The sequence below is a fragment of the Hoeflea sp. 108 genome (assembly GCF_000372965.1).
In the GTDB taxonomy this organism is placed as follows: Bacteria; Pseudomonadota; Alphaproteobacteria; order Rhizobiales; family Rhizobiaceae; genus Aminobacter.
This window is the reverse complement of record NZ_KB890024.1, coordinates 3,210,575-3,266,506: the sequence shown is the minus strand read 5'-3', so window position 1 is coordinate 3,266,506 and position 55,932 is coordinate 3,210,575. Positions and strand designations below refer to the sequence as shown.

Below are 55,932 nucleotides of genomic sequence, written 5' to 3'. Positions count from 1 at the left end.
TTTTCGGAGCACGCCGGCGGAGTGGAAAGGCAAGCCACCTCGGCTCATACGCCATTGGGATTGATGCTTTTGGCTTCAAGACCGATCGCAAACGCTAACACCAGCGCTGCCAATGTCGCCAAGAGGAACGCAGCACCAAAAGCACCGATTGCTCTTAGGTTTCCGATTTCCAGATTCTGCTTGAACCAGCGGACTTGCGCCTGCGCATACCAGACTGTGGCAGAGGCCATTGTTACTAAGCCAAACAGCAGGCCCTGTTGATGAGGCATCGATACGAAATCGAGACCAAGCACGAGCATGAAGACGAACGGGGCGGCGACATAACACTGGCCGAAGAACGGCGAGCGAAGCGTATGCCGCGTAATTCTGACCTTCTTCCAGCGCAACAGCGCGACAGCCATGCACAGGGGATAGATCCCAAAAATCATGCCACGCGCGATCAGCAGGTTGGAAACTGATCCGAGTTCCTTGGATCCAATTCCGGGATCGTAAACAGACGGCAATGCACCGGACACCCCCTGAGACAGTAGCAAGGTGATCAGGAGAAATAGAGGAGGGCTAAGAGTATCGTCGTATTGGTCTTCGGGCCGATCGGCGAGCTCGGTGTCCGCGTAGCGCATCATCGTCAGCGGCGCAGCAACACAGCGCCACATCGTTATGGGGTAAAACACCAACCAGGACACCAACTCATAGAGAAGTTCCTCAAGCGACTTCAGCAGTTTCATAAAGTCCAAGCGCCATCTCCATGCTGCCTGGGTCGCGCCGGCCCGCTCCGCCTCTGTGGATCAAGTCTAAACTGCCAGCCTCGCAATCCTCAAGCACCATGCAGCCCGTCAAGAAGCGAGACGAGTAGTCGTTGTGCGTTGGAAAAATATCTGATCTGGTTGCTTCAGGAGATGACCATCGGCAGGGAGGGACGGCAGGATGGGAAAGCTATTAGCACTAGTTTCGATCTTGGTCGTAGCGCAGCCCGCCTATGCTCAAGTCAAGTGCGGCAACGATGCAATCAGGGATTTTCAGAGTATCTGCGGCCGGAATATTGATGAGGGGCCATGCAATGTCGATGAGGCGAAAGAGGCCGTAGACTGGGTGCTATTTAAGGATACGGGTGCTCAAGGAACTTTTAGGGAGAGTATGAAGGCTTGCAAATATAGCAACGCCTTTGGATACGTATTTCTCTCCATCACGCATGCGCAGCGGCACAATCAGAATGCGATGTGCAATTTGCTAGCCTGCTATGGTCCGATCGCACAGCACCCCGTCAATTACTTGAGCACCATCGACTACAGATCGCTCCTCAATTAGCGGCAATGACAATCCAGGAAAGCGTTCGCCCTTCTTTTCGATGATTGCGACATGTTCATGAGGAGAGGACGGCGGCCATAAGGTTGTGCGCTACCGGGCATCTCTCATTTGCCGGCCGCTACCTGGGTAGCTTCCATGGTGGGACCGGGACTTTGCGCCAGGTCCACTATTCCCAATGTGAACATCGCGATGACCGCGAAAGCCAGGGCGGCAAGGGCCAAGTACACGCCCGTTTTGCTGTTCATCGGACTATCTCCCTTAGATGCCGGAATCAACAGTCGGCACGCCAGAGAGTTCCTTCCGGCCAATCGAGACAATCACAAGGCCATCAGTGCTGCTTAGGCGGCGACTTCTCTAGCTGTCGCTCAATGGCGAGGAGCAGCGCTGTCCCTATGCGGAGGGCCAGATTGTTGTCGTGCAGTGCCTCGGCCTTGTGTTGGGCCTGCGCGAGGAGCGCAGTTATCTCATCCATTTCGCGCATCATGCACTCTCCCGACGCCGTGCGCAGTTCTAGAGACCGACCTCAAAATATCAATAACGAGCGGCCGGATACAGCGCGCCGCCGATGCCAAGCCCCGGCACCTCCCTGAACTTCTGGATCAAAGGGCACCCGAGTAAATCGGGCGGGGAGACGGTCTCAGTATCTGGATTTGCGCCAGCCAGCGGCACGAGCTTCGATTTCGGAGCAGAACCACTGTTCGCCGAACTCGGGCCTGATGATCGTCTCATCATAGCGCCTCTGGCCGGGCACGTGAAAGATGCGCTCGCCAGTGTCTATGCTGATGTTGCCCTTGATGTCGCAACTTCCCGACGCCTTGCTGACGACGGCCTTAGGGGAAAGCGAGACAATATCGTCAAGGTAGTATCCTGCAGCCGCAGACCCTGCCAACGCAGCCACGATAGGTGCACTGATGGTTCGGGTGCGTCTCATGGTTGCAGAATAGCTCGCCAGGATTGTCAAACTGGCAAAACCAGGCGCGCAATTTTAACAAACCATTCGGAGATCAGGATGAAGGATGGACAACGCTAAGGCTTAGGTCGTGAACATCATAAATGTGGGATGACCGAAGTGGGTGGAAAGCGACGCTAACTAGCGTCCTTGAATCTTGAGGCGGTAGCCACTGCACGTTCATATTCCGAACGCTCAAATGTGAACGGCCCAAAGCCGCTGTAGTCTCGTTGCGGACGATAAGGCTGGGAAAAATCGTGCCAGACCACAAGCTGGTTATCAGCCCGAACATGGGTAACCAGCGGCCAGCAGCCTGCCTCCCCGCACTGGCAAAACAGAGCGTATATCTCGCCTGGCTGACCACCTTCGATGGCCCCCATCTCTCCTAGAAAATAGGCGGCGAGCGGACCAAGCTCGTAATGCGAAGGCACAATGCCGCCATATCCTCCGGCGGGATCATTGTATCCGCTCTGGCGCTCGAAAGCGGCCACGAGGTCTGCCAGTTCTACACTGTCAATGCAGGGCATCAGCAACGCTGTGCCGCCGTTGATGTATTCGCACTTAAACGTCAGGACGTGGTTCATGGCGCTATTCAAGCGGGCGGTGAGCCCCAAGGTTTGAAAACAATCAAAGGTAACCAGACGTGGCGCTAACTGACAAGCAGCCGCAGTAACTGAGCCTTTCGGCGTCATTGACTTTTTGAATTTGCCTCGATGCCATCGCAACGATACATCATTCAGTTCTCCTGAATTCTCCTCGGCCAAGCGCCAAATAGCCGTCATCTATGGAGAGTTGTACTGGGTTGCTGCCACCGCCAGCGGCCAGCAGTTTTTCCCTCGGCCAACTCAACCACGCCAGCACACTATCGACCCGGCCCTCGGTCACTTTTTTGTCGGTTACGCCGAGAGAGATACCTTTCAGTGTCACTCCTGGGCCAAAGCTGGCGGCGAGATCGTCCGGATCGACCTTGCGAACGGTCTTCGGGTCGGTGATGTCTGTGAAAGTTACCAGCAGGGGATAAAATTTGCGTGGGACGCTGCGAACACCGCGTGCTCGGCTCATGGCTGCAAAGCCTGACGGGCTGACACTGAAGCCGCCGATCTCCTTGTCGAACGTCCGCATGGCGATGTATCTCGTATCCTCGCCCATCAGCGCGAACAGGTATCGGCCCGGCAAGACTTCCACCACCGTCGCCTCGCCGCTGAAGGTAGTCGGATAATTGCTCACCGAGTTGGCCTCCTGCCAACTGACATGCGTCACCGCTGATCCGCGGGCCAGACCTTGAGGGGTTTGCACTTCGATCGTCAGTTCTTGGTTCCACTCCCAAGTCTCGGGGAATGGGTTGCAGGCGGCCGCTAGCAGCGTGACTGCGACCAAGATCATTGCCCATTTGACTATGGTACTCGCCCCTTTGAAAAACAATCAAACCCCGATGCAGGAAATCAAACAAGTATCGCTGCGGCAATAGGCCTAGTGTGAGCAGTTCCAGGATAGGCAGCATAGCCCGCCATGAACTCCGAAGCATAAGTGACAGCCTCATGCCGCGTGGCAACGCGTGCCGCCACCTTGTTGGCGTAAGGCGTCCTTACCGCAACCAGCCAAATCGATTTGCGCCCTTCGGCGCCGATAGACCCTATGTGAGCGTAGACATCCATGCTTCTCGTCTCCGTTGTAATCGCGGAAACCTAGTCAGCAATGGTTTCGGTCCCAACTAGGCGGCATGCAGCGTTGGGATGTTGCTCACATCAACTTCGCGCTCGGCATGCCAGGCATCGTAATCAGAAGCCTAAGCCGGCTTGGTATCCGGCACCAGCGGCCAGCCGGGAGGGTAGCCCGGCATTCGTGCAATTTACTCTTGGGCGGATCTTTGCCGAATTCTGAAGATTGTCCATCCGGTGAAGACGATGCCTATCACGCCCAGCATCACGACGAACATGACAATCGGCTCATGTTGTTCGTTCGGGTCGCCGCTCGCCGTCGCTGCGGTAAACAAGAAGGCCGCCACCGACAGCGGCACCGCGATGATGGAGATGATTACGGCAATTGCTATGCCAAGGTTGGCGAACAGGTCGATGAAGAACCGTCGAGCACGCGCCATTCGCACCTCCTGATGAGGAGACATCCTCCCATCAAGCTCGGCACATGTCGAGATGAGTTCCCGGCCGGGCGGGTGATCCCGGCAATCAACCCCGAAAGGAACCCTGATGGTTCGAATGTTCCGAAGTCTCTTCTTCGGTGGCCTCGCCATGTTCGCGGCTGCCCTGCTTGTTCTCGCGTGGCCGGCCATTGTCGTGCTGGCCATCGCGGCACCTGCATTCGGCCTCCGTCGCTACAGCATGGCCGGCGTGGCGTCAGCACAGATCCAGGCAGTCGGGCTCAGCCTCCAGATTGGCAGCAGGATCTGGGGTGCTGCCCCCAAAAGCTGGTGGTCGCCTGGCCGAGGCATAGACAAACGCTCCTTGTGGCCGTCTTGCCTACAGATCCGGCTCCTCGCAGCAGACTACAGTTGCGGAGCAAGAACGGCGTTCGGCGTCAGTCTGGGCTCGCTTCGTTTGTCGCTTCGAACAACGGGCGTCTTTGGCGCGTCGGTCTCGGACCCGAGCGAACTCGGCTGGATGCTCTGGCGGCGCTCACTGCGTTGCTAGACGGCAGCCTGCTCAAATTTGATTGTAAGCGAGCCAGGCTTGAATGCCGATGGCGATCGAAGCGAACAGCGCGCCCCCACCATTGAGAAGTGAGCCGATTTGGGCCCGCCTTTTCACGCTCGGGGGAGGACCGCCCCAGTACGAGTCGGTCAGATCAGGCGTAACTACGGCCGAGCCGAACCAACAGGCAGCCGACAATGCCCCTGTAACGACAATTGCCCATTGCATGCTGCGTCTCCTTCGCACGAGGGGAATTGAAAAGGCAGCCCGTATCTGATCACTCGGCCAGCGCGTCCTCAACCGGCTTCGCTGTCACCTCCATGTTGAGCGCTTTCATCACGCCTAGGAAGGTCGACAGTCTAGGATCGCCGGTAGGACTGAGCGCCTTGTACAGAGCTTCGGGTTACGCCCGCGTCTCTGGCAACCTGGGTCATTCCTCGGGCGCGAGCGGCCAGCCGGGAGGGTAGCCTGCATCACCCCTGGTAACGCAGGTGCGGGGGAAGAAGCTGCGCCAACGGGTAATCAAAGTACCAAAGCAAGAAGAACCCGATGCGGCATACAGGAACCACGATGGCGCATTGCGTCGATTGAGGGCTGCTTCAGCGGCCCTTTTTACGTTTCTGGCAGTGCAGATCGAAGGGCGCGCCTTAGCCACTTCATCGACAACACGCTACCGTTCGGTGACGACGCACATGCGCCGCCGGTGTGGGGCGAGGGCGCAGCGTCGACCCTCAGGGTCGTATCGCCGCGTTGAAAATGCCGATGGCGAGAATTGCAAACAGGGTCAGGGCCCCGATCCCGCCGGCGATGATGCACCACCAGGCGCGGCCCTGTCCTTCGAGCGCTGGATTTGCCCTGAGCATCCGGCGCGCCATGATGCCCTGGTAAAGGGCATAGCAGGATCCGAGACCGGCGAGCCAGATAATCGAATACACGACGCCACGCGTGAGCATTCTGTCGAGCCTGATCTGCTCGGCCGTCAAACTTGAAGTCTCGTCAGCCATAGATCGCCCCCCAAGCAGCAGCGCTTCATCGCCCTGAACGCAGCCCAGCCAACGATACGCTGGGAGCACGCCAAATCAGCTTTGGACCTGCCTCACATGAATTCATTTCGGAATCAAAGGCCCTTTAGGCGATCAAGCTTCGCGATGAGCTCACGCACGGCAGCGGTGTTTTCTCGAACGGCTTCAGTGTTGGCCACACCGACCTCGATCATCTGCGATGCTTTGCGTTGGTTCAATCTGCCGATGAACCAGAATATCGCGCCAAACAAAAGCGCACTCAGACCGATGGCAACGACCTTCGACATATCCATTTGAAAAATGTTCGTCCTCTGAACAACAAGAAAAATCCAGCGCAACAAAGCAAAGCTGGCTCGCCACGGCAATAGGCGAAGTACAACCGCATAGGGGCATCCCGGCAGTATCCACCACGGGATGGCCGTCCCCGATCCACCGCCCCGAAAGGTCCCCCCATGCCCGCACCATCAGGTAACCAGTTCTGGAAGGTGCGCAGCTCTCATGGCCGTGCCCCGATCTTCGCCAACTCCGACGAACTTTGGCAGGCATGCACCGAATATTTCGAATGGGTCGAGGCGAACCCGCTCCATGAAGCCAGGCCCTTTGCCTATCAGGGCGAGGTCAAGGTCGAGATGATCGAAAGGATGCGGGCGATGACCATTTCGGGTCTCTGCATCTTCCTCGGCATCGCCCGCAGGACATGGGACAATTACGGCGAGCGTGACGGCTTCGACGACGTCACCGCGCGCGTCGAGGCGATCATCCGGACGCAGAAATTCGAAGGTGCGGCGGCCGATCTATTGAACACCAGCATCATCGCCCGCGAGCTCGGCCTTGCCGACAAGGCGGAGGTGACGGGCAAGGATGGTGCTGGCCTCGCAGCTCCCATGGACGAGCTGTCCAAGAACGACATTGCCCGCCGCGTCGCCTTCCTCCTGGCGCAGGGACTGAACAGTGCAGCTCAGTGAGGTGCTGGCCGCCCTCGACGCGCTGCCCCAGCAGGCGCGCCAGGAAGTGATCGACGAGGCGGTGAAGGCGTCGGCCGGCCGCTACATGATCCCCAATCCCGGGCCGCAGACCGAGGCCTGGCTCTCCAAGGCCGATGAAACCTTCTATGGCGGTGCGGCCGGCGGCGGCAAGACGACGCTGATCTGCGGCCTGGCGCTCGAGGAATACCAGCCGGCGCTGATCCTGCGCCGGCAGGCGACCCAGCTCAAGGGCATCGAGGACGAGCTTACCCGGATGCTCGGCGGCCGCGACGGCTACAACAGCCAGTCGCATGTCTGGCGCCTGGCCAATGGCGGCAAGATCGAGCTCGGCGGCGTGCCGCATGAGGCCGACAAGGAAAAATACCAGGGCCGCGCCCACCGGCTGAAGGCCTTCGACGAGATCACCCAGTTCACCGAGAGCCAGTATCGCTACATTATCGGCTGGCTGCGCGATGCGCAGGGACGGCGCTGCCGTGTCGTTGCCACCGGTAACCCGCCGACCTCGGCCGAGGGCATGTGGGTCGTCAGATACTGGGCGCCATGGCTCGACAGGAGCCATCCAAACCCGGCCGCGTCAGGCGAACTGAGATGGTTCACGACCATCGGCGGCGAGGACCGCGAAGTCGAGGCCGATTATGTCGGGCCCAAGGGTGAACGCCCCAGGTCCCGAACCTTCATCCGCTCGCATCTCGAGGACAATCCCGACCTGATGGCGACCGGCTACGCCGCGCAGCTCGAAGGCCTGCCCGACGACATCCGCGAGCGCCTGCGCTACGGCTCGTTCGAGCCCGACGGCAAGGACGATCCCTGGCAAGTCATCCCGACCGACTGGATCAGGCAGGCGCAGGCACGCTGGACCGACAACCCGCCCGACATGCCGATGACGGCGGTCGCCGCCGACATCGCCCAGGGCGGACCCGACAAGACGCAGATCCAGAGCCGGCGCGACTGGTGGTATTCGCGCTTCGCCAGCTATCCCGGCAAGGACACACCCGACGGGCCGACGGTCGCCGGCCTCATCATCAAGCACATGCGCGACCGCTGCCGCGTCGTCGTCGATGCCGGCGGCGGGTATGGCGGCGACACGCTGACCCAGCTTGCCCATGCCGACATCGACTGTTTCGGCTTCAAGGGCGGCAATGGCTCGGTCTCGTCGACGCGCGAGGGGCTTTACGGCTTCGCCAATCTCAGGGCGCAGGCCGTGTGGCAGTTCCGCGAACAGCTCGATCCGGCCTATGGCTCGCGGATCGCGCTGCCGCCCGATCCCGAGCTCGAGGCCGACCTGGCCGCCTTCCGCTTCGAAATCCGCTCCGGCGGCGGTGCTGAGCAAATTCTCGTCCTGCCCAAGGAGCTGATGCGCGAACAGCTCGGCCGCTCGCCCGACAAGGGCGACACCACGATCATGCTGTCGGCATCAGGCCTCAGCGGTCTCAAGCGCCCCAAGGCAGCGCAGGAGCGGCGGGAGCAATCGAGGATGCGGCTCCAGTCGGTGACATCGAACAGTACCCTGAAGGCCAAACTGCGAGGAAAACGCCCATGAGCGGACTTTTCGGAAGCAAGAAGCAGTCCTATCCCGAGCCGGAGCCGCCGGCGACGATGCCGGACCCAGAGGACCCGTTGGCCAAGCGCCAGCGCAGCCGGACGCGCTCGCTGGCGCCGGCGGCCAAGAGCAGTGCCGCCACAGACCGCCTGGCGCCCGTGCCCGGCACCATCGGACGCGAGTTCTCGCGCGGAACGCTCGGGGCTGTCTGATGAGCGATCAGGCAGGCCGCGACCTGATGGAGATCGATGCGCGCCTTTTCGCCGCGAAGGGCTCGCTCGACAGCCTGTACCAGGAAATCGCCGAGTTCCTGTATCCCGAGCGGGCCGATTTCACGACCGATATCGTGCTGGGCCAGGAGTTTGCCGCGCATCTGACCGACGCCACGCCTGTCTTGATGCGGCGCGAGCTTGGCGACCAGATCGGCTCGATGGTGCGGCCCGACGGCCGCCAGTGGTTCAAGGCGGCGGCGTCCAACAAGAGCGTCGGGCGCGATCGCGCGGCGGCGTCGTTCCTCGAATTCATGACCGACGTCAACAGCGCCATCCTGAACTCGCGCGACAGCGGCTTTCGCCGCGCCGCCCAGCAGGTCGAACATGACTTCGCCACCTTCGGCATGGGCTGGCTGCAGGTCAGCTACAACAAAAACCGCGACAACCTGCTCTACCGCTGCCATCACCCCAAGCACATGGCCGGGCAGGAGGGGCCCGACGGCCAGGTCAACCATGTCCACCGCAAATGCGACATGACGGCCGCGGCCATGGCCCACCTTTTTGGCGAGGCGAAACTTCCCCAGGCGGTGAAGAACGCGCTGCGCGACAAGGACCTCAAGACGACCTTCAAGGTCCGCCACATCTTCATTCCGCTGGAACTTTACGAGCCGCACCGCAAATTCCCCAGGGGCGCCAGATGGGCTGACGTCTATGTCAGCGAAGACGGCACCATTCTCCAGGAGCTGCCGGCCTTCACTTTCGACTACGTGGTGCCGCGCTGGTGGCTCTTGTCGGGCAAGTTTTATGCGGTTTCGACGGCAGCCTCGATCGGGCTGACCGAAAGCCGCATGTTGCAGCGCATGAAGATGACGATCATCGAGGCCGGCGAAAAGCAGGTCGACCCGCCGCTGATCGCCACGCAGGACGCCGTCCTGTCGCCCATCGACCTCGGCGCCAATGGCGTGACCTTCATCGACAGCGAATATGACGAACGCCTGGGCGCTGCACTGCGCGTGCTCGACCTCGGCAAGAATGTCGGCCTGGGCATCGATCTGATCAACGACCAGCGCAACCAGCTCGGCGATGCGTTCTTCCTGAGCAAGCTCCAGCCGATCGCGCAGGCCGACAAGACCATGACGGCCTATGAGGCGGCGCAGCGCGTCCAGGAATGGATCCGCAACGCCATGCCGCTGTTCGGCCCCATCGAGCATGAATGGACAGGTGCGGTACTCGACCTGACCACCGAAAAGGTGATGCGGGCCGGCGGCTATGGCCCGGTCGACCGCAACGGCGTTCCCTTGGACATGCCCGACATCCTGCTTGGCCAGACCATTCAGTACGAGTTCAACAATGTGCTGAAGGAAGCCCGTGACCGCCAGGTGCTGAACGCCTTCCAGGAAAGTGCCGGCGTGTTGCAGGCGGGTGTGGCGCTCGATCCGTCGCTTGCCGGCGAGGTCGACGCCCGCACCATGTTCCGCGACGCCTTTGCTGCGGTGCCCGGCGGCCGCGCCGACTGGCTGATCGACGCCGAGCAGGCGGCGGCCAACCGCCAGCAGGCGCAGCAGGCCATGGCCGAGCAGCAGCAGATGCAGCAGGTCGGCGATGGTGCTGCGGTCGCCACCCAGGTCGGGGACGCAGCGCAGTCGATCCGGGCTGCACTTGGACAATGACCCACAAACATTATCGCCCCTGGCATCCTCTCACTGTTCGCCCCGACAATGAGATGCCGCGCAACGACCTGGAAATCCGCAAGGCCGATTGCGCAGCACTGCAGGCGCTCGCCGCCGGCATCGCCAATGAGGACCAGCAAAAGCGCGCACTCGGTGCGATCCTGCACATTTGCGGCCTGCACCAGCCGGCCTGGATGCCGGCCGAGCATGGCGGCGAGCGCGACAGCTCTTTTGCCGCCGGAAAGCAGCATGTCGGCTTCCAGATCAGGAAGCTGATCACCCATTCCCTTTCCATTTTGACAGGTGAGAGCAATGACCGACCAGCCCATGACCACCGCAGCGGCAAACCAGCCGACGAGCGCAACGCCTGTCGCGCCAAACCCTGATCCGGCGGCAACACCCGCGTCGGCCCAGGCTCCGGCCCCGGGCGCTGCTCCGGACGCGGCGCTTCAGTCGCTGCGCGAACAGCTCGCCGGCGGCGACGCCGCCATGATGAAGCAGCTCGAGCGCTACAGGTCGACCGACGAGATTTCGAAGGCGTTCCGCGAGGGCTACAAAAACGCCAAGAACGGCGGCCGGCAAATCGAGCTGACCGACGCTTCGACATCAGAAGAGGTCATGGCCTATCGCGAGGCCAACGGCATCCCGCAAGACGCAACTGAGTATCCGGGCGCGTTCCGCGACGGCTTCGAGGTCACCGACGCCGACAAGGCGATCCTGTCCGACTTCAAGGCGGCGATGCATGAACGCAACGTCCCGCCGAAGATGGCAGCCGCCGCACTCGACTGGTATCAGGATTTCGCCGCCGCCCAGGCCCAGGACCTCAATGCCCAGCTCGCCAGGGTCGCCGGCGAAACGCAGAAGACCCTTCGCGCCGAATGGGGCGGCGACTATGACGGCCAGATCGGCGCGGCACAGGAGCTGATGAAGGCGCATCTCGGCCAGGACGGTTTCGGCGAGATGATGAGCCTGCGCCTCATGGACGGCTCGCGCCTGCAGGACAGCCTGCCATTCGTCAAGATGATGGCGACCATCGGCGCCGACTATTACGGCTCGACGGCCATCCTCACCGGCGACATCGAGGCGACGGGCAAGACGCTGGAAGCGCAGAAGCAGGAGCTTCTGGCGCTGCGCGTCGCAAACCCCGAAAAGTTCAAGAGCGACGACGTCCAGGGCAAGCTGACGAAGATCTACGCCCAGCTCGAAAAGGTCAGCGCCCGCACGTGATCCGGGCGCCTTCATAACAACGCGGCATCCCGGTTTCCGGCCCCGCACCCTGCCTCAATGCAAGCTGATGTGATGCCCCGCGCCAGGCGCGAGTAGCGGCCCCGTGCTTCGGCGCGGCATCCCGCGAAAGCCCTGATGCGGCACCCTGATCACGGCTGGAAGACCCCCTCCAATCATCATCGAAGGAATTCAAAAATGGCCTATGCCATCACGAAAACCCAGTACCGTGATGAGTGGGTCGTCGCCTTTCAGCGCGGCGAAACCTACCTCAAGGACTGCGTCACCAAGGAACTCATGATCAGTGGCCTGACGGCGTCGTTTGCGCTCCAGGGCGCTGCCGGCCGCATGACCAGGCGCGGCACCAACGGGCTCATCCCGTCGCGCAACCGCGCCGACACGCAGCCGACGGTGACGCTGGAAGAAAAGCACACCAAGGAGACCCGCACCGGCTTCGACGTGTTCACCGCACCGGCGAACCTGCGCGAGGCGATGCAGAACGCCAGCGCGCTCACGGCCTCGCGTGAAATCGACCACACCATCATCGACGCGCTGGCTGCCGCCACCAACTCTTATGCCGGCGGCGCGGCCCAGACCCTGACCTATGGCAAGACCGTCGATGCGCTGACCGAGCTTTTCGAGCTCGACGTCATGGTCGGCAACGAGATCACCTGCCTGTGGACCCCCAAGGCATGGGCTCGCCTCCTGACCTTCCAGGAGTTCAAGTCGGCCGACTACATCGATGCCAAGCCACTCGTCGGCCTGGCGCTCGACAAGCCGAAAATCTGGCTCGGCGCCAAGCACATCATGCACAACGGCCTGCCCGGCAAGGGCACGGCAACGGCGTCCAACTTCATCTTCGCAAAGCCTGCCGTGGGTCATGCCATCGCCGGCGATGTCAAGGTCGATGCGGGCTACAACGGCGAGGACGATTACTCCTTCGACCGCGCCACCATCTACGACGGCGCCACCATCCTGCAGCAGGCCGGCGTGATCAAGGTCGTCACCGACGACACCGCTGCATTCTCGTAAGGAGGCTTGCACATGGCTTATGATACCAACGGCTTCAAGCTCCTGAGCGATGGCCTTTCGGGCCCCAGCACCATGAAACAGTGGCTGCTGGACACCGTGGACGCCATCGCGACGGTCAACACCAACAACTTCATCAGCGACGGTTTCGCCAGGGGCGCACGCCAGGGCGACATCGTCATCGTGCGCACCCGCACGACCACGCTGTCCGGCCCGGTGACGGCGATCAACCATTGCTGGGTGATCGACGAAAAGACCGGCGCCGACGGTCTCGGCATCGACCTGACCGACGGCCTCGCCATCACGGCGACCGACACCGACTAACGCCGGCCAAGGCAACGGGGGAGGCTTTCGGGCCTCCCTTTTCCATTTCCCTTTGATCCACGGTGAGCCGTTTCTACTCGCTAAGCCCTACATTCGAATGGGATTTTTCGACATGGTCCGATTATGACGGCTGGCCGTGGGGCATCGAGGCTTTCGGCGGCCGTCTCTACTGGGGCAAGGGCGACTTCGTGCATGGCTCGGTGCCTGACGCCTTCCACAGCTTCGACGACAATGTCGAGGGCGACAGCGCCCCGATCTACCGCTCGATCGGCGCCAGCACCGACAGGGGCATCCTCTGGCTGCTCGGCCTGCAGCGCCTCATCGCCGGCACCGACAATTCCGAGATTTCGATCAAGTCGTCGAGCTTCGACGAGCCGCTGACGGCGTCGAGCTGGTTTCCGGTCGATGGATCGACGCAAGGCAGCTACGACCTGCGCTCGGTCAAATGCGACAAGGACGGCATCTTCGTGCAGAGCACCGGGCTCAGCGTTTTCGCGCTGATCGCCGAGCAGGGCACGCTGGACTACAGCGCGATGGACTTGACGGAAATGCACGAGGAGATCTGCGATGGCTCTCCTGTCGTCAGCGTCGCCGTGCAGCGCCAACCCGATACGGTCGTGTGGTTCATTCTCGAAAACGGCGAAGCGCGCGCCCTGACATACCGTCCCTCGCAGAAGGTAGTTGCCTGGTCGCGCGTGGTCACCGACGGCCAGTTCAGGCAGGTCATCGCCTGCCGGGGCAAGGGCCAGGACAATGTCTATTTCGCCATCGTGCGCAACGGCACGCAGCGGCTCGAACGGCTGGCCGACCTGAAGGACTGCCGCGGCGGCAAGACCAACTGCCTCGCCGACGGCTTCACGCGCTTCACCACGACAGCGGGGCAGACGACATTTGCCGTGCCGCATCTGCAAGGCAAGGGCGTGACCGTGTGGGTCGATGGCGCAGCACTCCATGACCAGGACAATCTTTATCCCGTGACCGCGGGCCAGGTGATCCTGCCGGCGCAACCGGCCGGCAAGGCGGTCGTCATCGGGCTGCCTTATGTCGGGCGCTGGAAGTCGACGAAGCTGGCTTATGGGGCTGCCAACGGCACGGCGCTGTTCAAGAAGAAGCGGGTGGCGCAGCTCGGCCTGTATCTTGTGAAAACGATGCTGGACGGCCTGCGCGTCGGCAAGGACTTCGACAGCCTCCGCCGCCTGACGGTGACCAAGGGCGACAAGCCGATCGCTGCGAACACGCTGTTCAACAGCTTCGACGCCGACATGATGTCGGTGTCCAGCGACTGGAGCACCGACAGCCGCCTGTGCCTCGAACATCGCTCGCCATACCCGTTCACGGCCGGCTCGCTGGTCATGGATGTGCAGACCAATGGCTGACATCAGGCCGGCCGACGACATCGACTTCGCGCGTTTCTACGGTGGCGTGCGGGTGACGGGGCAGTGGATCGGCCGCGCGCTCTGGCGTCGTCGGCTCCTGGCTGGTTTCGGCTGTGTGATCGAGACCGCCGAGGGCGAATGGATGGCCTTCCTGGAAGTGCCGGCCGAAGCGCGCAAGCCCTTCATCTTCCGCCACATCCTCAAGGTGATGGTCGAGGTGAAGAAGCGCGGCGCTCACACGATCAAGGCGACCTGCGACACGTCCATCCCGCGGGCCGAGGCGCTGATGACGAAGCTTGGCTTCAAGCCGACAGACGAAACACTGGACGGAAAGGCGATCTGGAAATGGGGTTCCTAGCACCTGTCCTTGGCGCAATCGGGACCATCGTGTCGGTTGCCGGGACGATGGAAGAGGGTCGCGAACAGAAGGCGCGATACCAGTACGAACAGAAGGTCGCTGCCCAGCAGGCCGACGAAGCGACCGCGGCAAGCCAGCGTGACGCGATGGCCCGCTACCGTGAGGGCCGATACCTGCTCTCCCAGCAGCAGGCCGCCATTGCCGGCTCTGGCGGGAACATGACCGATCCGTCGGTCATGCGCATCATGGACGACACAACCGAGCAAGTGACGCTCGCGGCAGAAACGGACATCTACAAGGGCGACCAGCAGGCGCGCGGCTACAACGACGCTGCCAAGGTGGCCGGCTACAACGCCAACAGCGCGATGCGAGCGGCGCGCATCAAGGCCGCAAGCACGCTCTTCTCCGGCATGTCGACGATGTTCAGCCGCTTCGGCGAAAGCAACACGAAGACCGCGACCTCGTCGACGGTCACGCCTCCCTATCCCTCCTAAGGGTGAATAGCACATGGTAAACATCCCTACCGCTCGTGACGTGGGTTACAACAACCCGCGCTCGGGCCGCATCGCGAATTCCGGGCCGACGCCCATGGTCGGCGCTGCCATGCAGGACGCTGGCCAGTCCATCGTGCAGGCAAGCTACAGCCTGCTCGAGCTGGCCGAGCGCGAGAAGATCGACGTCGCCAACGACCGCTCGAATGCCGTGTCGACCAGCCTGACGCGATTTCTCGCCGATGAGGAACAGCGTTTCCTCAAGGCGCGCGAGGAGAGTTCGGAAAGCGGCATCGGCTTCACGCGCCAGTTCATGGAGGGCCACCAGCAGCGCGCCAACGACTTCGCCAAGGCCAATTTCGAGGGCCTGACCAAGGACGCGCAGACCACCTATCTCAACAACATCCTGGCGCGCGGCAACGTGCTCTATGAGAAGGCCGACGAATACGAGCGCAACGCCAAGGGCGCCTATTACGACCGCACCACCAACACCAACCTCGACACCTACCGCACCCAGATCCGCAACAATGCGGCGAACTTCGAGGATCTGAAGCGCCAGGGCCTGGAAGCGATCAACTCGGCAAACATGCCAGAGCCGTGGAAGGCGGCGCGCCGGCAGCAGTGGGAAGCGGACGCGGCCGAAAGCAAATGGCGCTGGAAATTCAGTCAGAACCCGACGCAGGCGCTTGCCGACCTCAAACCGAGCGGCACGAAAAGCCTGATCCGCGCGGAAGAGGGGTTCCGCGACGAACCGTACCGGGACGTCAATGCCTGGCGCATCGGCTATGGCTCCGACACGGTGACGCTTGCCGATGGCTCGCATGTTCCCGTGAAGCCGGGAATGAAGATTACGCGTGAAGACGCCGAACGTGATCTGCAGTACCGCCTTGCCGAGCGCGAAGGAAAAAGGGCCCGCGAGCAGATCGGCGCGAAGTGGGATAGCCTTCCGCTCAACACTCGGGCGGCGCTGGAGTCCGTTGCCTACAACTATGGGTCACTGCCCGGTGAGGTCGTCGATGCGGTGAAGACGGGAGACACCGAAGCCGTCGCCAGTGCGGTTGAGGGTCTGTCAGCCAACCCAAATCGGCGCAAGCGCGAAGCCGCGCTTATCCGCGGTGGCGGCAGCGTCGAACCTGATGACGAGTATGCTGCCATCCCACACGACCGCCGCGAAGTCCTGGCTGCCTGGGGCGAGACGGAACACAGCCAGCAGGTGACGAAAGACCGCGTCACGACGAAGCATCACTATGATGACCTGATTGCCACCGAGCCAGACACGGTTCGGGAAAGCGTGATCCTCGATGACCCGAAGCTCGACAACGGCGACAAGGCCGTTCTGGTGAATGCTCTCCGCACTGCGCAGAAGGACAGCGGCGCAGTGAATGCCATGATCGGCGCCATGGCAAAAGGCGACGTGTCGGTGAATTCTTTCGACAACGACCAGACGAAGGTCGCCAACAATGCCTACGACAAGCTCATCGGCGCAGCTAAGGATGCTGACGAGCAGCGAGCCATCACGTCCGATTTTGTGGCACGCACCCGCTACATTCCGAAGCGGGTTCAGGCAGAACTGCGGAATGGTGCCGCGTCAACGGATGCGGCGACAATGGCGCAGGCCATGGAGGCGAGCCTTAGCCTGTCGAAGACGGCCCCCGCATCCTTTGACGCCTTCGAGGGTTCGGCTGCCGTCCGCAAGAAAATGGACGTGTACCGGGCCTTTACCCAAGACATGGGTTTCACTCCGGAGGAAGCGGCAAAGAAGCTGATCAAGGCGAATGATCCGGCCTATGCCGGTCCACGTGAAGCGCTCTTCAAATCGAAGACGGTTGCCGACGAACTGAAGAAGGTAGATGCGGCCTCGATTGCGGCGACGTTCGACAACAGTTTCCTTGGCATTGCTTCAAACCCGTCACTGGGACCGAACGAGATGGCCGCCGCGGCCATGGTCGAGAATTTTCGCTCGATCTACGAGGAAGCCATCGTGGATGCGGGCGGCGATCTGGTCGCAGCCAAGAAAGCAGCGACCGAGCGGTTTCATCGCACCTATGGCGTGTCCGCGCTTTCCACCATGGGTAGCAAGGTGGTCGTCAAAAACCCACCCGAAAAGCGGTACCCGGTGGGGCCAGACGGCTCGCACGACTACATACGCAACCAGCTTGCCGCCGATCTGAAGAAAAATGGCATAGAGGCCGATGAGGTTTTCCTGAACCCCAATATCGACACGGACCAAGATATCCGTGCGGGCCGACCGGCTAGCTATCATGTGTTCTACGAAAAGAACGGTCAGCTTCAGATGTTCAATTTCCCCTTCTATCCGGACCCTGAGGCGGCCAAAGCTGAAGCCCTCAAGGCTTCCGAAGCGATCAACAAGAAAAACAAGGCGGCAATCATCGAAGACACCGCCGCAGGCAAGGACGCGCTCGCGGCGACTGAAGGTAGCCCAGCCTCGATACAGGCGCAGGCAGTCGAGGCGGCGCGCTACAAGTCGCGGCTTGAGCGAGCGCGTCGCGAAGAGCGCGTCGCCAATCCTGGCCCTCTGGGCGGGAGCAACAACGCAGATGAACTTCAACCCACGCCATGGAATGCCATGTGATGCCGTTCCTCTTTGATCGCCCCATCGATGATGCAGGGACAATTGGCGTGTCGGAGTTCGACAAGCCAGACCCGACTTTCCTTGAGACGCTTTTCGCCGCCTATCGCAACGGCAACATGGTAGGTTCTACCTTCACGCGGGTTCGCAACAACATGGCGGCCGGCGACGTCGTTACTCCCGACCCCGACTACAATGTCTATCAAGACCCCGAAATGAAGCCGTATCTCGACGAGGATCCGACCATCGGCGAAGACATTTTCAACAGGGCTGCCGCCAGCGCAAGGCGAGCGCAGATCGACCAGGAGAAGAGGGACCAACAGACGCTTGCTGCCAGCGGCTGGACCGGTAAGGGCCTGTCAATGTTGGCAGGCTTCACCGATCTGCCCACCCTGCTGCCTGGCGGGTCACTGGTGCGTTCTGGTCGCGTAGGCTACTCGGTGTTGCGGTCGGCGGCGGCTAAAGGTGTGGCGGATGGGGTAGGCACAGCGTTGCAAGAAGCCGTGTTGCACGCCACGCAGGAGACACGCACAGGGCGTGAAAGCGCGGTTAACATTGGCGGCTCCGTGATCCTGGGCGGCCTTCTCGGTGCCGGTGCCTCTCGGCTCTTATCTCATGGCGAATGGTCGCGCGTTTCGAAACAGCTTGAAGCTGATCTCGCCGATGACGTCCCGAACCCGGCCGCTGTCTCCGAAACCATCGTCAAGCGCATGCAGTCGGCTGGTGCCGCGGCTACCGATGATCTGGACTTATCCGACCTCGGAATCGGCGGATCGCGGACAGCCGAAGTTGTCGCAAGGGCCACGGCTGCGGCGCGCATCAATCCCGGTATCCAGACGATGCTGTCGCTTTCGGCAAAGGTCCGCGAAATCTATCGCAGGCTGGTCGACAACCCGATCGACACGACCATGAACATGGAAGGTCGCAGCTTGGGCGCTGACGTAGAAAACTCTGTGAAGCTCTATGAGCGCGGGGCCGTGGCTGACTGGAGGGTGGGTGCGAAGAAACTCTATCGTGATGCCCGAAAGACTGGATATTTGGGAACTTGGGGAGAGTTCTTAGAGGCCGCGGCGAAAGCCGGCCGGCGCAACGATATCGACCCAAACGGCAATGAGTTTGTAACCCGTATCGCGCAGGAGGCGCGCGCCAAGGTCGTCGACCCGCTTCTTGCTCGCGCGAAGGAGCTCGAGCTCTTGCCGCGGGACGTCAAAACGACGACCGCAGCCAGCTACGTCACACGCCTGTGGAACCGCCCGCGCCTGATCGGCGAGGAAACGCGGTTCCGGGAGATTTCCCGGAGATACTTCAACCGGATGATGGATCAGGCTGTGGTCCGGCAAGAGGAAATCCCTGAGTTCCTCAGCACAAGCGACCGCGCCGACTATGTCGAGGAAATCGTCTCGGCTGTCTTCAACAACCTGACGGGCCGAGGCGTAACTGATGTTCCCGAATGGCTGGTGCCGGCGAAACGCGGACCGCTCAAAGAAAGGGTGTTCAACATCGCCGACGAGGAAGTTGAGGACTTCCTCGAAAACGATATGGAACGGATACTTCGCCGCTATGCCCGAACGATGGCGGCGGAAGTCGAGCTTACCCAGAAGTTCGGCCGTGCTGACATGAAAGAGCAATTCGACGAAATCATCCGCGAATACGATGGGTTGCGCAAAGCAGCCACGACACCAGAAGAACGCCAAAAGCTGGTGGACGCTGAAAAGCGCGACATGACCAATCTTCAGGCGTTCCGCGACATGATCCGCGGCACGTATCGCGCGGCTGAAGAGGGGAGCGCCTGGAGTGCGATCACGCGCGCGGCGCTGACCTGGAACCGTGTGCGCCTCATGGAGGGCGTAGCGATGCCCAGCCTTGTCGATGCTGCCAACGTCGTCGGCAAATTTGGAATGCAAGCGTTCATGTCCGATGCGCTGCCGGCACTCGTCAGCGGCACCAAGGCGGCTCGCATCGCTCGACAGGACGCCCGTGAACTGGGCTTGGTGACTGAGCGGGTGCTTCAGGCGCGCCTGGCATCGCTGGCCGACCTTCAAGACCCGTATCGTTATGGATCCAGGTACGAGAAATTCCTGTCGAACGCCTCAAATCTGTTTTCCAAGGCGACGGCGCTTTCTCTGTGGAACGACACCATGCGCACCGTCGTTTCGGTGATGTCGCAGAACCGCCTGTTGCAGAACATCGAGAAGGCTACGACCGGGGGGGCGCTCGACTTCAACCGCATTGACAAGGCTGGAGCCGCCTACATGGCAATGCTCGGCATTGACGAGCATATGGCCCAGCGCATCGGCGACCAGTTCCGCCGGCACGGCCTCCAGGAAGAGGGCATCTACGGCGCCAATGCTTCGCGCTGGGATGATGAGGTCGCGAGGCGCGTATGGGCTGCCGCCCTGAACAAGGATGCCGACCGAACCATCATCATCAAGGGCGTTGCAGACAATCCGCTCTGGATGAAGTCGAACCTCGGGAAGCTGGTTTTTCAGTTCAAGTCGTTCGCCTTGGCATCGCACCAGCGCATTCTGATCGCCGGGCTTCAGGAGCGCCCGCACCGCCTGGCCGAAGCGATGGTCTTTGCGACCGGCATCGGGATGATGATCAGCTATCTGAAGCATGCCGAGCGTGGCGACTTCGACGAGGCTGACCGGCTGATGAGCAATCCAGGGCTCTGGATAGCGAACGGACTCGACCGCTCCGGCATTCTCGCGATCCCCTTTGAGATCAGCACTGTCGAAAAGCTTGGTGGTAAGGGGGGCGTCTCGGCCGCGCAGGCTATCGCCGGCGACAAAGACCGCGGCGGAAGCTCGTCGCGGTATGCCAGTCGAGGGCTGCGGAGGGCTGTCGGCGGCCCGTCAGTCGGCCTGTTTGAGGATCTGCATACGCTTGCACTGCAGGCATCTGGGGGTGACTTCAACAAGGCCGGAACGAATGCCCTGTTGCAGCAAATTCCTGGCGATACCCTGCCAGAAGTCCGTTCAGCGATCCACTTTGGGATTAAGCCGGCGTTGGTCGATGCCGTCGAAAACTGACGCTCAATCTACGGAAAGGGCGCTGTATGAGTGAACCTTGCTGGCGGCAGTTTTGGCTATCCTATTGAGTGTGTCAAAGTCTGGGTTCCGCGTTGGTTTCGCCGTACCAATGATGGTCTCGAAGTAGGCGCTCTTACGGCGCTCTAACTCGATTTCCATCTGCTCAAACTGGCTATCTGATATCTCCCCCCGGACCGATTTCACGAACAGGCCGGCCTTCTCCGCATAGAACCTTGCCAATTCGTCCGTCGACAACTCGCCAGCGAGCGTTTCCAAGCCAGCGTAGTGGCGGGCTATGACTTTCCTCGCCCACATAAACCCGTCCTTGGCGTTCTCTGGGTCGTTGAACATTCTCTTTGCTTTCTCGGTCAGCAGGTTTTCTGCGGTCTTGACCACAAACAGTCGCTCAACCTCAGGTGCTGTTTTCAGGTTCTGGGCATCATCCGGCAAGAACTGCGCTTGAGCGGAGCAGATCAAGAGCAGCAGTCCGGCTACGGCTGCAGTCATCAGGCTCAATGCCCTAGCGTTCGTACACATTGAAAGCCCACCCCCGCACCTGAACAGCTCGCGCAGGCGAGCCGTTTCCCGCTAAGGATAAATCATGGCTACAGAATTCGACAACTCTCTGCATCGGGGTCTTTTTCTCGCCGGCACGACGCTCACCAGCGAAACCGGCAAACATGTCCGGGTGTCCGAGCTGGTGCTGTCGGCGCTCAGGGCGACCGGCGTCTTCAGCAACATGGGCGACGGTATCGTCGCGCAGAATCAACCATGATCCGAACCTGTCGCTGGACGAAAAGGTCAGTAGATGAAGGGGCTGGCCGCGGAAGCCGGCGCACTGCGCAATGCCATGGATGTAGCCACCGACCTGGTCTCGCGGCCGGTCAATGCCACAGCGGCGAAGATCAGCAACGATTTCCGCGCTTGGCAGTCGATGGTGAAGTTTGGCGGCGTGGTGGCTGCTGCGGCGCGCCGAAGCAGCCAGCGCCGAATTTGACCAGACGATTGCAAGCGTTTTGGCCGGCGATGATGCAGCCTTGCTACCGGACGGCATCGGGTTGGAAATGCCCAAGGGATAGTCTTGCCGTAGTGCCCGACGGCAAGATGATCGCAATCAATGCCAGAAACGGCTTGCTGTCAGGCGTCATTGCCGAGGGCGATTTTCGGAAAAGGCGCGCAATACCCATCACAATGGATAGCCAGATCGCTGCTGCCAGTACCGAATAGAATGATCGAGTGATGTGGTCCTCGATCTGGTCCCCAGGGAAGGAAAATGCACCAGTAGCAAACGCAACGAAAAAAACGAGGCAGATGAGGGCCGGAAACTTAACGCCAAAGCCTTTTCCTTTGAAGTAAAAGTGAACTGCAATCGCGCCACCCCATAGAAGTGGATCGATCATCGTCCCGAGCAACCTGCCGGTAAACGCCGCCAATTCTAACATTGTGTTGCCCCCTCTGACATGGTGACGGATACAAACCCAGTTTCCCCAATCACGCAAGAGTCCAGGGCGACCGGGACGTGGAAGCCATGGCAGGGCGATGTATTTCATTCGGGGCGTAGGTGAAGCAAATGGATGCAGTCGCAGTCGGGCGAGCCGCGACGGGTTCCTCATCCCGGCGCCAACGCACTATCTTCAATCATGTCTCGCGTATAACGTGTATTGAGCCCGAAATAACCCTCGCTTTCAAGGTTTGCCCTAGTCACAGACCAAAGAGTTCAAACTTCCATCCAAAACGGTATGGCAACGGCCGCTGTCTATGGCTTTCATGCGCCAGCTGATGCCGGGGATGTCGTCGGTGAGCATGGCCAGGCCAAGGCACAGCACAGCAAACGTCACGATGCCGATCATCCAGCCCAGCCAATCCTTGCTGGACGCCCTTGCCATTTTGATGCCGATCCAGGCACCGGCTGCCATTGCGGCAATCGGGCAGCCAGAGTGCAGCAGATAGGCAACAAAGGTCTCGGCGACCCCAACCACGAAATCGCGCTCGCCCCATGCGGCGCGAACGGAGTCGAGCAGCACCATGTTGGCGATGCCGGATGTCCACCTCGCCCAGGCCGGCCATTCCGACCATCGGTCAAACAAGCGAACAAGCATTGGCGCCCCTAAGGTCGCTGCGGTCCGAGGCCGCATGCGCGACCGGTTTTATGCTGATTTCACCCAGGACGATCAAGATTAGCGCAGATCATCTTGACGTGCCGTGTCTCTACATCTGCGTCGGCGGTGCCTGTCGTCATTAAGTCAGAACAGTTCGCCGCCGGTTCCGTAACCATTGATGAAACGGTCCAGCAGGCCCACGGAAACCATGATGGCGGTAAACGCTCCGGCGAATATCCAGAGTATGGCCGTCGGATTCTTGCGCAGAAAACGGATGTTCTCCTCTCTGTTTTCTGCACGAAAGAATGACCGGTACAGGATGAAAAGCGTGATCGCCACGGCGCCGATGGCGGCGTGGATCCATGAGAACCAGACAAGGAATGTGTCGAGCATCGGCGCAGAATCCTGGGTCACGGCAGATGGAAGGAGAAATCGTGGCGCCGTTCAACGTTCCGCCAACTGATCCCGTCCTGCATGGAAGAGGGCGTTTCGGATCTCCGCAGCGCGGGGCGTGATCTTCCGGCCCCCGGTTGTGATCGGGCCCATCCGGCAGACCATGGCAGCCGGCTCAACAGCGCAACCTCTCGAGGGCCGGCCCGTGTCGGGTTTCCCGGCTTGTTGCGCTGGTTGGCAATAGTTGCTCCTGAACAAACGTCGATCGACGTCGAGCCGCGCCTGTGCACCGTTGACGCCAAGCGCAAAGAACATCGGCATTTCCTTTGACATCACCACCCTGAACAGCTCGCCTCGGCGAGCCGCTTTGCTTTGAGGATAAGACATGGCGACAGAATTCGACAACGCGCTGCATTGGGGTCTTTTCCTCACCGGCACCACGCTCACCGGCGAAACCGGCAAATATGTCCGGGTGTCCGAGCTGGTGCTGTCGGCGCTCAGGGCGACCGGCGTCTTCAGCAACATGGTCGACGGCATCGTTGCGCCTGACATCGACAGGCTGTGGCTCGACAAGAATTTCGATCCTGCGATCCTGAAGGAATGGGACGCAACCGGCGCCTCATGGGTGCCGATGACCTATGGCCGGCTGTTTGGCCGTGCTGCCGTGGACAAGCTTGCGGTGACGGGCGGGACGGGCAACGCGGTCGTCGTTTCCCAGCCCGCGGGTTTCCAGGCGGCCAGGCTCTATCTGATGACGCCTTTGGCCGACAACAGCGGTGCTGCGACGATCAACGTGTCTGGCGTCGGGACTTATCCGGTCAAGTACGGCGATGGCTCGGACCTCGGGGCTGTCGAGTTCAAGGCGGGACGGCAGGCGGTGCTGTTCTTTACCGGCACTCGGTTTGAGGTGCTTTTCCCCCTGGCCCTGATGTCCGCCGCTGTTGTCGCCGCGCAGGCATCAGCCGACGCTGCAGCAGCCAGCGCTTTGCTGAGCCAGAAGTATGCGGCGAACCCTGAGGACGTCGAGGTCGGGCCCGGGCTGTACTCATCGCGGCACTATCTCGCGAAGGTGATCGCCTACTGGAGCCTCATCACCAACACGCTTGGCGGCTGGATACATGGTGCTACCGACAAGCCGACACCGACCGGAGCAGACGAAATCGGCATTGCCGACAGCGCGGGCGGCCTGTGGGGGCTCAAGAAGCTCTCTTTGGCAAATCTAGCCGGGTGGCTGAGTTCGCTGACGCAGACGCTGACGAATAAGACGCTTGATGCGGCAAGGCTCATCGGCACCATCACTCATGACAAGACCGATCCCGTTCCGGTGTTCGGACCCATACTCGACGTGTTCTGGGACAGGATCGGTGCGGCAACGAACGTCGTCTATCAGGTTGCGATCTCGACCCGTAGCAGCACCAACGTCAAACGCCTGGTTGCTGCGTGGGGTGCGGCAGTTAGCAGTGTCACCAACGGTGCTGAAAACGTTACTTTCTATTGGCAAACGATCACCGGGGGTACTCTTGCCACCCGAATGCAGCTTGGCGCGGGCCTGTTCACAGCAAATGCCACGGGAGGTGACAAGGGTTCGGACACTATCAATGCCAAGGGCTTTTACGTCGATGGCGTTTTGATCCCGTTTCAGAAAGAGTTTGTCAGTGGTCTGCAAACGGTTACAGCAGCAGGTCGCCTTACCATCGCCCACGGATTGGGCTTCACTCCGAAACTCATTATCGCAGAGCTTGTTCTAACGGCAGCGGTGGGGGGATATGCTAACGGCGACGTGATAGAGTACACGGGCGCTCCGGTAGCGTTCGCTTCGTTCGGATATGGTCAAACCATCAGAAAAACGACGGTCAACATCGAGGTGCAGTACGGCGACTACACGTCAGGAATATATTGGCTCCATGTCAGAAACACCGGTGCTCCTGGCGGAATTCCGAACAATCAAGTTCAGATCAGATTCAAGGCATACGGATGATGGAGCAGACAGCGAAATTCTATGTCGACATTCGTGGCAGCTACATCGGTTCTTTTGACGGAGGTTGGCTTCGGTCTCTGGTTCCCGACGAGAATGGCAACGAAGCACCGCCGGTTTGGATATCTCCAGAGATTCCGGTCGGTGCGATTGAGGTTCCGATACCACCTGAGCATGGGGGGCAGACCTGGGACCATGGAACCATGACATGGAGTGTCCCCCCAGTTCCCGTCACCACCCTGTATGCCGTGGATCTCTGGTCGCGACTGACGAACGCCGAAGCCGAACAGGTCGAAGGAGCCATGGCGACGCAGCCGGTACGCGTCCAAAGCATCTTTAAGGCGGCGACGTCATATCGCAGCGATCATGAACTCTGGCCGCTTCTCCAGGTGATCGCGGTTGACCTGTTCGGCCAAGCAAGAGCCGCCGAAATCCTAGCTTCTTCCTAGCCGGCGCATAAACCATCGCTGCCTAAGTCTCAGAGGCAATTGCGCCCCCACCGCAATCTGAGGCGGTCTCTGAGCAGTTCTACGCGTGTTCGGAAGGTCGCTTTCGCCAAAGCGGTACTATCGGCTTGTCGAGCGGCGGTTTTGTCGGCATGGCCGCAGTCATTGCAAATTCAAGATCGTAACCATTGTCGGTCACAACACACTAACCGGTCGCACTATCGTAAGCTGGAGGACTTCAAAATTGAAAAAGCTCGGCAACCTGTTGGCGCTCTTCCTCGCTGCAATGCTCGGCGCCCTTGCCGCGCCTGTCATCCCGACCATCGCCAATGTCTTCACGGGCTTCGAAATCACAGACCGAGGCATCCTGACCTATGGTGTGCCATTCGTCCGATCTGGGGCGGAGTATGGTAACAACCAGCCGACAGCGTTTGATATCGGGCCGCGCGGTACCCCGGCTGACAATGGTGGCAGCGGCAAGGCGTGGATCGACGTCTGCAACGCGGACTTGATTGCCAACCAGAATGCTCCGGTGACCTGTGTCTACTCGGGTGCCTGGGGCGGCCAGATGCAGCTAGGCACGCGGAGCTTTAACGGCGCGGCCGAGATGCCGCTAAAGCTGCGGATTGGCGTCGGTGAGTTGAACGCGAATGGCCTAGTTATTTACGGCACTGTCACGGCGAACGCCTTCGCGGGCGCTCAGCCTCCGGACGAGGGCGTTGAGAATTTCGCTGGTGGCGGCCAGTTCCGGGCGATCCCGCCCACTCCATTCGGTGCAGGCGATTTCTCCTATGCCTCCTGGGTGAATACTGCCCAAACCAGCTGGGCCGACATCCTCACCCAGGCCAACAGCTATTCGGACTCGAACTGGCATGGCCTGCTGCTCAACGTCAGCGGCCCCGGGCAGATGCAGTGGTATGAGAACACGACCGCGAAAGTCTCGACGTCAACGACCGGGTTCAATGATGGTCAGTGGCACCACGTCGCCATCACGCGCCGCTGGCAACCTCCGCCTGTTCCTTGACGGCCAGCAGAAGGGAGCCACTGTCGCGTCAACATTCTCGTATGGGAACGCCTCAACCGGCCTTCTTCTCGGTGCTCCGAGCTATGCCGGGGGTGGCTCGTTTGTCGGCAAGGTAGACAATTTCACCATTGCCAATACAGCGATGTGGGCCGCTAATTTCACACCACCGGCGAGGTCAAGCTAGCGGAAGGGAACGATCCGCTGGACGGCTTGGCGAGCCCATGTCTTAGCGATCCGGAAGGGATCTCTGGATTTTTCACCCACTGGTAGGAATGGGTCGTGAATGTGCCTGTCATCGCCGATGTGATGGCAAAATCCGGGGACGAGGTAGGCTGTCGTCAGTCCCTTCGCCCTATATCGCAGGTCGATGGAGTGTTCGTCATTAAGGGAGTTGAAGCCGCCAATCGACTGCCAAGTGGCTCGACGTGTCAGTGACGGGTTGAAGGTGAAGGATGCCCACGCCTCGAGATCGTCGATCTTGAGTTGCATCGCCGTTGTACCGCCGACATCGATAACTGTTGGCTCTCCAAGATGTTCGTAAGGGCTGTTACTGAAGTGGCGATATAGGCAGGCCGAACTCCTGACCGAAACGACGCTGACATTTTCCAACGCGTGTAGTGCGTCGAAGCATCGATTGAGAAAGGGAACCCTGTCGAATTCCCAATCATCCTCGCAGTGAAAGATGTACTGGGTCTCTACGAGGGAATACATTTCGTCGACGGTTGCTAGTTGACCTTTTCTCCATTTGTGATGGATTATCGTGGCATCCGGACAAAGTCGCTTTGCTATAGCCGTCGATGCCTCATCACCAAAATCATTCGCAATGATTATCTTCGCGAAGCTATTTGCCGCAAGCAGGGAGCGCAATGTCTTTTCCAGCAGATCGGGTCGGCCGCCGGCAGTTAGGCATAGCGTGATGTTGTTGTCATACTTCATGCTTTGCGTGAAGCCACTAGCGGTTAAGACTCGTCTTTGATTTGGTGCGGAAGTGGAGTGCTGTCCCGCCTGCCGCTTAGGAAGCCGGCGGTGAAGCCGGCTGCAAAGATCAGTAAGCCTATGCCTGTGTAGAGCAGGGCGGTCATATCAGGCGACACCACTTGGACGGCTCTTCATGCCGAACATCTTGCGGACGCGGTTTCGAAGCTTCTTCGCTTCAAGATCGCTAATCTTGCTGGTCTTGTGACCGAACAGTTCGGGGTGAACCAGATCGACGGCAGCCGCCGGGACGGGTGAAAGTCCAAGACGCTCCCCAATCTCTTCCTTGGCGATGAAAAGCAGGTTTTGCTTGTACCAAAAGGGAACCACGGGGTTGCCCCAAATCTTCGGGCGGATGGCATCGTAAATCTTAAAGCCATGGGCTTCGAACCGTGCAGCCCATGAGCTGGGCCACCGTTCGTTGATGTGCGACTGGCCGTCCTGACCTGGGATTGCAGCCGAAAAAAGAATGGCTGGCGCCTGGCGTGTCAGCCAAGCAACTGCCCGTTCGCCGGCAGAATCGGAGATATGTTCGAGCACCTCAGTTGAGATTGCGAGGTCAAACGTTGCGTCAAGATCCGGAAGTTGGCCTTCCAAATCTGCGCGAACAAACTCGTTAATTTCGATCAAAAGTTGATCAGCGGGAACCCATGGCCCATCTATGCCGACGACCTTCGTGGCCCCGAACTTCTTTGCGGAGGCAAGCCATGTGCCTACGGCAGTGCCCAGGTCGACTACTGATTTCGGCTGGAGGGCTGGAAAGATAGTGCTCAGGATCGCATCAGCGACCGGCGTCTCTTGCGAGCGTAGTTCAAAGAACTTTGTATCGTATTGCGCCAAGATGGTCCCCAAAGAAATCGGCGATTGCCTACGCTTAAGGCGTCAAACATTCAATGGGGGATTTGGCGATTTGTGCATGATATTTTCTTATGCCAGGTGGCGAAAAACTTTGGATGCAAAAAATTACGCTGCGTCAGGGGCGTATTTCTCTTTCTGCGGTTGTTTGAGAAAGTCATCATAGCGATGACGCACCTACGCAGGGCGCTCCGCGCTCCGGTCCTTACAGGACGGGACGCCGCAGTTTAGTCGAACCGCACAATCGTTCGCTCGATGCCAGCCAATTTCCACCTGATTTGCCGAAAGGGCCGCAACAATTCATCCGCGAACTTCCGATGAATCGGGCGCTTGGGCTTGGGCTTTGACGCCCCGTCTCCATGCCCGAGAAGACTTGTGAACGCCCCATCGTCTCCGATGTCGTCAAAGATGCTGCGTTGCAACACCGGCGCAGGCGAAATCTGGTAGACGACGCCTTCCGACAGATACGGCTCGGTAAACATATAGTGGTCAACCGGAGCTTGAAATGTTGCGGTCAAGGATAGCAAACGCTCTGCCTGATCCCGGCGAATGATGTATCCGGCGGTACCGAGGTGATTGGAGACAAGGCGCTTCAAAACGCGGGATTTCGCAGCGATCGGACGGCCAGCAAGGCGGATCTTGAAAAGAACTGTCTCCAGTTTGACAATTCCCGCCTTTGGCGGGATCCATCCGCGGTCTTTCAGCAACGGCGAAATGCCGCGGCTCAACCTGGCATCGTCCTCAAAAACCGCAGCGAACTTGTCCTGTGATGCCACCAACCGGCGCCAAGCCTCTCGATGGCTTAGTAGGCACCCGATTTCACCCAGGCCCAGAGGGCTGCCCGAGTACTCGCTACGAGCAAGCGTCGCCCCGTCCACCGCAGGGATCCTGACAAAGTCAACGCCAATCGTTTCAAACTGCCCTCGCATGAAATCGAGCCGAGCAGGGGACCGGTCAAGGTTAATGAGAAATGTCTTCACAGTGCTCACACAAGTATGACGGGTAAGCAAGTCATTCCCATATACAGGCGCGCGAAGCTGGGCTCAAGGACACATCCAATCCGGACGTCGCGAGGCGGGTTCTAGCCCCTGACGATGACGAAACCGAACCTTCGCAACTGTCTCTGAATTTGCCGCCCATGGCTTGCGCCCTGCCGGAATGACGGCGGCTGACATTCCCACAACATAAGGAAATCCCACGGACCGTAGCGAGTTTAACACGGCCTTGTGCGCGCTCGTCTGGCGTGTTTGGATCTGTCGCAAGACGGCACGTGGCTGATAATCGTAGCGATCATGATCTTTGGCCACCATTGGAGATGGTCGCTGTGCACCTGTTCGATCAGGTACGAGCTACCAAGATACTGGCCCTCTCTCAGGCCTGATCATTCCGCCGCCATCGGCGGTGTGCGCCAACCCGGCAGATGCCGATCAAGAAGCGCCTCGGGCCGACCCATAAGAACGTCCCTGTTGGCCCTTAGCTGTTCGTGGCTCCAGTCCCACCAGCGAACTTCCAGAAGCCCACGCACGACCTCGGCAGGAAACCTGAGCTTGATGAGTGTTGCCGGGACGCCACCAACGACAGCGTACGGAGCAACATCCTTGGTTACGACGCTCCCCGCGCTGATGACAGCGCCGTCCCCAATACGGACGTTGGGCATGATCATGGATCGCTGACCAATCCAGACGTCGTTACCTAAGATTATCGGTCCCTTGAAGATAATGCCTTCAGATTTGCTCGCGCCGAAGAAGTGCGGCGGGGCAGTCGTGGTCCTGCCGATACTATGATCGGTGTGGGCAAAGAAGGCGACGTCCGGGCCGATGGAGCAAAACGAACCGATGGTTAGTGGTTCGTCCTCGGCCCGATAATGGTTCATGCGTTCAAGGTGGGCGCCATAGCTGTATCGGCCGATCTCTATGCCAAGAAGCGGCGCCTGATCACGGCGTTTCTTCTCGGGCCAATAGTCACGAAGTCTGGGCTCTCGCAGTCCAATCCGGGTTCGGAATTCTCTAAGAAAACCTATCGTTGCCTCCTAGTCCGGCTTGGTGGCTTCCACTTCGGAAGCTCCCCCTTCTTCACCGATACCACGTTCTGGGTCGGAAATTGAACCGGCGTATCGACGCCTGTCACAGGTGGATGACAACTGTGCGTTCATCCAGCGCATGTGCCACTTCGGCATGTATGACGACAGTCTCGGCGTTCTCGATTTCGGCCATGCCCAGGATCCGTGAGCGGTCAAGATCGCCAAGGCGATGACTGGACCCCGTAGTCGGGTGGTTTTCCCGTATCCGGTCATCCGCAGGCCGCCAGAAGGCCGACAACGCGCCATTTTCCGCCATTTTTCAAACAACATGAGGAACCCCATGGACCGTAGCAAGTTCTACGCGGCCTTGCGCGCGCGTTCGTCCGGCGTGTTCGCAACGTCGCTTTCGCAAGGCCAGGTGGCCGGCCTCGAAGCGCTGCTGAGCGAGATACAGGCAGCCGGCCTGCCGCTTCGACAGGCAGCCTATGTGCTGGCCACACCTTATCATGAAGTCGGCTCGAGCATGGCGCCGAAGACCGAGAACCTGGTCTATTCGTCGGCCGAGCGCATCCGGGCCGTCTGGCCGAAGCGCTTTCCCGGGCTTGGCGATGCGCTGCCCTATGTCCGCAACCCGCAGGTCCTTGCCAACAAGGTCTATGGCGGGCGCATGGGCAACAGCGGTCCGAACGATGGCTGGCTCTTCAGAGGCCGCGGTTTTCCGCAGATGACCGGCCGCGAGAATTATGCGCAATTCGGCGAACTGCTCGGGCTCGATCTCTTGGGCAATCCCGACCTTGCCGGCGAGATCGACGTGTCGGCCCGCATTCTCGTCGCCGGAATGCAGCGCGGCCTGTTCACGGGCAAGAAGCTGGCCGACTTCATCTGTGGCGACAAGGCCGACTATCGCGGCGCCAGGGCGATCATCAATCCCGATGTCGAGGCCAATGGCGACAAGGTCGCCGGTTACGCCAGCGCCTTCGAAGCAGCTCTGCGCGCCGGCTTCTATCTCGGCCTCGCACACCGGCCGCGTCCGACGATCCCGGCGGAGAACGACGAAATGCCGGGCGATGTCCCCGGGCCGATGGTCGTTCTGCGGCCTGCCAAAACAGCGCCGGAGCCGCCCGCCGCCGGGGGCGTCCGCTTCTTCTTCCAGCTCATCGCCAGGGCGCTGGCCGCGCTCTTCCTGCGAAAGGGTCACTGATCATGTGGAGCCGCATCAAACACTTCTTCAAGGACAGCGAAACCATCTTCTGGGCCCGTCTTCAGGCCGCTGTTGGCGCGGGTGCCGTGGCGGTCACATATGTTGATCCGTCGGTGCTTCAGCCCGTCATCCCGGCCGACTGGTTCCCCTGGGTGCTGGTGGCCAATGGCGTCATGACCGAGTATCTGCGCCGGCGCCGGGAGCCGAGCCGATGACCATCCTCGGCTTCATCCTCTCCAATCCCGTCCTCATCGCGATCATGGGCGGCCTGCTGGCTGCCCTGGTGGCCTTCCTGAAGGGCAACAGCCGTGGCGCTCGCCTGGAGCGCGACAGGCAGGCCAGGGCCGAACAGAAGGCGAGGGACGTTGCCGATCAGGTCGACAACGACATCGGCGCGCTGCCGCCGAACAGAGCGCGTGAGGAGCTGAAGAGATGGTGAAGCGGATGATCGGCTGGATTGTCTGGCTGTTGATGCTGATCGCGTTCGTCTCGGGAATGGCGGCATGCACCAGGGCCACGGGCTCATTCTGCGACATCGCCAAGCCGATCCGTCTGGCCGATGTGGCGCAGGACGCATTGTCGGACCAGGAGGTCGCCGACGTGCTGGCCCACAATCGAAAGGGGGCCGCGCTGTGCGGATGGCGTCCGTGACCGCCAGCAACATCGAAATCGAAATTGGCAAGCTCATTGGCGCAGTTGCCGCACTGAGCGACAGCCACAAGGATGCCTCCGAAAGCCGCCGCAGGATGCACGAGGAACTGCAGGCCCTGACCTTGGAAATCCACACTCTGCGGACAGAGGTGAAGGGCCTCAATGAACGGTTGGATGCCATCGAGCCGGGCGTGAAGGACTATCTTGGCATGCAGCAGCAAGTGGCAGGCGCGGGCAAGCTCGGCAGGGCGCTGTGGTGGCTTGGCGGCGTGCTCCTGGCTGCAGCGTCGTCAGCTGCAGCGATGTGGTGCCAGATGACTGGCCGGCCGCCGCCGTAGTCGCGGCCACCATGACCGGCTGTTCCCCGCCCCCCGCCGCCGCAAAGTGGCGGGGCTTTTTTCATTCTTGCCTCGGGCTCCGTGCCCGGCGAGTGTGGAGGAAAAGCCGATTTAACATGGTGCAACGTTCGACCCCGTGACCTTAGGGCGCCTCGTCGAAAGAAGGATGAACAGTCCCACGCTACTTCAATCTGGAGAACCGAAATGCCGAGTGAAGCCAACGGATTGGATCGACGCGATTTCATGATCCTTGCCACCGCCAGCGCAACCGCCCTGATATCGACCGTTGCTGCGGCATCCGCGCAGGATACAGCGACTGCAACGCAGGCGCAGGCCGGAAAAGGCACGCTCTACACAGGCGACGTGATCGAAGGCAAAAAGGTCATCGGGGCCCTCGACGTGAACGACCTCGAACCCGGCAGGCACCACTTCTACTTCGAAGGTGTCCAAAGGGTGGCTGGTCAGCATTGGTACAATGCCGTCGTTGTGGTGAAGGGGGCGAGCCCCGGAAAATGCGTCGCTCTGACCAGTGGTGTTCATGGCGACGAAATGAACCCGATACACTGCATCCAAACAGTGCTGGATCAGCTTGATCCATCAGCCATGGCTGGCACGGTTCTCGCAGTTCTCGACATCTCTCGGCCGGCCATTGAAGGAATGACGCGCCGCTGGCCAGACACGGGACGCGGCTTCGAACTTATCGACATGAATCGCTGGTGGCCGGGAAGCGAGAATGGGCCAAATGCCGTTTCGCGGCATGCGTGGTTGGTATTCAATAAGCTGCTTCGTCCCAATGCGAACTATGCCCTCGACTTTCATACCGCCGCCACCGGCATGGACGCGACGGCATTTCACTTGGCCGACATGACCAATCCAGAGGTCAAGGCGATGGCGGAACTCTTCCCCATCGACCAGATTTTCGACGACCCACAATATCCGACGCTTCTTGCTAACGCATTGATCGCGGAGGGCATACCAGCCTTGACCCCGGAGATTGGCAATCCGCGCAGACTGGACCTCGATATGATCGCGCTATTCGTCGAAGGCACGATGAACGTGCTCCGTCTGCACGGGCTGATTTCCGGTCCCATGGGTCGGACCGGCAGGGACAGTGAGGTCTTTGTCGGCAATACGATGGGCGCCTCGATCGCGACCCATGGCGGCTTCCTCCAACTGCTCGTCAATCTGAACGACAGGGTAGAAGTCGGGCAGAAGGTGGCCATCCAGAGAAACGCCTTTGGCGAGGTCGTGGCTGAATACACAAGCCCAGTGGCAGGGGAAGTGGGTGCGCGACGTACAGATGCGTCAGTGGAGCCTGGCACGCCATTCCTGTTCTATCTCATTCAGGGCAGCAGCACTCCGGTCGAAGACTATCCGGAGTAGGGTTTGTCAGTCGACAAACTCCAGTCCGACTTGCTTCGTTATGATCGCCCCACTGCCGAAAGGTGGTGGGGCTTTTTTCGTTATTCGAGGCTACTGACCCTTCTTAGCCCATTTGGCGATGTGCCCAAGACCAAAGCATCCAGCATCTCATCAGACATAGCGTTGTCCGGACACATGTCTTGCACGAGTTGCCGTGCGCGGGTCTTCGGATCGGCTCCGGGCTCGAATTGCATGAGCTTTCGGAGCGCGGCCTGGATGACGACGAAATCAAAGGCAGACGGTTCTCTCTGGGAAGCGGACATGGCTTCCTCCCTTCGTTGGGGCGGAAGCTCGATGTACGCTCACAGCCGACGGTGCCCGGATCAGTTGCCGTCGATACAATCAAACATAGGGTAGCTTCATGAAAAGACGAGTCTTTCGCTGCCGCGGTTTGGCATCCAGTGGACCTTGATATGATTTCACTGCGAAAAATAGCGGAGTATCTTTAACCCAAATGGGTTACCGCATTTGGCGTATTCTGTTTTGTGACTGCGTTTTGTAGCGTCCCCTCACAGGTAACGATGGGGGCATCAGTTGAAGTTGGGTGAAGTTAAGCGCGGCCGACCGCGGGTGGGCGGAAGCGTTGCGATACATCTGCGCGTTTCGGAGGATCTTGCGGACGCAATCGATACCTATGTCAGCAAGCATTTGTCCGGTGTAAACCGCCAGGAGGCGGTAAGAGAGTTGGTCAGGATGCAGCTCGCCGCATTGGGGCTGCCATATGACGGCGATCCTGTGCACGATAGTTCCCGCGAGGCTGCCGGCTAACCCAAAAAGGGCTCCATGGCGGGGTGGGCTGGCGCAACTTGGCTACGCCCCCCCCTATTGCACCAGCCCCGGCAGGCCCGCTTTGGGGACGGCCTGCGCCCCACAACTTCCGATGACGTTGGGATGCTGTCACTCCTCCAAATGGGGGAGGCCACTGCTCTCATCCATATTCTTGCGCTACTGGGAGGCGCGTTTTCATCATCTGACGCACGGAAATCAAGGAAAGGGCTGCGCTGCGATAATCTTGTCGAGCTTGGCCCGGCCAGGGCCGTGGATTCTGATGAGGGGCCGCACTCCAAGCGCTAACCATCACCTCGGGCGCGCCCGCTTTGGTTGCGGCCCAAGCCCCTCACTCCATGCATGGCACATTGCCGGCTCGGCGGAGTTGTTTGCGAGCGCCTGCACCTGGCTATCAGGCTGACCCCCGCCGTAGCGACTCATGATACCGTGCCGACGCTCCTCCTCTGAAAGACGATGAAGATTTAACTCGAACAGAAGAAGTCGACCCAAGCGGTCGCCATGATTTGGGTATCTCGTATTAGCTGGGTTAAACTCTCAACTGTTTCGGATGATGATCCGTTGTACCGGGGAACGTTGTTTCGATTCAAGCGAGTGGGTAGAAAGGACGAAATCGTCGATTGGATGTTATTTGCAACGTGGCAAGGATCTGGCCTAGGGCTTGTACGAGATTCCGGGCACGACGCGGGGATTGTTTCAGTTGTCCTTCCGATAGAAGCTAAGGTGGAAGGCGAGGTAGCCATCTCCCCCACGTGGTTATGTCGTCATTGGCAAGAATGGATTGACAGTCGTTCCGCCGCCGGTTCCGTGTGGGTATTGAGAGATGGTCGCGGCGAACCAGACAAACTACCAGACGAATAATCTGCGGCGAGCGCAGCAGCAAATATCCTCCGGTCCCGAAAGAAGCCATTTCGAGCGATGACCGGTCCCCTTGGCGTCGCTTTCGCGGCAGTCTCCTCGCCATGTCCGGCCGCGTCTTCGTCAAGTCGCCCCTTGCCGAGCTGATGCGTGGCTGGGCTCGGTAACGCCTTCCTGCGGTCAATGGTGCGCCGACGCTATCCAATCGTCGCGCAAGATGAGGCCCAGAAGGACAGTGCAACGTTCGTCTCGGCCCAATGATCGTCCTGGCGGAAAGAGCGAACTCGGGCCGCCGGTCGCCTGTCGATGCCTGTTCCGAGAGCATCGCAGGCCTAGCGATGAGGTTTTTCGGCCCGCATCGCTCACTCGTTCAGTCGAACGGGTTTGCCGCGGCACTGCAATCCCTTGTCCTGTCCCACGGGAACTTTGACGTTTCTGATTTTTCGCAGGCAACGGCGCCGATGTAAGCGAGGCCGAACCAGACCGAGCCGAGCAACAGCAGGCAGGCGATGAACATCAGCTTCATGGGGCCTCGAGCGGACTGACAGGCACTGGAACACAGGAGTTGCCGGCGACAAGCAAAGCGGCGGGTGGACGATGATCATGCCACATCATGGCGACGGCATCCAAATGGAGCGGCAGGCCTGCCCAGTCCTCATTGATCGTCGTGGCCGTCGTCGAACTTCCTGTCGACGCCCGTCGGTGCGACAGGAAGTTGAACGATCCTTTGCGGACATTGCCTGTCGTTTCGTCATTGACCGAAGCGCTGGAAAAGAAGGCCCGGGCGTGATCCAGGCCATGCCGTCCGTTGTCTATCGGCAGGTTGTCGCAGCAGGGCATGCGCCCTGCCGGCTGCGGCCGGCGGGGACATCTGCTCCCTGAAGCTGCTTATTGAAGCGCGGCGCCCAGGCCGTACCCGGGCGTCTCGTCTCCGGCCCGGGCCGCGGCAATCAGGAAGTGAGCCCTGACAAGATAGTCTTCCAGGCCCCAGAGCTCGATCGGGTTGCCGGCCAGAATGTAGAGTTCCAGGGCCCGCGCCACGACGACGTGTCCTTCGTCCGGCCCTCTGGCAATCCTGGCGGATGCGACTTTGCTCATGTCCCTGATCTTGCCACGCATGGGCTCGCGCCGCAAGATGTTCGCATTCTGTTCCTGGGCTCGGAGCAAGTTCCATCGGCCCGGGAACCCCGGGCCGTCGCCCCGTCAATTCGTGATGATGACGTCGGTCTTCTCGAACCTGGTGACGTCGATCAGCCCCTTGTCCGAGATGCGCAGTTCCGGAATGACGACGAGCGCCAGCAGCGAGTGCTGCATGTAGGCGTTGTTGAGGTTGCAGCCGCATTCGCGCATGGCTTCGACCAGCCTGCCGGCCTTGACGGCAACCACTTCGGCCCGCTCGTCCGACATCAGGCCGGCGACCGGGAGTTCGACCAGCGCCAGCTCCTTGCCCTCGCTGATCATCACGATGCCGCCGCCGACCTCCTGCAGCCGGTTGGCGGCCTTGGCCATGTCGGCCTTGTTGGTGCCGACGACGATGATGTGGTGGCTGTCATGGGCAACGGTGGAGGCCATGGCGCAATCCCTGGCGTAGCCGAAGCCCGAGACGAAGGCATTGACCACCTCGCCGGTGGCCCGGTGGCGCTCGACCAGCGCGATCTGGCAGACGTCGCTGGCGCGGTCCATCGCAACGATGCCGTCCTTGACCGGCAGATCCCGCACCAGCGCCTTGGTCGGCGCCTGGTTCTCGACCACGCCGATGACCCGCACCTGCACTTCGGCAGCGCCTGATGCGGCAATGTCGAAGTCAGAGGCAGCGAGCTTCCTGCCGAGCTTCACCGTGTTCTTGGCATTGTCGGGATACCGGTAGGCGGGCATGTCGGCGGCAAGCGCGCCGTCCCTGGCCAAAAGCTTGCCGCGCGCAAACACCATCTCGATCGGCAACGACGCCAGGTCCGAAGTGATGACGAGGTCGGCGCGCCGGCCTGGCGCGATGGAGCCCAGTTCGCGCTCCATGCCGAAATGCTGGGCGGTGTTGAGCGTCGCCATCTGGATCGCCGTGACCGGTTTCAGCCCTTGTGCGATGGCGTGGCGAACCACCCGGTTCATGTGCCCGTCATTGACCAGCGTGCCCGAGTGGCTGTCGTCGGTGCAGAGAATGAAGTTGCGCGGGTCGATGCCGCGTTCGGTGATCGCCTTGACCTGGGCGGCGACGTCGTACCAGGCCGAGCCCAGCCGCAGCATGGCGCGCATGCCCTGGCGGACGCGGGCGATGGCGTCCTCGACGGTCGTCCCCTCATGGTCGTCGGCAGGGCCGCCCGCCACATAGGCGTGGAAGGCATGGCCGAGATCGGGCGAGGCGTAATGTCCGCCGACCGTCAGGCGCGCGGCCTGCGTAGCGGCAATCTCGGCCACCATCTTGGGGTCGTTGGCCGCGACGCCGGGGAAATTCATCATCTCGCCAAGACCGATGATGTTTTGCCAGGCCAGCGCCTCCCTGACGTCGTCGGAGCTGAGCTGCGCACCCGCGGTCTCCAGTCCCGGTGCGCTCGGCACGCAGCTCGGCACCTGCACCAGCACGTTGATCGGCAGGCTCTGCGCTTCCTCGTTCATCAGCCGCACGCCGAACAGGCCGAGCACGTTGGCGATCTCATGCGGGTCGATGAACATCGTGGTCGTGCCGTGGGGTATGACGGCGCGGGCGAACTCGGTCACCGTCACCAGGCCGCTTTCGACATGCATGTGGCCGTCGCACAGGCCAGGCACGAGATAGCGGCCTTCGGCGTCCACGACCGTCGTGGTCTCGCCGATCGTATGACCGGCATCGGGTCCGACATAGGCAAAGCGTCCGGCCGAGACCGCGACATCCGTGCCCGGCACGATCTCGCCGGAATAGACATTGACCCATCTGCCGTTGCGGATCACCAGATCGGCTGGTGTCCGCCCCATCGCCACGTCGACAAGGCGCGGGGCGGTTTCAGACCAGGGTTGAAGCATGGCGGGGGATTTCCTTTGAAAGGTGAGGGGCTGGCGGGCGCCGGAACGCCCGCCAGGGGTGCTACTGGATCTGGGCGACGAGAGCGGCCGCGAGCAGTGCGACGAACCACATGATCGGCCTCACTTCGCCGGCCTTGCCGACGACCAGCTTGAGCAGCACATAGGCGATGATCGCCAGGGACAGGCCGAGCGTGATCGAAAAGGTCAGCGGGATCAGCACGATGGCGAGAAAGGCTGGAATGGCTTCCTCGGCATCCGTCCAGCGGATGCGGCCCATCGGCTCCGACATGAACAGTCCGGTCAGGATCAGCACCGGTGCGGTGGCGATGGCTGGCACCAGCGACAGCAACGGCGACAAAAACAGGAAGGGCAAAAACAGCAGGCCGGCGACAAGGGCGACGAGGCCAGAGCGGCCGCCCTGCGCGATGCCGGCGCCCGATTCCAGGTAGACGGTCGCCGGGCTTGTGCCGAGTGGGGCGGAGATCAGAGCAGCCACGGCGTCGACATGCATCGATTCCTTGATGTTGCGCGGCATGCCGTTCTCGTCCTTGAGGTTGGCGGCTTCGGCCAGCCCGAGAAAGGTCGACAGCGCCTCGACGAAATTGGTGAACAGGAACACGAAGATGAACGGGATGTAGGCGACCTGCAGCGCGCCGAGCAGGTCGACCTGCCAGAGGAAGCTGAAATCAGGCGCTGCCGACAGGCCGCTCCAGTTGACGAGCGTGGTCACGTCGGGCGTCTCTGGCGAAAACGCGCTGCCATTGCCCCACCAGCGGCCGATCGGGATCGAGATCAGCGTCGTCAGGATCATGCCGGCCATCATGGCGCCGGGCACGCGCCTGATGACCAGCCCGACCGTCGCGATGAAGCCGGCGATGAAGGTCAGGGTGACGGGGTTGAAGGTGGTCAGGCCGACGATGGTGTCGGGGTTGGAGACGATGAACTTGGCGTTGACCAGGCCGATCAGGGCGATGAACAGGCCGATGCCGCAGGCAATGCCGTAGCGCAGGTCGGTCGGGATCGCCTCGATGACGGCGCTTCTGAGATTGAGCACCGCCATGATGGTGAACAGCACGCCGGCCCACAGTACGCAGCCGAGCGCGATTTCCAGCGGCACCTTGGCGCCGATGACCATGGTGTAGGCAAACAGCGCGTTGATGCCCATGCCCGGCGCGACGAGGATCGGGCTGCGCGCATAAAGCCCCATCGCGCAGCTGCCGATGAAGCTGACCAGGACGGTTGCGGTGACGCCGGCCGAGAACGGAATGCCAGCATGGGCGAGGATCGAAGGATTGACGACGATGACATAGGACGCGGCCAGAAACGTCGTCAGGCCGGCCAGAATCTCGGTCCGCATGGTGGAGCCGAGCCTGGTGAACTGAAAATGGCGGTCGAGGACGGCGTGCAGCCAGGATGGCTGCACGCTCGCACTCGCCGGGATGTGCGGCTGGTAGTTCATGTATTCCTCCCCTTATTGTTGGTTCCGACGCGGCCGATTGGCCAAAGCCGGGCAGCGCTCCTCACTCCGCTGCCACAGCCCTTTCCTGGTCGAGGATCGGCGACGTCACCGTCAGGTTGACGCAGTCGATCACGCCCAAATCGGTGATGGCGTAGTCGGGAATCGCCGTGATCTGAAGCACGAACATGTACATGAAAGGCCAGGGCAGATCGCAGCCGAGGCTGCGCGCCGCATCGTCCAGCCTCCCTTCAATGGCGGCCATTTCCTGCGGTTCCATGTCGGAGACGATGCCGCCGATGGGAAGATGGAGGAATTCGAGGATTTCTCCGTCCTTGACCACCACCTGTCCGCCATTGTTGGCGATGAGATGGTTGATGGCGACCGTCATGTCCTCGGGATTGGTGCCGACGCAGATGATGTTGTTGTCGTCGGGCGCGGTCGAACTGGCGATGGCGCCTGACGTGAGGCCGAAGCCCGAGGTGAAGGCGACCGGCCGGTGTTGGGTCTTGCCATAACGCTCGACGACGGTGACGTACTGGATGTTCTGGCCGGGATCGGCGAGCACGCGGCCATTGCGAACCGGAAGCGTCACTTCGCGCCGCGTGCGCACGAAGACCTTTTCAGGCGTGACCGCAATCGCCATGGCGCGCGCGGTGCTTCCCGTACCCTGGTAAGGCACGGCAATGTCGTCGACGGAGACCGGCGCGACCTTGATCGAACGCAGCAGCGCTTCGCTGCGCGGCGGCGGCGACAGCTCCACAGCCATCTCGCCGTCGCGGGCGGCCACCGCGCCATTGGCGATCACCGCCTCGATGCGGAATTCGCGCAGGTCGCTGACAACAAGGATGTCGGCCGAGCGGCCGGGCGAAATCGATCCGACCTTCTCGTCGATCCTCAGCGCGTCGGCGCCGTTGATCGTCGCCATCTGGATCGCCGCCATCGGCGAGATGCCCATCGAGATCGCCATGCGCACCATGTTGTCGAGATGGCCGCGGACAAGGATGTCGCTCGCCACCACATCGTCGGTGCAGAAGCTGATGCGGCGCAGCGCCTTCACGCCCATCTCGGTGACGATGCGCAGATTGTCGGACAGGAAGTGCGAGATCGACGATTCCCTGACCACGACATGCATGCCGGCGCGCAGCTTCTCCAGCATTTCCTCGGGCGTGTAGCTTTCATGATCGGCGCGCACACGCGCCTGCTGGTAGCCGTTGAGCCGTGCGCCGCGCGTCATCGGGCAGCAGCCGAGCACCGGAAGCCGGCTCTTCTCGGCGATCTCAAGCGCCTTCAGCACATCGGGGTCTTCTTCCTGGATGAACTCGCGCACCGTCTCCCAGACGCCGACGCATTCCGGCCAGTGATGGGTCGCGGCATGGTCGGCCGGCCCGAAATAGTGGCCGACGGTCGAGCGCGGCATCGTGTATGGCGTCTTGCACGGCGCGCCCCAGAATACCTTCAGTGGCGTCTGCTTGGCCTCGTCGAGGAATTCCCGCGCCGCCGCAGGACCCCCGACCACGATGATCTGGTCGAGCCCGGTGACGATCGAGGTCGTGCCCAACGGCACCACGGCCTTGGCGAAGCTGGTGATCGACAGCTTCGAGCATTCGACATGAAGGTGCCCGTCGATCATGCCGGGGCAGAGATATTTGCCCGTCGCGTCGACGATCTCGGTGTCGGGACCGATATGGTCCGAGATGTCGCCGATGGCGATGATGCGGTTGCCGTAGACGGCGATGTCGGCCTGGTAGATTTCCTCCGACACCACGTTGACCAGCTTGCCGCCGCAAACGGCCAATGTCGCCTTGGCTTCCCGCCCCGACGCCGCACGTATGAATTCCCTGATATCAGTCAAACGAACCTCCCTGGTTGAGGGGAGTATTTCGAGCCGGCGGCGTTTACACAATTGGCCGAAGTGGGCTATTTCTTGGACAGATCATCCAATGGATTGGACGAAATATGGACCTGTCGGTCATCGACTGTTTCGTGAAAGTTGCCGACGCAAGGTCGATCTCGGCTGCCTCGCGGCTGCATCGGCTGCCCAAATCGACGCTCAGCCATCGCATCCGGCAGTTGGAGGACGAGTTTGGCATGGAGCTGTTCGTTCGCGAGGGCCATCATCTCCACGTTACCGATGCCGGATCCGAGCTGCTCCGCCACGCCCGACGCATCCAGGCAAGCTGCGAGGACGCGGCGACCGCACTTGCTGAGATGCGCCAGGAGGTGGCCGGCACGTTGCGCGTCGGCTCGACCGGGGAGTTCGGCACGACCATCACGTCGGAACTGCTCTATGCCTTCCGCCAGCAATATCCGCAGGTCAATCTGGACGTGGTCTTTTTGACCTCGAGGCAACCGTTTTCCGACGTGACCGAACAGGCGCTTGACGGCATCTTCCATTGGGGCGAGCCGTCCGACGTCGACTACATCAGCCGCCGCCTGTCGACGGCATCCTACGGCCTCTACGCCAGCCCCGATTATCTCGCCCGCCATGGAACGCCCGAGACGACAGAGGAACTCAGCGCCCATCGCGGGCTGATCTTCCGCCAGCCGACCAGGCCGCAATCCTGGTATCTGGCGCAGAACGGCCGAAACGAGATCGATATCCTGCCGGCCGCCAATTGCACCGCCAATGACTACTGGACGCTCAAATATTTCGCCGTCGCGGGCGAGGGGCTTGCCTATCTGCCGGGCTTTTTCGTCGAGACCGAATGTGAGAACGGCATCCTCGTTCCGGTGCTGCCGCAGTGGCGTTCGCCGGAAACCGCAATCAACCTCATCTACTCGCGCCGCCGCCACGTCTCGCGCCGCTTCAAGGCCTTCGTCGAATTCTGCATCGAATTCTACCGGGGCCGCGAAGGTAGGCGCATCCCGCGCTATTACGTCGAGAAGGTTGGATGATGGCCGGAATTGCCCGGGCCTGATCGAGGCCGTTGCAATTGGCCAGGTCGGGCGAGAGCGCGCCTGGATCTGGCCGATCCGTGGCCGAAACCGGCGAGTGCGACACGCCGGCCAGGACCGTTCATGGGGCTCCGGCGGAAGCCGTGGGGTCGATGGCCATGCTGATTTCAGTCACCAGCTTTCGCCGGAGGGCTGCTGCGTAGTCGCCCGAATCCTTCAGCGCGACCACGAATGCCTGCGGACCGCCGATGACCGCGTCGGCGAAATAGGATGCCAGGTCGGGTGTCTCGCCTTTTGTCGGAATGGCGATCGCGTTGATCGTGTATCCCTTGGCGACCGCCCTCAGCCTGCTCGACTGAACCGGAAGTCCGTCATTGTTTTCGCCATTGCTGGAGATGTCGATTACCTTCCTGACGGCCTGTCCGGGAAACTGGTCGAGCAGCAGGCTTCCCATGTCGATGGCCGAGGAAACGGAGGTTCTGCCGCGCCCGCCACGGCTGGAACCGGTGTCGCCCTTGTCGTCGATCACCGATGCCGCCGCCTCGGCATCTTTCAACGAGCAGATCCTCGTCCACGGCAGCACGATGCGCGAGCGCCCGGCACTCGACCATTCGAAATAGGCGATGCCGATACAGCCGAGATAGTTGCGCGTGATGGCGGCAATGATCTCGGGCGAGGTGAGGGCTGCGGCATGTCCCTCGCGTTGCAGCCTGGCGATATCGGGGTCGATCGAGGACGAGAAGTCGACCGCGAATACGACGGCGACGTCGACGTCGGCTGAATGCGCCGGCAGGCTCCAGGCCATCGAAAGCGTGAGCGCGCCGGCCAGTCTCGACGACACTCCGGGTCGCCTGGTCGGCCTCGAGACTGGCTGACTTGCGGGATCATGTGTCGCCCGAGGCCGATGACCGGCTTGCCGGCGCGCAATTCCGAACATGGCACTCTCCCTTTCCACGCCGGCTGGCGATCAATCTTGATGTTCGGAGATCCGGCGAGGGACCTTGGTCCCGGCGTCGAACAGCAGCAGGTCGGCCTTGGCCCACAGGACGTAGCAGCCGAGCAGGGCTACCGGCATGGCCAGCATCGTGGCGGATTCGCCCGACCAGACCTGCGGCAAGGCCGCGCCGAGGGCGAGGGTCGTTGCCAGCATTGCCGGCAACCTGCTGGCGAGCACGGCGCTGCGAAACGGGTCGGGCCAGGTGGCCGGCCACACCGGAACCCGCTCGCCCGGCCGATGGAAGGCGCTGCCGAATTTCCCCAGCGCATGCAGCAGCCCGGAGGTTGCCGCAAGCAGCACATCGCCAAGCAGCAGCAAGGCGATGCCGAGTCCTATTGCTCCTATGCCCGAGAGCAGGTCGCCCAGCCGGTTCAACGCCGCGTCGGGAGCGTCCGGCCTTGCCCAGGCCTGGTGATAGACTTCGCCGCCCCAAAAGAAGACCAGCGTCGTCAGCGTCAACGCGACAGCGCCGTGGCTGCCGGCGAAATAGGCGGCCACCGACGCCATGATCGTGTTTTCGTCCGGCGCGCCGGCGGGCGCAGTGGCAAGCTGGACGCCAAGGCCGACAACAAGGCCGAGGGCATTGCCGCAATTGTAGTAACCGCCCGGGCCGCTCATGCGGGCGCGAAGTGACGACACCAGTTGTGGATGAAGAGCTGCCAGCGAGGCCATCACGGCGCCCTCGCGATGCGTTTGGCCGCCGTCTGCCCTGTCGTCGCCGGCAAACAGGTCCCGGGCGCAGGCGGACGAAGTCTCGTTGCGGTCTGCGTTGCCGGGGCGATCAGCAAGGCAATCATGGCGTTCCTCCCTTCTGGAACTGCCGAGTTGGCGGTGGGGCGATCGGGCTTGCCGGCACCGGGATCGGTCCGGGCAGGCGCGGGGCCGCAAAGGACCTGAGGGGATCGATCCGCCGTGGCGCGGCTGTCGGCGGCGACCGGCCCGACATCGCCACGGACAGGATCGCGGCAAGCACCATCGCGGCGCCCAGCGCAGCCAGGGCCGAGGACCGCTCGCCGAGAAAGATCGCAGCACCCATCGCCCCGAAGACGCTTTCGGCACTGACGATCACCGCGGCATGGCTCGCGGAGGTGAAGCGCTGGGCTGCCGTCTGCATGCCGAAGGCGATTGCCGTGGAGAAGATGCCGAGGACGGCCAATTCCGGGCCGGCCGCAAAGGCTGCGGCCGGCGACAGATTGCCAAATGTCGCCCCGACCGGGAGGGCGATGGCGGCGACGCTGAGAAACTGCACCGCTGCGGCGGTGAACGGACGCCCATGGGCCTGCATGTGACGGCCAAGCTCGATCATCCAGAGCGAATAGCAGGCGGCCGACAGGAGAGCCGTGAAGTCGCCGGCGCCAAAGCCTGTTATCCCGCCCGACAAGAGCAGGGCGCCGGCAACGGTCAGGCCGGCTGCGATGGCAAGGCTCGCCGGCCGTTCGCCGACCAGCAGCCATGCGGCGAGAGGGGTCATCACCGTGGCCGTGCTGATCAGGAAGCTTGCATTGGTGACGGAGGCGCCGAGATAGCAGAGCTGCTGGAGCGCGATGGCGACGACAAACAGCAAGCCCACCCTGGCGAGGCTCGAAAGATGACCCGGCCCCGATGGGGCGTGATGTTCGCTCGGGACGAAGGGCAGCACCAGCAGCCCGCCGATCAGGCAGCGCAGGCCGACGGCACTCAGAGCATCGAGATGAATAAGAACGGTCTTTTGCGCGACATTGCCGAAGCCCCACAAAGCGGCAGCAAGAAGAAGCAGCAGATTGGCTTGCAGTTTCGACACGGGCCCACATCGCTCTCTTGGCTATTCAAGCGACGTCTAATCGATCCCCCGTCATGACAGCGCTTGAACGGACGGGCGCTCCGTTTGCGCAGCGTTAGTTTTGAGTTAGGATTCGCCAGGGTGGAAAGCTATCGGGCACATGCACAGCGGTGATCGCGACGTAGCAACCAGAATTTCGCTCTTTGGCGGGTTCCAGATCGAAAAGGAGTCCGTCGGCCCGCTTTGGCTGACCGGAAAGCGGGGGCCCGCCATCATTGCCTATCTGGCCCGGTGTCCGGGCATGATGACGACACGGGAAAGACTGGCAGACCTGTTGTGGAGCGACAGCGACAGTGAACACTCCCGCAACAGCCTGCGACAGACCCTGAGCGTCCTGCGTCGCGACCTCGCCCGGGCAGGCCTGGATCTGATCCATTCGCGCAGGGACCTGATCGGGCTCAGACCGGAGAGGCTTCGCGTCGACGTCGAGGAGTTCGAAACGGGGCTCTCGGCACGCTCTTCGCAGGAGCTCGAAACGGTGCTCGGCTACTATACCGGGCCGTTTCTCGACGGACTATATCTTGGCAGCAATGCTTTCGACGACTGGGCGGCATCGGAGCGCGACAGGCTGCTGAACCGCGCGCTTGCGTCGCTTGAAAAGCTCGCGCGCCTCGTCGACACGGAAGCCGGGCTGGTCCTTGCCGATCGGCTGCTGGCCATGGAGCCGACGCGGGAGGCATCCTATCGGCTCAAGATGGAGCTGCTCGTTGCGTGCGGCCAGCGAGACAGGGCGTTGCGGACATATGAGGCGTGCAAGGACATATTGAAGAAGGAGCTGGATGTCGCAGTCAGCCCCGAGACGCATGCATTGTGGCAATCGTTGTCGTCAGCAGATGCCGCGCTCGCTACGATGCCCGTAAATGTCCCGGCCGGCCAACGCGCCGGACGTCCGTCCATCAGCGTGGCCGATGTCGTCAACCTGACGGGTGAGCGCGGCGACGACTTTTTTGCCAGAGGGCTCGTGCAGGACATCACCACGGCCCTCTCCGAGGTGGCCGACTATGTCGTGCTCGCGCGGCTTCCTGCCTTACCGAAGAATGGCGCGGGCGACGAAGCCAGGACGGCGGAAGCACCGCGCTCGCGCTATGTGTTGAGCGGCAGCATCCAGCGCTCGGGTGACGAGCTGAGAGTGAATGTCCAGCTTGTCGATGCCGCCAGCGGCCAGAACGTCTGGGCCCAGAAGTTCGACGGCAACTCCGAAAACGCCCTCCAGTTTCAGGACCGTATTGCACAGTCGGTGGTGCTCGCCGTCACCCTCGAACTGCAGCTGACGAACTGGAAGGTGCGTGACAAGAGCCCACCCGGCCCGCCGGAAGTGCGCAGGCTGGTGAACGAAGCGCTCATGAAATATTTCGAGATGACCCGGGACTCGCTGATGGTCGGCCTGGGGCTCGCCGAAAAGGCCTATTCGCTGCGGCACGACAATGCGCGCGCGCAGCGGACGCTCTCGGTCATAACGTCGATGGCGGTGGCGTTCGGAGCGCTGCCGCGGGAGCCCGGGCAGATCGAGCATGCGCTTGGGCTTGCGGAAGCCGCGGTGCGGGCGGTGCCTGACGATGAAATCGCCCGCTGCATCCTTTCGTTCGCGCTCGAGAGCTCCGGCCGGATCGAAGAAGCGATCGCCGAATGCCGGCACGCGATCAGCCTCAACCCAAGCTACCCCAGCGGACACGGCGATATCGCCATGCTCTTTGCCTTGCGCGGACAGGTCAACGAAGCGCTGCACGAGGCCAATGAGGCGATCAGGCTCGGAACGCATGACGTCATCGACTTCTGGCGGCATCACAGCGTGGTCATGGCAAGGTTCGCCGGCGAGGACGATCAACGCGCCCTCGAAGTTGCGCGCAAGGTCGTCAGGACCAAGCCGGGCTTCGTGCGAGGCGCGCTCTACTGGGCCGCGGCGGCATCGGCGACCGGCAACAGGGCAGAGGCGTCCCGGGCCATCCATCACTGCCTGTCACAGCTTCCGCATCTCAACCTGGGCAATGTCTGTCCCGGCTTCGTGCCGCGCTACGTCAAGGATCTGCACCACGCAAGGTTCCTCGAAATGCTGTCGCAGGCCGGTCTTCCGAGCGCCTGACGCGGAGAGCAGCCCTGGGCGTCACCCTGGCAAGGTCGTTGCGCAGGCTGTTTGCGCAATCGGAAACGGCTCTTGGCATCCCGGCATGGCCGCCTTGCCGTGTCTGCAATCGAGAGAGCTTGCGGCGCGGCCGACGATCCTGATCCATCGTTCCACTTCGGGTCTGTCGAGGCGGCAGCGGGGGCATCGACATGCCGCCGGCAACAAGCGCCACGGGTGGGAGATCCCGTGGCGCCTGTCCTTCAATGTCGTGAGCGAGCCGGCTAGTTTTTCAGAACCGCGGTCACGCGGTCGCCTTCGCCGTTGAGCTGGATCGATACCTTCTCGCCGGCCTGGAGCGACGGCATCGCGACGTCGCGGGGCACGGTGACGCTCTTGCCATTTTCCAGGGTGATGACGCGTACGTCGTGATTGTATCTGGCGACGATGCCGTCGAGGGACGATGCGAATGCCGCGCCGGCGATGAAGATGAGGGGCGAAGCGATGAGGAGGATGGTCTTCATTGGGAGTGTCTTTCCGTTCTTGGACAATGGAGGGGTATTCCCGGCATCGCCGATGCCGGGCTTGTCCACGCCAGTGTTTTCGTGAGGTTTTGATTTCGGTCCGATGACCGGTGATGCGGGCCTGCGATCTCGCCGCAGGCCGTCGTCTTTGTCAGTGCGGCATGTTCCGTCTCCTGCCTTGTTGCCGGCCTGTTTTCGAGCCGTTGTTGAAGGCTGCGCTTTCCGGTTGCTGGAAAGTCAAGTGCGACGGTGGAGGGCAGAATCCGTCCGTTTTGCCGAAGGGGTTTTCACCACGGTTGCTCGAGCGCGGGAGCGCCTTGGCCGGTTCGCGCACCCCAGGCTGAACCTCCGCCCAACCGCACGACAGGGGCTTGGCGGTGTGGAGATCGGCCGTCCGTCTTGTGACCGAAACGATGATTCGTCCTTGATCGAAGGTCCGTTTCAGCCGCGTCGCCGGCAAATTTCAAGCCGTCGCAGAAGGCGGTTGACCTTCCCGTTGCTGCAAACCCTAGCGTCGCAAATCATCAGCGGCGTCCATTGCGGACGTCGCGCAATCTGTCGGCGGGGCCGTTTCGAATGACTGGGAAGACGAGAACGATGTTGGTGGCGATGGCGGCGCTGGGCGGTGCTGCGTGGTTTGCCTATCCCGATGGCCTGCCGACCCATGTCAGGCAGGCCCTGGCATCAGGTGAGACGGAACAGGGCGTGCCATCGCCGCCGCAGGTGCCGGTGGCGGAGGTCGTCGTCAGGGTGCTTGCGCCGTCGTCGGAATTTACCGGCATCATTGCGGCGGCCAGGACGGTCGAGCTGCGCCCGCGTGTCGGCGGAAGCATCGAGACGGTCAGCGTGCCCGAAGGCGGGCTCGTCGAGCGCGGCCAGCTGCTCTTCCAGATCGATGCCCGGCCGTTCGAGGTCGCGCTCCAGAATGCCGAAGCGCAGTTGCGCCGGGCGCGGGTTCTGCTCGACCAGGCCAGCGTCGACCTCGATCGTTCGCAACGCCTGGCGCCCAAAGGGGCGATTTCCGAAAAGACATTCGACGACGATGTCGCGCGAAAGCGCGAGCGGGAGGCGCAGGTCGAGGAGGCGAAGGCCGTCGTCGCCGCAGCCCGGCTCGATCTCTCCTATACGCGCGTCACGGCACCGATCTCCGGCCGCGTCGACCGCGTGCTGGTGAGCGAAGGCAACCTTGTCACCGGAGCTGCGGGGGCCGCCACGCTGCTTACCACCATCGTCTCGGTCGACCCCGTCCATGTCTATTTCGACCTCGATGAAGCGACCTATCTGCGCTTCCGGGGCGAGGGTCGGCCCGATGCCGCGGGGGCGGCACCTCCTGTTACTGTCGGGCTCACGGCGGAGAGTGGCTTTCCCCACACGGGCAGGCTCGATTTTCTCGGCAACCGCGTCGACCGCGCGACGGGCACGATCAAGGCCCGCGCTGTGCTCGCCGATCCTCAGGGGCAGCTGACGCCCGGCTTGTTTGCGCGCGTCAGGCTTGCCACGGCTGCCGCCCGCGAAACCGTGCTGATCGACGACCAGGCCGTCGGCACCGATCAGGGCCGTCGTTACGTGCTGGTGCTTGGGGCTGATGACACTGTCGAATACCGGCCGGTCGAGCTCGGGGCGATGCGCGAGGGCCTGCGTGTCGTCGAGCAGGGGCTCGGCAAAGGCGAGACGATCATCATCAAGGGGCTTGTACGGCCGGGCATGCAGGTGACCCCGAACCGGATCGCCATGGCGCCCGATGCGGCGCTCGATCCTGCACGGGCGGCCGGCGGCGCGCAGGAGGCACGTCGATGAGCCTGCCGCATTTCTTCATCAACCGGCCGATCTTTGCGATCGTGCTGTCGGCCCTGATGCTGATCGCCGGTGCCATCGCTTTGTTCCGGCTTTCGCTCAGCGAGTATCCCTCCGTCACGCCGCCCACCATCCAGGTCTCGGCCAGTTATCCCGGCGCCAATCCCGCGGTGATCGCCGAAACGGTCGCATCGCCGCTCGAGCAGTCGATCAACGGCGTCGAGGGCATGCTCTATATGAGCTCGCAGGCGGCGACCGACGGGCGGATGACGCTCACCGTCACCTTCGCCCAGGGCACCGACCCTGACATGGCCCAGATCCAGGTGCAGAACCGCGTGTCGCGGGCGCTGCCGCGCTTGCCCGAAGAGGTTCAGCGCATCGGCGTGGTCACGCAGAAGACCTCGCCCGACATCCTGATGGTGGTCCACCTGGTGTCGCCCGACAAGCGCTACGATCCCTTGTATATTTCCAATTTCGCCAGCCTCCAGGTGCGCGACACGCTCGCCCGCCTGCCCGGGGTGGGCGACGTCGTCGTCTGGGGGGCGGGCGAATACGCCATGCGCGTCTGGCTCGACCCCGCCAGGGTGGCGGCGCGCGGCATGACGGCGGGCGACGTCGTTGCCGCCATTCGCGAACAGAACGTGCAGGTCGCAGCCGGATCGGTCGGCCAGCAGCCGTCGCAGGCGGCCAGCTACCAGGTCACCGTCAGCACGGTGGGGCGGCTGACCAGCGAGGAGCAGTTCGGCGAGATCGTCATCAAGACGGGTGAGGACGGCCAGGTCGTGCGCCTGCGCGACGTCGCCCGGATCGGGCTCGGCGCCGACGCCTATGCCCTGCGCAGCCTGCTCGACGGCGAGCCGGCGGTGGCCATGCAGATCATCCAGCGCCCGGGCGCAAACGCGCTCGACGTCTCGAGCGCGGTGCGCGCCGAGATGCAGCGCCTGCAGGGCGAATTTCCCGACGGCCTGGAATATCGCATCGCCTATGATCCGACCGTCTTCGTGCGGGCATCGCTCGCAGCAGTCATGACGACCTTGCTCGAGGCGATCGTGCTGGTCGTCATCGTCGTCGTGCTGTTCCTGCAGACGTGGCGCGCCTCGATCATTCCGCTGGTAGCGGTGCCGATATCGCTCGTCGGCACGCTGGCGGTAATGTATCTGCTGGGCTTCTCGCTCAACACGCTGTCGCTGTTTGGCCTGGTGCTGTCGATCGGCATCGTGGTCGACGACGCCATCGTCGTCGTCGAGAATGTCGAGCGCCACATCGGTCTCGGCGAAACACCCAAGGAAGCGGCCCGCAAGGCGATGGACGAGGTGACGGCGCCGATCATCGCCATCACCTCGGTTCTGGCGGCCGTGTTCATTCCCTCGGCCTTCCTGTCGGGCCTGCAGGGCGAATTCTACCGGCAGTTCGCGGTGACGATCGCCATATCGACGGTGCTTTCGGCGATCAATTCGCTGACGCTGTCGCCGGCACTGGCAGCGGTGCTCTTGAAGCCGCATCATGGCGGCGCCCGCCGCGACTGGCTGACGCGCGGCATCGACTTCCTGTTTGGCCGGTTCTTCGCCCTGTTCAACCGCTTCTTCGACAGCGCCTCGAACGCCTATGTCGCGACCGCGCGGCGCGCCATCCGCATCAGCGGCGTCGTCTTCGTCGCTTATGCGGGCCTGCTTGGCGCGACCTATCTCGGCTTCCAGGGCATCCCCAGCGGCTTCGTGCCCGCGCAGGACAAGTATTATCTCGTCGGCATCGCACAATTGCCATCAGGGGCCTCGCTCGAGCGCACCGACGCCGTGGTCAAGGAGATGTCGAAGATCGCGCTGGCCGAGCCCGGTGTGGAGAGCGTCGTTGCCTTTCCGGGCCTCTCGGTCAACGGCTTCGTCAATCTGCCCAATGCCGCCGTGGTCTTTGCCGTGCTCGATCCGTTCGATCAGCGCAAGGATCCCTCGCTTTCGGCCAATGCGATCGCCGGGCGCCTGATGGGCAAGTACAGCCAGATTCCCGACGGCTTCGTCGGCATCTTCCCGCCGCCGCCGGTGCCCGGGCTCGGCACGACGGGCGGCTTCAAGCTCCAGGTCGAGGATCGCGCCGGTGCGGGCCTCGAAGCCCTGGCGCGCGTGCAGGGCGAGATCATGGCCAAGGCGGCCGCCGCCCCCGAGCTCGCCGGCATGATGGCGAGTTTCCAGGTCAACGCGCCGCAGGTCCATGTCGATCTCGATCGGGTCAAGGCAAAGACGCAGCATGTTGCGATGACGGAGATCTTCGAGACCCTGCAGGTCAATCTCGGCTCCCTCTACGCCAACGATTTCAACCGCTTCGGCCGCACCTATCGCGTCATCGTGCAGGCCGATGCGCCTTTCCGCGCCGAGGTGGACGACATCGCCCGCCTCAAGGTTCGCAACGCGTCAGGTGACATGGTGCCGCTTGCCGCGCTTGCCGGCATTGTCACCAGCTCGGGCCCTGACCGGGTGATGCACTACAACGGCTATCCGTCGGTGGACATTACGGGCGGGCCCGCATCAGGCTATTCGTCAGGCGAGGCGACCGCTGCCATCGAACGCATCATGGGCGAGACCCTGCCTGACGGCATGGCCTTCGAATGGACCGACCTGACCTTCCAGGAAAAGCAGGCCGGGAACTCCGCCATGATCGTGTTTCCGCTGGCTGTCCTGCTGGCCTTCCTGATCCTGGCGGCGCAATACAACAGCTGGTCGCTGCCTTTTGCCGTCCTGCTGATTGCGCCGCTGGCGCTGCTTTCGGCCATTTCAGGGGTCTGGTTGTCAGGCGGCGACAACAACATCTTCACCCAGATCGCCTTTGTCGTCCTTGTCGGGCTCGCGGCCAAGAACGCCATCCTCATCGTGGAGTTCGCCCATGAGGAGGAAAAGAAGGGCCGGGATCCCCTGGCGGCGGTGCTGGAGGCTGCGCGCCTGCGCCTGAGGCCGATCCTGATGACGTCGCTCGCCTTCATAGCCGGTGTCGTGCCCCTGGTCATCGCCACCGGCGCCGGTGCCGAGATGCGCCACGCCATGGGCGTTGCCGTGTTCGCCGGCATGCTTGGCGTGACCGTGTTCGGACTGGTCCTGACGCCGGTCTTCTACGTCGTCATCAGGCGTCTCGTGCTCAGGCGTGAAGCGACGGCGAGCCCATTCAAGGACGATCCCGTCCACGAACAGGCCCGCGCCGGAACACCCTGAGGCAGGATGAGGTCATGTGGAAAACACGCTGTCGAAGTCCTTGAAACCCTTGATCTCGATCGGGTTGCCCGAAGGATCGAAGAAGAACATCGTGCGCTGTTCGCCGGGTTCGCCCTTGAAGCGGACGACCGGCGGGATGTCGAAGGCGATGCCGGCCTTCTCCAGCCGGTCGGCAAGCGCCAGCCAGTCGTCGAGACGCAGGACGGCGCCGAAATGCGGCATCATCACCAGATGATCGCCGACCTTGCCGGTTCGCGTGATTTCAAATGGCTTGCCCAGATGCAGCGAAAGCTGGTGGCCGAAGAAGTCGAAATCCACCCAGCTGTCGGTCGAGCGCCCCTCGATGCAGCCGAGCACGTCGCCGTAGAAGCGGCGGGTGGACTCGAGATCGGTGACATGCAGGGCAAGGTGGAACAGTGATTTCATGACGTCCTCCGAGATTTCAACCGGGCCGGTCCATCCTGTCATGCCCGTGGAAAGAGCACCCGGTCAACGCCTGACGTCTCAGACGACGGTCAGCACGCCGATGAAGCGCACGCCGACCGCGTGCACGACATGCAGGGGCAGGTCCGCGCCGGCGGCGCGGGCCTTCATGCGCAGGCGGCGAAGGGCGGCGTCGAGGCGGCGGCTTTCCGGGTCGGAGCTGCTGTTGCCGAGCAGCGTGTCCATGACGTTGCGCGGCACCGTCGCGCCTGCGGCGCGGGCAAGGTGCTCCACCAGCATGGCTTCGCGTCCCGACAGGAGGATCGGCACGCCGGCCGGCGAGGTCAGTTGACGTCGCCTGAGGTCGAGCAGCCAGGGGCGTTCCACGACCGAAGGCGTATCCGGGGAGCGTTCGCCCTGGCCGGCAGGCCCTGCGGGGGCCGAGGCGGCCTGCCTGACGCGGCGTGCCAGATTGTTGACGGCAAGCGCGAGTTCTTCGCCGTCGACCGGCTTGGTCAGGTAGAGATCGGCGCCTTGCTCATAGCCCTTGATCCGGTCCTCCCGGCCGGCGCGGGCCGTCAGCATGATGACGCCCATGCGCTTGCTGGAGGAAATGACCCTGGCAAGCTCGAAGCCGCTGATGTCAGGCAGGTTGACGTCGAGGATGGCGATGTCGAAATCGTCGCCCATCAGCGTGGTGTAGAAGCCGACGCCTGAGGCAACGGCCGTCACGTCTATTGCCTTGAGGCGCAGATAGTCGGCGATGCCCTGCCGCAGGTCGTGGTCGTCCTCGACCAGGATGGCACGGATGGCGGCGGCGCGATCGTCGCGCGTCTTTGCGGCTTGTGAGGGCAGGGCAGTTGTCGTCATAAGGCTCGAAGCATTGGAATCAATAATGAGCCTGATCCACGGCCGTATCCACACTGTCATGCAAGATGAAACTGTCGCGAGGCATGCCTTCAGGCGTCGGGTCGGGCGGATCGGAACATATCTGGCCGGCGCCTGGAAGTATCTGGCCGGCATCTGGCTCGTCATTCTCCTGGCGATGTCGCCATGTCCGGCCGGCGCAGGCGAGGTGTCGGTCAGGCTCGATCCGGCCCCCTTGCAGGAGCGCCGGCTCGCGGTCCTGTCCGATCCCTCCTGGTCTCTGTCGCTGGCCGACGTGATCGCGCCGGAAAGGCAGGCGGCGTTCAGGCCGGTTCTGGGGACGAGCGTGAACTTCGGTTATACGCGAAACGCCAACTGGCTCAGGCTCGAGCTGAAGCCGGCGGCAAACGGTGCTGTGCTGTTGTCGCTGGCGCCGAATTTCCTCGATTTCATCGATGTCTATGTCGCCCGGGAGCGTGCTGGGCTGGGGGCTGCCGATTTCACGCCATACACACTCGGCGACCATCGTCCGCTTTCGGCCGATGGCCTGTCGGGCCTGCAGAACGTCGTTCCCCTGGCCCTGTCGGCCGGGGAGGTGACGGTCGTCTACATCCGCATCGCCAACTCCAATTCGTCGACGCATCTCAACATCGACATCTACCCGACGGCGGAGCTGACGACACGGACATCCGCGGCCAGCCTGCTCTCCGGTCTCTGGTTCGGCGGCATGGGGGTCCTGCTGGTCATCCAGCTGGTCTTCTTCTACTTCGACCGCAAGGCGCAGTACCCGCTGCTTGCCTTGAGCACGCTTGGCATCATGCTGGTCTATGCCGGCAATCTGGGACTGAGCAGGATGCTCCTGTTTCCTGACAATGGCGCGGCCAACGACCTGTTCATGGGCGCTTCGGCCTGGTTCGGTCTTTTTGCCAGCGCGCTTGCCTATTCCAGCATCCTGGAGCTGCCGCGGCTCGCGCCCAGGCTGCACCGCGTCTACCAGGCCAGCGCTGCCGTGGGGTTCATCGGCATCGGCTTCGCCATCTTCAAATCCAACATCGTGTTCGGGCCGATCGGCAACAATTTCGCCCTGCTGATGGGGGTGGTGAACGTG

General features: G+C 61.9%; 58 protein-coding genes (1 of these 58 running past the window's edge). 29 read left to right on the top strand and 29 right to left on the bottom strand.

The features are described from left to right. Window positions 1-44: 44 nt before the first annotated feature. From B015_RS0116170 to B015_RS0116120, 10 genes are all read right to left on the bottom strand, one after another. A complete protein-coding gene (locus B015_RS0116170) occupies window positions 45-725 on the bottom strand; it encodes a hypothetical protein (protein WP_018428765.1) in 681 nt (226 codons plus the stop codon). Window positions 726-1,409: 684 nt separating this feature from the next. Next, complete coding sequence (locus tag B015_RS33300) at window positions 1,410-1,550, bottom strand: hypothetical protein (RefSeq protein WP_018428763.1); 141 nt, start codon at window positions 1,548-1,550, stop codon at window positions 1,410-1,412. 83 nt (window positions 1,551-1,633) lie between these two features. Beyond that, window positions 1,634-1,789, bottom strand: a complete 156-nt coding sequence (locus tag B015_RS33295; protein ID WP_018428762.1) for a hypothetical protein — start codon at window positions 1,787-1,789, stop codon at window positions 1,634-1,636. 153 nt (window positions 1,790-1,942) lie between these two features. Further along, window positions 1,943-2,236: a hypothetical protein gene (locus tag B015_RS0116150; RefSeq protein ID WP_018428761.1), complete on the bottom strand. Its 294-nt coding sequence runs from the start codon at window positions 2,234-2,236 to the stop codon at window positions 1,943-1,945. 155 nt (window positions 2,237-2,391) lie between these two features. Next, complete coding sequence (locus B015_RS0116145; RefSeq protein ID WP_245262193.1) at window positions 2,392-3,018, bottom strand: hypothetical protein; 627 nt, start codon at window positions 3,016-3,018, stop codon at window positions 2,392-2,394. Then, window positions 2,987-3,631, bottom strand: coding sequence for a hypothetical protein (locus B015_RS0116140; protein ID WP_157632755.1), 645 nt, complete (start codon window positions 3,629-3,631; stop codon window positions 2,987-2,989). Before B015_RS0116140 ends, B015_RS0116145 begins: the two co-directional genes overlap by 32 nt. A gap of 472 nt (window positions 3,632-4,103) precedes the next feature. After that, window positions 4,104-4,352 (bottom strand): hypothetical protein, encoded by a 249-nt coding sequence (locus tag B015_RS0116135; RefSeq protein WP_026227353.1) that lies wholly within the window; start codon window positions 4,350-4,352, stop codon window positions 4,104-4,106. 559 nt (window positions 4,353-4,911) lie between these two features. After that, window positions 4,912-5,127 carry a hypothetical protein gene (locus tag B015_RS33290; protein ID WP_157632754.1) on the bottom strand — a complete coding sequence of 72 codons (216 nt, stop codon included), beginning with the start codon at window positions 5,125-5,127 and terminating at the stop codon, window positions 4,912-4,914. Window positions 5,128-5,630: 503 nt separating this feature from the next. Next, window positions 5,631-5,882, bottom strand: a complete 252-nt coding sequence (locus tag B015_RS0116125) for a hypothetical protein (protein ID WP_018428756.1) — start codon at window positions 5,880-5,882, stop codon at window positions 5,631-5,633. Window positions 5,883-6,016: 134 nt separating this feature from the next. Beyond that, window positions 6,017-6,214 (bottom strand): hypothetical protein, encoded by a 198-nt coding sequence (locus tag B015_RS0116120; RefSeq protein ID WP_018428755.1) that lies wholly within the window; start codon window positions 6,212-6,214, stop codon window positions 6,017-6,019. Window positions 6,215-6,373: 159 nt separating this feature from the next. Here B015_RS0116120 and B015_RS31050 point away from each other — a divergent pair, with 159 nt between their 5' ends. The 13 genes from B015_RS31050 (at window position 6,374) to B015_RS0116055 (ending at window position 20,753) form a co-directional block, all read left to right on the top strand. Then, window positions 6,374-6,886: a DNA-packaging protein gene (locus B015_RS31050; RefSeq protein WP_040456274.1), complete on the top strand. Its 513-nt coding sequence runs from the start codon at window positions 6,374-6,376 to the stop codon at window positions 6,884-6,886. Further along, complete coding sequence (locus B015_RS0116110; RefSeq protein WP_018428753.1) at window positions 6,873-8,447, top strand: terminase family protein; 1,575 nt, start codon at window positions 6,873-6,875, stop codon at window positions 8,445-8,447. The genes B015_RS31050 and B015_RS0116110 overlap by 14 nt, the downstream gene beginning before the upstream one ends. Beyond that, window positions 8,444-8,659 carry a hypothetical protein gene (locus tag B015_RS0116105; RefSeq protein WP_018428752.1) on the top strand — a complete coding sequence of 72 codons (216 nt, stop codon included), beginning with the start codon at window positions 8,444-8,446 and terminating at the stop codon, window positions 8,657-8,659. Before B015_RS0116110 ends, B015_RS0116105 begins: the two co-directional genes overlap by 4 nt. Further along, window positions 8,659-10,329: a portal protein gene (locus tag B015_RS0116100; RefSeq protein WP_018428751.1), complete on the top strand. Its 1,671-nt coding sequence runs from the start codon at window positions 8,659-8,661 to the stop codon at window positions 10,327-10,329. Before B015_RS0116105 ends, B015_RS0116100 begins: the two co-directional genes overlap by 1 nt. After that, the gene (locus tag B015_RS0116095) at window positions 10,326-10,715 is read left to right on the top strand and encodes a hypothetical protein (RefSeq protein ID WP_040456271.1); all 390 of its coding nucleotides are present in this window, start codon (window positions 10,326-10,328) and stop codon (window positions 10,713-10,715) included. The genes B015_RS0116100 and B015_RS0116095 overlap by 4 nt, the downstream gene beginning before the upstream one ends. Beyond that, a complete protein-coding gene (locus B015_RS0116090) occupies window positions 10,642-11,556 on the top strand; it encodes a hypothetical protein (RefSeq protein WP_245262192.1) in 915 nt (304 codons plus the stop codon). Before B015_RS0116095 ends, B015_RS0116090 begins: the two co-directional genes overlap by 74 nt. Window positions 11,557-11,751: 195 nt before the next feature. After that, a complete protein-coding gene (locus B015_RS0116085; protein WP_018428748.1) occupies window positions 11,752-12,585 on the top strand; it encodes a phage capsid protein in 834 nt (277 codons plus the stop codon). A gap of 12 nt (window positions 12,586-12,597) precedes the next feature. After that, window positions 12,598-12,906: a hypothetical protein gene (locus tag B015_RS0116080; RefSeq protein WP_018428747.1), complete on the top strand. Its 309-nt coding sequence runs from the start codon at window positions 12,598-12,600 to the stop codon at window positions 12,904-12,906. 62 nt (window positions 12,907-12,968) lie between these two features. Next, window positions 12,969-14,282 (top strand): hypothetical protein, encoded by a 1,314-nt coding sequence (locus B015_RS0116075; RefSeq protein ID WP_018428746.1) that lies wholly within the window; start codon window positions 12,969-12,971, stop codon window positions 14,280-14,282. Then, window positions 14,275-14,640 carry a hypothetical protein gene (locus B015_RS0116070; protein WP_018428745.1) on the top strand — a complete coding sequence of 122 codons (366 nt, stop codon included), beginning with the start codon at window positions 14,275-14,277 and terminating at the stop codon, window positions 14,638-14,640. Before B015_RS0116075 ends, B015_RS0116070 begins: the two co-directional genes overlap by 8 nt. After that, window positions 14,628-15,134 carry a hypothetical protein gene (locus B015_RS0116065; RefSeq protein WP_040456267.1) on the top strand — a complete coding sequence of 169 codons (507 nt, stop codon included), beginning with the start codon at window positions 14,628-14,630 and terminating at the stop codon, window positions 15,132-15,134. The genes B015_RS0116070 and B015_RS0116065 overlap by 13 nt, the downstream gene beginning before the upstream one ends. A 208-nt stretch (window positions 15,135-15,342) precedes the next feature. Next, entirely contained in the window at window positions 15,343-17,724 is a 2,382-nt protein-coding gene (locus B015_RS0116060; RefSeq protein WP_157632753.1) for a hypothetical protein, read from the top strand. Then, window positions 17,709-20,753: a hypothetical protein gene (locus B015_RS0116055; protein WP_018428742.1), complete on the top strand. Its 3,045-nt coding sequence runs from the start codon at window positions 17,709-17,711 to the stop codon at window positions 20,751-20,753. The genes B015_RS0116060 and B015_RS0116055 overlap by 16 nt, the downstream gene beginning before the upstream one ends. Before the next feature lie 3 nt (window positions 20,754-20,756). On the opposite strand, the gene B015_RS0116050 is transcribed toward B015_RS0116055, so the two are convergent. Then, window positions 20,757-21,260, bottom strand: a complete 504-nt coding sequence (locus tag B015_RS0116050) for a hypothetical protein (RefSeq protein WP_018428741.1) — start codon at window positions 21,258-21,260, stop codon at window positions 20,757-20,759. Window positions 21,261-21,354: 94 nt separating this feature from the next. Between B015_RS0116050 and B015_RS33285 the strand changes: the two genes are divergently transcribed. After that, complete coding sequence (locus B015_RS33285) at window positions 21,355-21,528, top strand: hypothetical protein (RefSeq protein ID WP_018428740.1); 174 nt, start codon at window positions 21,355-21,357, stop codon at window positions 21,526-21,528. Window positions 21,529-21,561: 33 nt separating this feature from the next. Continuing rightward, window positions 21,562-21,750, top strand: a complete 189-nt coding sequence (locus tag B015_RS0116040) for a hypothetical protein (protein WP_018428739.1) — start codon at window positions 21,562-21,564, stop codon at window positions 21,748-21,750. A 43-nt stretch (window positions 21,751-21,793) separates the two neighbouring features. Here B015_RS0116040 and B015_RS0116035 read toward each other — a convergent pair whose 3' ends face one another. The 3 genes from B015_RS0116035 to B015_RS0116025 all read right to left on the bottom strand — a co-directional run bounded on the left by B015_RS0116035 (window position 21,794) and on the right by B015_RS0116025 (window position 23,245). Beyond that, complete coding sequence (locus B015_RS0116035) at window positions 21,794-22,195, bottom strand: hypothetical protein (RefSeq protein WP_018428738.1); 402 nt, start codon at window positions 22,193-22,195, stop codon at window positions 21,794-21,796. A 255-nt stretch (window positions 22,196-22,450) separates the two neighbouring features. Further along, entirely contained in the window at window positions 22,451-22,852 is a 402-nt protein-coding gene (locus B015_RS0116030; RefSeq protein ID WP_026227350.1) for a hypothetical protein, read from the bottom strand. A gap of 144 nt (window positions 22,853-22,996) precedes the next feature. Beyond that, window positions 22,997-23,245 carry a hypothetical protein gene (locus B015_RS0116025; RefSeq protein ID WP_026227349.1) on the bottom strand — a complete coding sequence of 83 codons (249 nt, stop codon included), beginning with the start codon at window positions 23,243-23,245 and terminating at the stop codon, window positions 22,997-22,999. 385 nt (window positions 23,246-23,630) lie between these two features. Here B015_RS0116025 and B015_RS0116015 point away from each other — a divergent pair, with 385 nt between their 5' ends. The 3 genes from B015_RS0116015 to B015_RS0116005 all read left to right on the top strand — a co-directional run bounded on the left by B015_RS0116015 (window position 23,631) and on the right by B015_RS0116005 (window position 26,690). Continuing rightward, entirely contained in the window at window positions 23,631-25,223 is a 1,593-nt protein-coding gene (locus B015_RS0116015; RefSeq protein ID WP_018428733.1) for a hypothetical protein, read from the top strand. After that, a complete protein-coding gene (locus B015_RS32220; RefSeq protein ID WP_018428732.1) occupies window positions 25,220-25,669 on the top strand; it encodes a hypothetical protein in 450 nt (149 codons plus the stop codon). Before B015_RS0116015 ends, B015_RS32220 begins: the two co-directional genes overlap by 4 nt. Window positions 25,670-25,910: 241 nt before the next feature. Next, a complete protein-coding gene (locus tag B015_RS0116005; RefSeq protein WP_018428731.1) occupies window positions 25,911-26,690 on the top strand; it encodes a LamG-like jellyroll fold domain-containing protein in 780 nt (259 codons plus the stop codon). Window positions 26,691-26,870: 180 nt separating this feature from the next. Here B015_RS0116005 and B015_RS31040 read toward each other — a convergent pair whose 3' ends face one another. The 4 genes from B015_RS31040 to B015_RS31025 all read right to left on the bottom strand — a co-directional run bounded on the left by B015_RS31040 (window position 26,871) and on the right by B015_RS31025 (window position 30,393). Then, window positions 26,871-27,626 carry a glycosyltransferase gene (locus B015_RS31040; RefSeq protein ID WP_018428730.1) on the bottom strand — a complete coding sequence of 252 codons (756 nt, stop codon included), beginning with the start codon at window positions 27,624-27,626 and terminating at the stop codon, window positions 26,871-26,873. A gap of 147 nt (window positions 27,627-27,773) precedes the next feature. Next, window positions 27,774-28,505, bottom strand: a complete 732-nt coding sequence (locus tag B015_RS32215) for a methyltransferase domain-containing protein (RefSeq protein ID WP_157632752.1) — start codon at window positions 28,503-28,505, stop codon at window positions 27,774-27,776. Window positions 28,506-28,747: 242 nt separating this feature from the next. Next, entirely contained in the window at window positions 28,748-29,500 is a 753-nt protein-coding gene (locus B015_RS31030; protein ID WP_157632751.1) for a glycosyltransferase family 25 protein, read from the bottom strand. Between the two features lie 401 nt (window positions 29,501-29,901). Further along, complete coding sequence (locus tag B015_RS31025; RefSeq protein WP_018428726.1) at window positions 29,902-30,393, bottom strand: CatB-related O-acetyltransferase; 492 nt, start codon at window positions 30,391-30,393, stop codon at window positions 29,902-29,904. A gap of 487 nt (window positions 30,394-30,880) precedes the next feature. Here B015_RS31025 and B015_RS31020 point away from each other — a divergent pair, with 487 nt between their 5' ends. The 6 genes from B015_RS31020 (at window position 30,881) to B015_RS0115940 (ending at window position 34,113) form a co-directional block, all read left to right on the top strand. Further along, a complete protein-coding gene (locus tag B015_RS31020) occupies window positions 30,881-31,741 on the top strand; it encodes a hypothetical protein (protein ID WP_018428723.1) in 861 nt (286 codons plus the stop codon). 2 nt (window positions 31,742-31,743) lie between these two features. Beyond that, the gene (locus tag B015_RS0115960; protein WP_018428722.1) at window positions 31,744-31,956 is read left to right on the top strand and encodes a hypothetical protein; all 213 of its coding nucleotides are present in this window, start codon (window positions 31,744-31,746) and stop codon (window positions 31,954-31,956) included. After that, a complete protein-coding gene (locus B015_RS0115955; RefSeq protein ID WP_018428721.1) occupies window positions 31,953-32,180 on the top strand; it encodes a hypothetical protein in 228 nt (75 codons plus the stop codon). The genes B015_RS0115960 and B015_RS0115955 overlap by 4 nt, the downstream gene beginning before the upstream one ends. After that, a complete protein-coding gene (locus tag B015_RS0115950; protein ID WP_157632750.1) occupies window positions 32,174-32,392 on the top strand; it encodes a hypothetical protein in 219 nt (72 codons plus the stop codon). The genes B015_RS0115955 and B015_RS0115950 overlap by 7 nt, the downstream gene beginning before the upstream one ends. Beyond that, the gene (locus tag B015_RS0115945; protein WP_157632749.1) at window positions 32,389-32,730 is read left to right on the top strand and encodes a hypothetical protein; all 342 of its coding nucleotides are present in this window, start codon (window positions 32,389-32,391) and stop codon (window positions 32,728-32,730) included. Before B015_RS0115950 ends, B015_RS0115945 begins: the two co-directional genes overlap by 4 nt. A 204-nt stretch (window positions 32,731-32,934) precedes the next feature. Then, entirely contained in the window at window positions 32,935-34,113 is a 1,179-nt protein-coding gene (locus tag B015_RS0115940; RefSeq protein WP_026227347.1) for a succinylglutamate desuccinylase/aspartoacylase family protein, read from the top strand. A 2,053-nt stretch (window positions 34,114-36,166) separates the two neighbouring features. On the opposite strand, the gene B015_RS33275 is transcribed toward B015_RS0115940, so the two are convergent. The 5 genes from B015_RS33275 to B015_RS0115900 all read right to left on the bottom strand — a co-directional run bounded on the left by B015_RS33275 (window position 36,167) and on the right by B015_RS0115900 (window position 42,101). Beyond that, window positions 36,167-36,322, bottom strand: a complete 156-nt coding sequence (locus B015_RS33275) for a hypothetical protein (RefSeq protein WP_018428715.1) — start codon at window positions 36,320-36,322, stop codon at window positions 36,167-36,169. 362 nt (window positions 36,323-36,684) lie between these two features. Continuing rightward, on the bottom strand, window positions 36,685-36,915 hold the full coding sequence (locus tag B015_RS0115915) for a hypothetical protein (RefSeq protein ID WP_018428713.1): 231 nt from the start codon (window positions 36,913-36,915) through the stop codon (window positions 36,685-36,687). An 84-nt stretch (window positions 36,916-36,999) separates the two neighbouring features. Beyond that, window positions 37,000-38,790 (bottom strand): adenine deaminase, encoded by a 1,791-nt coding sequence (gene ade / locus B015_RS0115910; protein WP_018428712.1) that lies wholly within the window; start codon window positions 38,788-38,790, stop codon window positions 37,000-37,002. A gap of 61 nt (window positions 38,791-38,851) precedes the next feature. Then, window positions 38,852-40,249 carry an NCS2 family permease gene (locus B015_RS0115905; protein ID WP_040456263.1) on the bottom strand — a complete coding sequence of 466 codons (1,398 nt, stop codon included), beginning with the start codon at window positions 40,247-40,249 and terminating at the stop codon, window positions 38,852-38,854. A 61-nt stretch (window positions 40,250-40,310) separates the two neighbouring features. Next, entirely contained in the window at window positions 40,311-42,101 is a 1,791-nt protein-coding gene (locus B015_RS0115900) for an adenine deaminase (RefSeq protein ID WP_026227346.1), read from the bottom strand. Window positions 42,102-42,205: 104 nt separating this feature from the next. Between B015_RS0115900 and B015_RS0115895 the strand changes: the two genes are divergently transcribed. Beyond that, window positions 42,206-43,144, top strand: coding sequence for a LysR family transcriptional regulator (locus tag B015_RS0115895; protein ID WP_018428709.1), 939 nt, complete (start codon window positions 42,206-42,208; stop codon window positions 43,142-43,144). Window positions 43,145-43,265: 121 nt separating this feature from the next. On the opposite strand, the gene B015_RS31015 is transcribed toward B015_RS0115895, so the two are convergent. The 3 genes from B015_RS31015 to B015_RS31010 all read right to left on the bottom strand — a co-directional run bounded on the left by B015_RS31015 (window position 43,266) and on the right by B015_RS31010 (window position 45,921). Continuing rightward, window positions 43,266-43,949 carry a DUF1194 domain-containing protein gene (locus B015_RS31015; RefSeq protein WP_018428708.1) on the bottom strand — a complete coding sequence of 228 codons (684 nt, stop codon included), beginning with the start codon at window positions 43,947-43,949 and terminating at the stop codon, window positions 43,266-43,268. Between the two features lie 162 nt (window positions 43,950-44,111). Further along, complete coding sequence (locus tag B015_RS0115885) at window positions 44,112-44,813, bottom strand: hypothetical protein (protein WP_085941098.1); 702 nt, start codon at window positions 44,811-44,813, stop codon at window positions 44,112-44,114. Window positions 44,814-44,934: 121 nt separating this feature from the next. Next, entirely contained in the window at window positions 44,935-45,921 is a 987-nt protein-coding gene (locus tag B015_RS31010) for a DMT family transporter (RefSeq protein ID WP_018428706.1), read from the bottom strand. A gap of 280 nt (window positions 45,922-46,201) precedes the next feature. Between B015_RS31010 and B015_RS0115875 the strand changes: the two genes are divergently transcribed. After that, complete coding sequence (locus tag B015_RS0115875) at window positions 46,202-48,040, top strand: BTAD domain-containing putative transcriptional regulator (RefSeq protein ID WP_245262190.1); 1,839 nt, start codon at window positions 46,202-46,204, stop codon at window positions 48,038-48,040. Window positions 48,041-48,303: 263 nt separating this feature from the next. On the opposite strand, the gene B015_RS0115870 is transcribed toward B015_RS0115875, so the two are convergent. Further along, the gene (locus B015_RS0115870) at window positions 48,304-48,543 is read right to left on the bottom strand and encodes a DUF1344 domain-containing protein (RefSeq protein ID WP_018428704.1); all 240 of its coding nucleotides are present in this window, start codon (window positions 48,541-48,543) and stop codon (window positions 48,304-48,306) included. Between the two features lie 576 nt (window positions 48,544-49,119). Between B015_RS0115870 and B015_RS0115865 the strand changes: the two genes are divergently transcribed. Then, window positions 49,120-50,340, top strand: coding sequence for an efflux RND transporter periplasmic adaptor subunit (locus B015_RS0115865; protein WP_026227344.1), 1,221 nt, complete (start codon window positions 49,120-49,122; stop codon window positions 50,338-50,340). Continuing rightward, window positions 50,337-53,534, top strand: a complete 3,198-nt coding sequence (locus B015_RS0115860) for an efflux RND transporter permease subunit (protein ID WP_018428702.1) — start codon at window positions 50,337-50,339, stop codon at window positions 53,532-53,534. Before B015_RS0115865 ends, B015_RS0115860 begins: the two co-directional genes overlap by 4 nt. Window positions 53,535-53,546: 12 nt before the next feature. Here B015_RS0115860 and B015_RS0115855 read toward each other — a convergent pair whose 3' ends face one another. Then, window positions 53,547-53,960 carry a VOC family protein gene (locus B015_RS0115855; protein ID WP_018428701.1) on the bottom strand — a complete coding sequence of 138 codons (414 nt, stop codon included), beginning with the start codon at window positions 53,958-53,960 and terminating at the stop codon, window positions 53,547-53,549. Window positions 53,961-54,038: 78 nt separating this feature from the next. Continuing rightward, the gene (locus tag B015_RS32210) at window positions 54,039-54,827 is read right to left on the bottom strand and encodes a response regulator transcription factor (RefSeq protein ID WP_018428700.1); all 789 of its coding nucleotides are present in this window, start codon (window positions 54,825-54,827) and stop codon (window positions 54,039-54,041) included. Between the two features lie 25 nt (window positions 54,828-54,852). Here B015_RS32210 and B015_RS0115845 point away from each other — a divergent pair, with 25 nt between their 5' ends. Continuing rightward, window positions 54,853-55,932 carry the start of a sensor histidine kinase gene (locus tag B015_RS0115845; RefSeq protein WP_018428699.1) on the top strand. 1,104 nt of this gene lie beyond the right edge of the window, so 1,080 of the gene's 2,184 nt are visible here — the first part of the coding sequence; it begins with the start codon at window positions 54,853-54,855; its stop codon lies beyond the right edge, outside the window.

What these genes read in the sequence shown, in the direction of transcription:
- B015_RS0116170 (WP_018428765.1), bottom strand. Translation starts at nt 725, where the DNA reads ATGAAACTGCTGAAGTCGCTTGAGGAACTTCTCTATGAGTTGGTGTCC.
- B015_RS33300 (WP_018428763.1), bottom strand. Translation starts at nt 1,550, where the DNA reads ATGAACAGCAAAACGGGCGTGTACTTGGCCCTTGCCGCCCTGGCTTTC.
- B015_RS33295 (WP_018428762.1), bottom strand. Translation starts at nt 1,789, where the DNA reads ATGATGCGCGAAATGGATGAGATAACTGCGCTCCTCGCGCAGGCCCAA.
- B015_RS0116150 (WP_018428761.1), bottom strand. Translation starts at nt 2,236, where the DNA reads ATGAGACGCACCCGAACCATCAGTGCACCTATCGTGGCTGCGTTGGCA.
- B015_RS0116135 (WP_026227353.1), bottom strand. Translation starts at nt 4,352, where the DNA reads ATGGCGCGTGCTCGACGGTTCTTCATCGACCTGTTCGCCAACCTTGGC.
- B015_RS33290 (WP_157632754.1), bottom strand. Translation starts at nt 5,127, where the DNA reads ATGCAATGGGCAATTGTCGTTACAGGGGCATTGTCGGCTGCCTGTTGG.
- B015_RS0116120 (WP_018428755.1), bottom strand. Translation starts at nt 6,214, where the DNA reads ATGGATATGTCGAAGGTCGTTGCCATCGGTCTGAGTGCGCTTTTGTTT.
- B015_RS31050 (WP_040456274.1), top strand. Translation starts at nt 6,374, where the DNA reads ATGCCCGCACCATCAGGTAACCAGTTCTGGAAGGTGCGCAGCTCTCAT.
- B015_RS0116105 (WP_018428752.1), top strand. Translation starts at nt 8,444, where the DNA reads ATGAGCGGACTTTTCGGAAGCAAGAAGCAGTCCTATCCCGAGCCGGAG.
- B015_RS0116100 (WP_018428751.1), top strand. Translation starts at nt 8,659, where the DNA reads ATGAGCGATCAGGCAGGCCGCGACCTGATGGAGATCGATGCGCGCCTT.
- B015_RS0116095 (WP_040456271.1), top strand. Translation starts at nt 10,326, where the DNA reads ATGACCCACAAACATTATCGCCCCTGGCATCCTCTCACTGTTCGCCCC.
- B015_RS0116090 (WP_245262192.1), top strand. Translation starts at nt 10,642, where the DNA reads ATGACCGACCAGCCCATGACCACCGCAGCGGCAAACCAGCCGACGAGC.
- B015_RS0116085 (WP_018428748.1), top strand. Translation starts at nt 11,752, where the DNA reads ATGGCCTATGCCATCACGAAAACCCAGTACCGTGATGAGTGGGTCGTC.
- B015_RS0116080 (WP_018428747.1), top strand. Translation starts at nt 12,598, where the DNA reads ATGGCTTATGATACCAACGGCTTCAAGCTCCTGAGCGATGGCCTTTCG.
- B015_RS0116070 (WP_018428745.1), top strand. Translation starts at nt 14,275, where the DNA reads ATGGCTGACATCAGGCCGGCCGACGACATCGACTTCGCGCGTTTCTAC.
- B015_RS0116065 (WP_040456267.1), top strand. Translation starts at nt 14,628, where the DNA reads ATGGGGTTCCTAGCACCTGTCCTTGGCGCAATCGGGACCATCGTGTCG.
- B015_RS0116055 (WP_018428742.1), top strand. Translation starts at nt 17,709, where the DNA reads ATGGAATGCCATGTGATGCCGTTCCTCTTTGATCGCCCCATCGATGAT.
- B015_RS0116050 (WP_018428741.1), bottom strand. Translation starts at nt 21,260, where the DNA reads ATGACTGCAGCCGTAGCCGGACTGCTGCTCTTGATCTGCTCCGCTCAA.
- B015_RS33285 (WP_018428740.1), top strand. Translation starts at nt 21,355, where the DNA reads ATGGCTACAGAATTCGACAACTCTCTGCATCGGGGTCTTTTTCTCGCC.
- B015_RS0116040 (WP_018428739.1), top strand. Translation starts at nt 21,562, where the DNA reads ATGAAGGGGCTGGCCGCGGAAGCCGGCGCACTGCGCAATGCCATGGAT.
- B015_RS0116035 (WP_018428738.1), bottom strand. Translation starts at nt 22,195, where the DNA reads ATGTTAGAATTGGCGGCGTTTACCGGCAGGTTGCTCGGGACGATGATC.
- B015_RS0116030 (WP_026227350.1), bottom strand. Translation starts at nt 22,852, where the DNA reads ATGCTTGTTCGCTTGTTTGACCGATGGTCGGAATGGCCGGCCTGGGCG.
- B015_RS0116025 (WP_026227349.1), bottom strand. Translation starts at nt 23,245, where the DNA reads ATGCTCGACACATTCCTTGTCTGGTTCTCATGGATCCACGCCGCCATC.
- B015_RS0116015 (WP_018428733.1), top strand. Translation starts at nt 23,631, where the DNA reads ATGGCGACAGAATTCGACAACGCGCTGCATTGGGGTCTTTTCCTCACC.
- B015_RS32220 (WP_018428732.1), top strand. Translation starts at nt 25,220, where the DNA reads ATGATGGAGCAGACAGCGAAATTCTATGTCGACATTCGTGGCAGCTAC.
- B015_RS31040 (WP_018428730.1), bottom strand. Translation starts at nt 27,626, where the DNA reads ATGAAGTATGACAACAACATCACGCTATGCCTAACTGCCGGCGGCCGA.
- B015_RS31025 (WP_018428726.1), bottom strand. Translation starts at nt 30,393, where the DNA reads ATGAACCATTATCGGGCCGAGGACGAACCACTAACCATCGGTTCGTTT.
- B015_RS31020 (WP_018428723.1), top strand. Translation starts at nt 30,881, where the DNA reads ATGGACCGTAGCAAGTTCTACGCGGCCTTGCGCGCGCGTTCGTCCGGC.
- B015_RS0115960 (WP_018428722.1), top strand. Translation starts at nt 31,744, where the DNA reads ATGTGGAGCCGCATCAAACACTTCTTCAAGGACAGCGAAACCATCTTC.
- B015_RS0115955 (WP_018428721.1), top strand. Translation starts at nt 31,953, where the DNA reads ATGACCATCCTCGGCTTCATCCTCTCCAATCCCGTCCTCATCGCGATC.
- B015_RS0115950 (WP_157632750.1), top strand. Translation starts at nt 32,174, where the DNA reads ATGGTGAAGCGGATGATCGGCTGGATTGTCTGGCTGTTGATGCTGATC.
- B015_RS0115940 (WP_026227347.1), top strand. Translation starts at nt 32,935, where the DNA reads ATGCCGAGTGAAGCCAACGGATTGGATCGACGCGATTTCATGATCCTT.
- B015_RS33275 (WP_018428715.1), bottom strand. Translation starts at nt 36,322, where the DNA reads ATGAAGCTGATGTTCATCGCCTGCCTGCTGTTGCTCGGCTCGGTCTGG.
- B015_RS0115915 (WP_018428713.1), bottom strand. Translation starts at nt 36,915, where the DNA reads ATGCGTGGCAAGATCAGGGACATGAGCAAAGTCGCATCCGCCAGGATT.
- ade (WP_018428712.1), bottom strand. Translation starts at nt 38,790, where the DNA reads ATGCTTCAACCCTGGTCTGAAACCGCCCCGCGCCTTGTCGACGTGGCG.
- B015_RS0115905 (WP_040456263.1), bottom strand. Translation starts at nt 40,249, where the DNA reads ATGAACTACCAGCCGCACATCCCGGCGAGTGCGAGCGTGCAGCCATCC.
- B015_RS0115895 (WP_018428709.1), top strand. Translation starts at nt 42,206, where the DNA reads ATGGACCTGTCGGTCATCGACTGTTTCGTGAAAGTTGCCGACGCAAGG.
- B015_RS31015 (WP_018428708.1), bottom strand. Translation starts at nt 43,949, where the DNA reads ATGGCCTGGAGCCTGCCGGCGCATTCAGCCGACGTCGACGTCGCCGTC.
- B015_RS0115885 (WP_085941098.1), bottom strand. Translation starts at nt 44,813, where the DNA reads ATGGCCTCGCTGGCAGCTCTTCATCCACAACTGGTGTCGTCACTTCGC.
- B015_RS0115875 (WP_245262190.1), top strand. Translation starts at nt 46,202, where the DNA reads ATGATGACGACACGGGAAAGACTGGCAGACCTGTTGTGGAGCGACAGC.
- B015_RS0115870 (WP_018428704.1), bottom strand. Translation starts at nt 48,543, where the DNA reads ATGAAGACCATCCTCCTCATCGCTTCGCCCCTCATCTTCATCGCCGGC.
- B015_RS0115865 (WP_026227344.1), top strand. Translation starts at nt 49,120, where the DNA reads ATGACTGGGAAGACGAGAACGATGTTGGTGGCGATGGCGGCGCTGGGC.
- B015_RS0115860 (WP_018428702.1), top strand. Translation starts at nt 50,337, where the DNA reads ATGAGCCTGCCGCATTTCTTCATCAACCGGCCGATCTTTGCGATCGTG.
- B015_RS0115855 (WP_018428701.1), bottom strand. Translation starts at nt 53,960, where the DNA reads ATGAAATCACTGTTCCACCTTGCCCTGCATGTCACCGATCTCGAGTCC.
- B015_RS32210 (WP_018428700.1), bottom strand. Translation starts at nt 54,827, where the DNA reads ATGACGACAACTGCCCTGCCCTCACAAGCCGCAAAGACGCGCGACGAT.